This window comes from Streptomyces sp. NPDC046870 (genome assembly GCF_040704595.1).
GTDB lineage: Bacteria > Actinomycetota > Actinomycetes > Streptomycetales > Streptomycetaceae > Streptomyces > Streptomyces argyrophylli.
On the sequence record NZ_JBEYXM010000001.1, the window covers coordinates 931873 to 989543 of the forward strand.

40 protein-coding genes and 1 other RNA gene (1 of these 41 running past the window's edge) are annotated in these 57671 nt (G+C 72.7%); 20 read left to right on the top strand and 21 right to left on the bottom strand.

Annotated features, from left to right (window positions below; translation table 11 throughout):
* Window positions 1-77 precede the first annotated feature (77 nt).
* Entirely contained in the window at window positions 78-1403 is a 1326-nt protein-coding gene (locus AB0946_RS04205) for an MFS transporter (RefSeq protein WP_366759068.1), read from the top strand.
* Window positions 1404-1467: 64 nt separating this feature from the next.
* Here the strand turns inward: AB0946_RS04205 and ssrA are convergent.
* From ssrA to ftsE, 5 genes are all read right to left on the bottom strand, one after another.
* Window positions 1468-1837, bottom strand: a transfer-messenger RNA (tmRNA) gene (ssrA, locus tag AB0946_RS04210).
* A gap of 119 nt (window positions 1838-1956) precedes the next feature.
* Window positions 1957-2499 carry an SsrA-binding protein SmpB gene (gene smpB, locus AB0946_RS04215; RefSeq protein WP_366759142.1) on the bottom strand — a complete coding sequence of 181 codons (543 nt, stop codon included), beginning with the start codon at window positions 2497-2499 and terminating at the stop codon, window positions 1957-1959.
* A 68-nt stretch (window positions 2500-2567) separates the two neighbouring features.
* Window positions 2568-3755, bottom strand: coding sequence for a S41 family peptidase (locus AB0946_RS04220; protein ID WP_366759069.1), 1188 nt, complete (start codon window positions 3753-3755; stop codon window positions 2568-2570).
* 68 nt (window positions 3756-3823) lie between these two features.
* The gene (gene ftsX, locus AB0946_RS04225) at window positions 3824-4741 is read right to left on the bottom strand and encodes a permease-like cell division protein FtsX (RefSeq protein ID WP_171155745.1); all 918 of its coding nucleotides are present in this window, start codon (window positions 4739-4741) and stop codon (window positions 3824-3826) included.
* 42 nt (window positions 4742-4783) lie between these two features.
* Window positions 4784-5473, bottom strand: coding sequence for a cell division ATP-binding protein FtsE (ftsE, locus tag AB0946_RS04230; protein ID WP_030610589.1), 690 nt, complete (start codon window positions 5471-5473; stop codon window positions 4784-4786).
* A 262-nt stretch (window positions 5474-5735) separates the two neighbouring features.
* On the opposite strand from ftsE, the gene AB0946_RS04235 reads away from it, so the two are divergent.
* A complete protein-coding gene (locus AB0946_RS04235) occupies window positions 5736-5936 on the top strand; it encodes a hypothetical protein (protein ID WP_366754452.1) in 201 nt (66 codons plus the stop codon).
* A gap of 75 nt (window positions 5937-6011) precedes the next feature.
* Here the strand turns inward: AB0946_RS04235 and AB0946_RS04240 are convergent, their stop codons facing one another.
* The 4 genes from AB0946_RS04240 to AB0946_RS04255 all read right to left on the bottom strand — a co-directional run bounded on the left by AB0946_RS04240 (window position 6012) and on the right by AB0946_RS04255 (window position 11496).
* Entirely contained in the window at window positions 6012-6959 is a 948-nt protein-coding gene (locus AB0946_RS04240; protein ID WP_366759070.1) for a hypothetical protein, read from the bottom strand.
* A 296-nt stretch (window positions 6960-7255) separates the two neighbouring features.
* Window positions 7256-8362 carry a peptide chain release factor 2 gene (prfB, locus tag AB0946_RS04245; RefSeq protein ID WP_366759071.1) on the bottom strand — a complete coding sequence of 369 codons (1107 nt, stop codon included), beginning with the start codon at window positions 8360-8362 and terminating at the stop codon, window positions 7256-7258.
* Between the two features lie 83 nt (window positions 8363-8445).
* Window positions 8446-9672 carry a serine/threonine-protein kinase gene (locus AB0946_RS04250; protein WP_366759072.1) on the bottom strand — a complete coding sequence of 409 codons (1227 nt, stop codon included), beginning with the start codon at window positions 9670-9672 and terminating at the stop codon, window positions 8446-8448.
* A gap of 111 nt (window positions 9673-9783) precedes the next feature.
* Window positions 9784-11496 carry a serine/threonine-protein kinase gene (locus tag AB0946_RS04255; RefSeq protein ID WP_366759073.1) on the bottom strand — a complete coding sequence of 571 codons (1713 nt, stop codon included), beginning with the start codon at window positions 11494-11496 and terminating at the stop codon, window positions 9784-9786.
* Between the two features lie 396 nt (window positions 11497-11892).
* Between AB0946_RS04255 and AB0946_RS04260 the strand changes: the two genes are divergently transcribed.
* From AB0946_RS04260 to AB0946_RS04290, 7 genes are all read left to right on the top strand, one after another.
* Window positions 11893-15513 (top strand): FHA domain-containing protein, encoded by a 3621-nt coding sequence (locus AB0946_RS04260; RefSeq protein ID WP_366759074.1) that lies wholly within the window; start codon window positions 11893-11895, stop codon window positions 15511-15513.
* 228 nt (window positions 15514-15741) lie between these two features.
* The gene (locus tag AB0946_RS04265; protein WP_366759075.1) at window positions 15742-17121 is read left to right on the top strand and encodes an ABC transporter substrate-binding protein; all 1380 of its coding nucleotides are present in this window, start codon (window positions 15742-15744) and stop codon (window positions 17119-17121) included.
* Window positions 17122-17191: 70 nt separating this feature from the next.
* Window positions 17192-18472 carry a sugar ABC transporter permease gene (locus AB0946_RS04270; protein ID WP_366759143.1) on the top strand — a complete coding sequence of 427 codons (1281 nt, stop codon included), beginning with the start codon at window positions 17192-17194 and terminating at the stop codon, window positions 18470-18472.
* On the top strand, window positions 18469-19377 hold the full coding sequence (locus AB0946_RS04275) for a carbohydrate ABC transporter permease (protein ID WP_366759076.1): 909 nt from the start codon (window positions 18469-18471) through the stop codon (window positions 19375-19377). The genes AB0946_RS04270 and AB0946_RS04275 overlap by 4 nt, the downstream gene beginning before the upstream one ends.
* A gap of 152 nt (window positions 19378-19529) precedes the next feature.
* Window positions 19530-21737, top strand: a complete 2208-nt coding sequence (locus AB0946_RS04280) for a bifunctional glycosyltransferase family 2 protein/CDP-glycerol:glycerophosphate glycerophosphotransferase (RefSeq protein ID WP_366759077.1) — start codon at window positions 19530-19532, stop codon at window positions 21735-21737.
* Window positions 21738-21862: 125 nt separating this feature from the next.
* Window positions 21863-24064: a CDP-glycerol glycerophosphotransferase family protein gene (locus AB0946_RS04285; protein ID WP_366759078.1), complete on the top strand. Its 2202-nt coding sequence runs from the start codon at window positions 21863-21865 to the stop codon at window positions 24062-24064.
* 6 nt (window positions 24065-24070) lie between these two features.
* Window positions 24071-26272, top strand: a complete 2202-nt coding sequence (locus AB0946_RS04290; protein ID WP_366759079.1) for a CDP-glycerol glycerophosphotransferase family protein — start codon at window positions 24071-24073, stop codon at window positions 26270-26272.
* A 60-nt stretch (window positions 26273-26332) separates the two neighbouring features.
* Here AB0946_RS04290 and AB0946_RS04295 read toward each other — a convergent pair whose 3' ends face one another.
* Window positions 26333-26746 carry an organic hydroperoxide resistance protein gene (locus tag AB0946_RS04295; RefSeq protein WP_366759080.1) on the bottom strand — a complete coding sequence of 138 codons (414 nt, stop codon included), beginning with the start codon at window positions 26744-26746 and terminating at the stop codon, window positions 26333-26335.
* Between the two features lie 74 nt (window positions 26747-26820).
* Between AB0946_RS04295 and AB0946_RS04300 the strand changes: the two genes are divergently transcribed.
* On the top strand, window positions 26821-27312 hold the full coding sequence (locus AB0946_RS04300) for a MarR family transcriptional regulator (RefSeq protein WP_366759081.1): 492 nt from the start codon (window positions 26821-26823) through the stop codon (window positions 27310-27312).
* On the opposite strand, the gene AB0946_RS04305 is transcribed toward AB0946_RS04300, so the two are convergent.
* On the bottom strand, window positions 27260-28738 hold the full coding sequence (locus tag AB0946_RS04305) for a glycosyltransferase family 39 protein (RefSeq protein ID WP_366759082.1): 1479 nt from the start codon (window positions 28736-28738) through the stop codon (window positions 27260-27262). The genes AB0946_RS04300 and AB0946_RS04305 overlap by 53 nt on opposite strands.
* Window positions 28739-28969: 231 nt before the next feature.
* Between AB0946_RS04305 and AB0946_RS04310 the strand changes: the two genes are divergently transcribed.
* Both AB0946_RS04310 and AB0946_RS04315 read left to right on the top strand, forming a co-directional pair.
* A complete protein-coding gene (locus AB0946_RS04310; RefSeq protein WP_366759083.1) occupies window positions 28970-30241 on the top strand; it encodes a glycosyltransferase 87 family protein in 1272 nt (423 codons plus the stop codon).
* Between the two features lie 44 nt (window positions 30242-30285).
* On the top strand, window positions 30286-31902 hold the full coding sequence (locus AB0946_RS04315; RefSeq protein WP_366759084.1) for a glycosyltransferase family 2 protein: 1617 nt from the start codon (window positions 30286-30288) through the stop codon (window positions 31900-31902).
* Window positions 31903-32053: 151 nt separating this feature from the next.
* Here the strand turns inward: AB0946_RS04315 and AB0946_RS04320 are convergent, their stop codons facing one another.
* Window positions 32054-32692, bottom strand: a complete 639-nt coding sequence (locus AB0946_RS04320) for a TetR/AcrR family transcriptional regulator (protein WP_171155728.1) — start codon at window positions 32690-32692, stop codon at window positions 32054-32056.
* 203 nt (window positions 32693-32895) lie between these two features.
* On the opposite strand from AB0946_RS04320, the gene AB0946_RS04325 reads away from it, so the two are divergent.
* From AB0946_RS04325 to AB0946_RS04340, 4 genes are all read left to right on the top strand, one after another.
* Window positions 32896-33810 (top strand): ABC transporter permease, encoded by a 915-nt coding sequence (locus AB0946_RS04325; RefSeq protein ID WP_366759085.1) that lies wholly within the window; start codon window positions 32896-32898, stop codon window positions 33808-33810.
* A complete protein-coding gene (locus AB0946_RS04330) occupies window positions 33803-34702 on the top strand; it encodes an ABC transporter ATP-binding protein (RefSeq protein ID WP_366759086.1) in 900 nt (299 codons plus the stop codon). Before AB0946_RS04325 ends, AB0946_RS04330 begins: the two co-directional genes overlap by 8 nt.
* A 102-nt stretch (window positions 34703-34804) precedes the next feature.
* A complete protein-coding gene (locus AB0946_RS04335) occupies window positions 34805-37015 on the top strand; it encodes a CDP-glycerol glycerophosphotransferase family protein (protein ID WP_366759087.1) in 2211 nt (736 codons plus the stop codon).
* Complete coding sequence (locus tag AB0946_RS04340) at window positions 37012-38676, top strand: glycosyltransferase family 2 protein (RefSeq protein ID WP_366759088.1); 1665 nt, start codon at window positions 37012-37014, stop codon at window positions 38674-38676. Before AB0946_RS04335 ends, AB0946_RS04340 begins: the two co-directional genes overlap by 4 nt.
* Before the next feature lie 26 nt (window positions 38677-38702).
* Here AB0946_RS04340 and AB0946_RS04345 read toward each other — a convergent pair whose 3' ends face one another.
* On the bottom strand, window positions 38703-40097 hold the full coding sequence (locus tag AB0946_RS04345) for a hypothetical protein (RefSeq protein WP_366759144.1): 1395 nt from the start codon (window positions 40095-40097) through the stop codon (window positions 38703-38705).
* Between the two features lie 247 nt (window positions 40098-40344).
* Window positions 40345-45291: an NAD-glutamate dehydrogenase gene (locus AB0946_RS04350; RefSeq protein WP_366759089.1), complete on the bottom strand. Its 4947-nt coding sequence runs from the start codon at window positions 45289-45291 to the stop codon at window positions 40345-40347.
* Between the two features lie 599 nt (window positions 45292-45890).
* Here AB0946_RS04350 and AB0946_RS04355 point away from each other — a divergent pair.
* A complete protein-coding gene (locus tag AB0946_RS04355; RefSeq protein WP_171155722.1) occupies window positions 45891-46457 on the top strand; it encodes a DJ-1/PfpI family protein in 567 nt (188 codons plus the stop codon).
* A 130-nt stretch (window positions 46458-46587) separates the two neighbouring features.
* Here AB0946_RS04355 and AB0946_RS04360 read toward each other — a convergent pair whose 3' ends face one another.
* Window positions 46588-47256 (bottom strand): HAD family hydrolase, encoded by a 669-nt coding sequence (locus AB0946_RS04360; protein ID WP_366759090.1) that lies wholly within the window; start codon window positions 47254-47256, stop codon window positions 46588-46590.
* Between the two features lie 56 nt (window positions 47257-47312).
* Entirely contained in the window at window positions 47313-47828 is a 516-nt protein-coding gene (locus tag AB0946_RS04365; RefSeq protein WP_366759091.1) for a hypothetical protein, read from the bottom strand.
* A 336-nt stretch (window positions 47829-48164) separates the two neighbouring features.
* Here AB0946_RS04365 and AB0946_RS04370 point away from each other — a divergent pair, with 336 nt between their 5' ends.
* Window positions 48165-48650: an Rv3235 family protein gene (locus tag AB0946_RS04370; protein WP_366759092.1), complete on the top strand. Its 486-nt coding sequence runs from the start codon at window positions 48165-48167 to the stop codon at window positions 48648-48650.
* A 171-nt stretch (window positions 48651-48821) separates the two neighbouring features.
* Here the strand turns inward: AB0946_RS04370 and secA are convergent, their stop codons facing one another.
* Complete coding sequence (gene secA / locus AB0946_RS04375) at window positions 48822-51632, bottom strand: preprotein translocase subunit SecA (RefSeq protein ID WP_366759093.1); 2811 nt, start codon at window positions 51630-51632, stop codon at window positions 48822-48824.
* 253 nt (window positions 51633-51885) lie between these two features.
* Between secA and AB0946_RS04380 the strand changes: the two genes are divergently transcribed.
* The gene (locus AB0946_RS04380) at window positions 51886-52455 is read left to right on the top strand and encodes a GNAT family N-acetyltransferase (protein ID WP_366759094.1); all 570 of its coding nucleotides are present in this window, start codon (window positions 51886-51888) and stop codon (window positions 52453-52455) included.
* Window positions 52456-52526: 71 nt separating this feature from the next.
* Window positions 52527-53702, top strand: coding sequence for a crosslink repair DNA glycosylase YcaQ family protein (locus AB0946_RS04385; RefSeq protein ID WP_366759095.1), 1176 nt, complete (start codon window positions 52527-52529; stop codon window positions 53700-53702).
* A gap of 3 nt (window positions 53703-53705) precedes the next feature.
* On the opposite strand, the gene AB0946_RS04390 is transcribed toward AB0946_RS04385, so the two are convergent.
* The 4 genes from AB0946_RS04390 to AB0946_RS04405 form a co-directional block, all read right to left on the bottom strand.
* A complete protein-coding gene (locus AB0946_RS04390) occupies window positions 53706-54449 on the bottom strand; it encodes a response regulator transcription factor (RefSeq protein ID WP_171155711.1) in 744 nt (247 codons plus the stop codon).
* A 203-nt stretch (window positions 54450-54652) separates the two neighbouring features.
* Complete coding sequence (raiA, locus tag AB0946_RS04395; protein WP_366759096.1) at window positions 54653-55384, bottom strand: ribosome-associated translation inhibitor RaiA; 732 nt, start codon at window positions 55382-55384, stop codon at window positions 54653-54655.
* Between the two features lie 279 nt (window positions 55385-55663).
* A complete protein-coding gene (locus AB0946_RS04400; RefSeq protein ID WP_366759097.1) occupies window positions 55664-56590 on the bottom strand; it encodes a ComF family protein in 927 nt (308 codons plus the stop codon).
* A 146-nt stretch (window positions 56591-56736) separates the two neighbouring features.
* Window positions 56737-57671, bottom strand: partial view of an LpqB family beta-propeller domain-containing protein gene (locus AB0946_RS04405; protein WP_366759098.1) — the 3' portion only. It continues 898 nt past the right edge of the window; the window shows 935 of its 1833 coding nt (coding positions 899-1833); its start codon lies beyond the right edge, outside the window — the gene reads right to left on this strand; the stop codon is at window positions 56737-56739.

A 57671-nucleotide genomic window follows, 5' to 3' on the forward strand; every position in this document is an offset into this window, starting at 1 on the left:
AATTTACAACGCGGGCGCGTGGATCGGGGCGCGGAAGGTGTTGGACCCGGTGATCCGCCGCGGGTGACTGTTGAGCCATGTCCCAAGAGACCGCCCAAGACGTCCGAGAAAGCCGGACAGACGGCGGGAGCGGCCGAGTCGGTGGATATCGCCGCCTGTTCCGTCTCCCCGGCGCCCGTGCCTTCACCACCGGCAACCTCCTGGCCCGCCTGCCGATGGGCATGTTCAGCGTGAGCGCGGTGGTGATGATCGCCGGTTCCCGTGGTTCGTACGCCCTCGCCGGTGCCGTCACCGCCACGGGGCTCGCGGCGACCGCGCTGGCCGGGCCCTGGCTCGCCCGGCTGGTCGACCGGCACGGGCAGGCCCGGGTCGCGCTGCCGGCCACGGTGGTGTCCGTGCTGGGCAGCCTCGCGCTGCTGCTGTGCGTCCGCTGCGACGCCCCGGACTGGACCCTGTTCGCCGCCTACGCCGGCACGGCGGCCACCCCCAACATCGGCGGCCTGTCCCGCGCCCGCTGGGCCCGTCTGCTGCGGGACGAGCCCGGCGCGCTACACACGGCGAACGCGTTCGAGCAGGCGGCGGACGAGCTGTGCTTCATGCTCGGGCCGGTGCTCGCGTCCTTCCTGACCGGCACGTTCTTCCCGGAGGCGGGCACGCTCACCGGGGCGGTGCTGCTGCTCGCCGGCATGCTGCTGTTCCTCGCCCAGCGGGCGACCGAGCCGCCGCCGACGCCCCGCTCGCAGGGGCCCTCGCCGCTGCGCAGCCCGGGCATCCCGCCCCTGCTGGCGTGCTTCACGGCGACCGGCGCGGTGTTCGGTTCCATGGAGGTCGTCACGATCGCCTACGCCGACGCGCAGGGGCACCGCGCGGCGGCCGGTGCCGTGCTCGCGCTCCAGGCGGCGGGCTCGTGCGCGGCGGGGCTGGTGTACGGGGCGCGGAAACCGGCCCGGGCGCGCTTGTCCTGGTGTCTGGCGGCCATGGCCGGGCTCATGACCCTCCCCTGGCTCGCGGCCGCCACCCGGTCCCTGCCGGCGCTGGCGGGTGCGCTGCTGGTGGCGGGGATGGCGACGGCGCCGACGATGGTCACGGCGATGACGCTGGTGCAGCGGCGGACCCCGGCCGACCGGCTCAACGAGGGGATGAGCCTGATGGTGACGGGCCTGCTCACCGGCATCGCGTGCGGTTCGGCGACGGGCGGCTGGGCGGCGGAACACCTCTCCCCCACCGCCGCGTACGCCGCACCGGTGGCCGCCGCCGCCCTCGCCCTGGTCCTGGCCGCGCTCACTGGCGCCGGCCGGGCGCGCAAGAGCCCCGAAGGGGCGCGGGGAACCGCACGACCAGCCACGACGCACCCGCAGCCGCAGCCGGGAGCGGACCCGCACCACCAGGTCACCACCCCATGACAAAGGCCCCGCCGCTAGGAGCGACGGGGCCTGTGCCCACATGGGGTCGACCCCCGGAGGGGCCTCGTGGAGATGGCGGGAATCGAACCCGCGTCCAACGGTGCGGAATCAGGGCTTCTCCGTGTGCAGTCCGCTGCGATTTTCTCGGCCCCGGAGATCACGCGGACAAGTCTCCGACGGGCTCAGTCACTGTTTGGTTTCCCTCTACACCCCGTGACCGGGTCTAGAGGTTTAGTTCCCTAGCTGATGCCAGGATCCGGGTCGGGAACAGCCCCGGGCTGACACTTCGCGAGTCGCTACTTAGGCAGCGAGGGCGAAGGAATCGCGCTTGGTGTTGGCGATTATTTTTTGCGACATATGGTTTACGAGATCATTGCCGCTTCCTCGACACGCTTCCCCTGCTTCGACAGCCGCTGTCGAAACCGATCATCCCCATGTTGATTTTTCAAACCCCTCCGTCGGGAGGGTTCGCGCACCCTCTGTGGAGTGCGCTGCCATCGTACGTGACCAACGCCCGACGATGCCAGCCTATTCCCGTCGGCCCGTCGCCCGGCTAAGAGCCGCGCTGCCTGCGCTTCGCCGCCGCGATCGCCCGGTCCGCCTCCCGCCGGTCCTGCTGCTCCCGCAGCGTCTGCCGCTTGTCGTACTCCTTCTTGCCCCGTGCGAGGGCGATCTCGGCCTTCGCCCGGCCGTCCTTGAAGTAGATGGCGAGGGGCACGATCGTGTGTCCCGTCTCCTGGGCCTTCGACTCCAGCTTGGCGATCTCCTCGCGGTGCAGGAGCAGCTTGCGCTTGCGGCGCGCGGAGTGGTTGGTCCAGCTGCCCTGGTGGTACTCGGGGATGTGGGCGTTGTAGAGCCACGCCTCGCCCCGGTCGATCTGGACGAAGCCGTCGGTCAGCGAGGTCCGCCCCTCGCGCAGCGACTTGACCTCCGTGCCCATGAGCACGAGCCCGGCCTCGTAGGTGTCGATGATCGCGTAGTCGTGCCGGGCCTTCTTGTTCTGGGCGACGATCTTGCGCTTGCCGCCCTTCTCGCCGTCCCTGGCCTTCGCGGCCCCGCCGCCCTGCTTGGGCTGGGACTCCTTCGGTACGTACATTCCCTTGCTCATAGTGCCCACCATTTTCGCACCACACAGGGGGTGTGCGTACAGCCGATTACGCGTGGCTACGACGGGTCGCCCAGCCCGGTGAGGACCGTCTCGGCCCGTGGCAGCGCCTGCTCGGGCCCCGCCTCCAGGTCGGGGGTGATGCCCCTGCCGTCCACCGTGCGGCCGGAAGGGGTGCGGTAGTGGCCGACGGTCAGCTCGGCCACCGAGCCGTCGGGCAGCTCGGTCGGCATCTGGATCGAGCCCTTGCCGAAGGTGCGGGAGCCGATCACCACCGCGCGGCCCCGGTCCTGGAGGGCCCCGGTGAGCAGCTCGGCCGCGCTCATGGTGCCGCCGTCGACCAGGACGACCAGGGGGCGGGTGGTGTCACCGCCGGAGGCGGCGTGCAGGGAGCGCTGGGCGCCGTCGACGTCGTAGGTGGCGACCAGGCCGCCGTCCAGGAAGGCGGAGGCGGTGTCCACGGCCTCGGTGACCAGGCCGCCGGAGTTGCCCCGCAGGTCCAGAACGGTCCGGCCGTCGGCGGGGGCGGCGCGCAGCGCCTCGCGGACCGCGTCGGCGGAGCCCTTGGTGAACGCGGCGACCTTGAGCACGGTGACGCCGTCGGGCAGCCGGCGCGCGGTCACGGAGTCGGTGGACAGCCGGGCCCGGTGCAGGGTCTCGGTCCACGCGCGCGCGCCGCGCTCCAGGCCGATGGTGACCGTCGTACCGGCCGGGGCGTCATCGCCGTCCCCGCGCAGGGCGTCACCGCGGAGCAGGGCGACCACCTCGGTGACCGGGCGCCCGTCGACCTTCCGGCCGTCGATGCTGCGCAACCGGTCGCCCGTCCGGATCCCGGCGTCGGCGGCGGGCGAGCCGGACTGCACCCGGGTCACCTCGATCCCGCCGTCCGCCTCCTGCCGCGCCCACAGGCCGACACCGGTGTACCGGCCGTCGAGCGCGTCCTGGAACTGCTCGTACTCGCCCTCGGAGTAGACCGCGGCCCAGCGGTCCCCGCTGCGGCTGACGGCCCTTTCCGCCGCCTCCACCGGGGACTTGCCGTCGGCCATCGCCTCCGCGGCGGCCCTCTCGACGGCCTCGTGCCGGGCGGCCGGACCCGCCGGGCCGGCGGCGGACTTCCGCGCTGGAACGTCGGATTCCGGGAAGGAACCGGTGGCGGCGCCGGCGATCAGCACACCGGCGAAGACCAATGCCAGGGTGGCCCCACGGCGGACGCGGCGGGGCTGACAGAACGGGTCATGGCCTGACATGGCGGCGAGTCTAGGGCAACGCGAAGGGGCCGTACGGCCGGAAGACCGTACGACCCCGTTGGCATGCGTCACACCTTCAGATACTTGCGCAGCGCGAAGAACGCGGCGAGCGACGGCATCAGGACACTGGTGGCGAGGATCAGCGGCAGCTTGGTCAACACCGCGTCCCAGCCGACGAAGTTGATGAGCGTGAGCTTGTGGGACAGCTCCATGCCGTGGTCGATGGTGAAGTACCGGCCGACCACGAGCGCGATGCAGGCGAGGCCGCCGCCGATGAGTCCGGCGACCGCGGCCTCGGCGATGAACGGCGCCTGGATGTAGAAGCCCGAGGCACCGACCAGGCGCATGATCCCGGTCTCCCGCCGCCGGCTGAACGCCGAGACGCGCACGGTGTTGACGATCAGCAGGAGCGCGACGATCAGCATCATCGCCATCACGCCGAGCGCGCCCCGGTTCATCAGGTTCAGCAGCTGGAAGAGGTTGTCCAGGATGCCCTTCTGGTCCTGCACCGACTGCACGCCGTCCCGCCCGTTGAACGCGGACGCGATCACCTGGTACTTCTGCGGGTCCTTGAGCTTGATCCGGTACGACTCCTGCATCTGGTCCGGCGTCAGCGAGCCGGCCAGCGGGGAGTTGCCGAACTGCTCCTTGTAGTGCTTGTACGCCTCGTCCTGCGACTCGTAGGTCACCTTCTCGACGACCGGCATCTTGTCCAGGTCCGCGAGGATCTGCTTCTTCTGGTCCTCGGTGACCGCGCCCTTGGCGCAGTGGACGTCGTTCTCCGCGTCGTGCTTGTTGCACAGGAAGATCGAGACGTTGACCTTGTCGTACCAGTAGCCCTTCATGGTGCTCACCTGGTCGCTCATCAGCAGCGAGCCGCCGAACAGGGCCAGGGACAGGGCGACGGAGACGATGACGGCGAAGGTCATCGTCAGATTGCGGCGGAGACCGACACCGATCTCCGACAGGACGAACTGGGCGCGCATGGCGGGTTCTTCAGGCCTTTCCGGAACTGGGTGCTGGTGCGGTCAGTGCTGGTAGCCGTAGACGCCGCGGGCCTGGTCGCGGACGAGGCGGCCCTTCTCCAGCTCGATGACGCGCTTGCGCATCTGGTCCACGATGTTCTGGTCGTGCGTCGCCATGATGACGGTGGTGCCCGTCCGGTTGATGCGGTCGAGCAGCTTCATGATGCCGACGGAGGTCTGCGGGTCGAGGTTGCCGGTGGGCTCGTCGGCGATGAGCAGCTTCGGCCGGTTGACGAACGCGCGCGCGATGGCGACGCGCTGCTGCTCACCACCGGACAGCTCGCCGGGCCTGCGGTCCTCCTTGCCGCCGAGCCCGACGAGATCGAGCACCTGCGGCACGGACTTGCGGATCTCGCCGCGGGACTTGCCGATGACCTCCTGGGCGAAGGCCACGTTCTCCGCGACCGTCTTGTTCGGCAGCAGCCGGAAGTCCTGGAAGACCGTGCCCAGCTGGCGGCGCATCTGCGGCACCTTCCAGTTGGACAGCCGCGCGAGGTCCTTGCCCAGCACGTGCACCTGGCCGTGGCTGCACCGCTCCTCGCGGAGGATGAGCCGCAGGAAGGTGGACTTTCCGGAGCCGGAGGACCCCACGAGGAAGACGAACTCGCCCTTCTCCACCTCCAGGGAGACATCCCTGAGTGCGGGGCGGGTCTGCTTGGGGTAGACCTTGGAGACATTGTCGAATCGGATCACGGATGCACCACGGGTCGCCGGGGGTAGATGAGCGTGACCATACGCGAACCGGGCGTGCGAGCGCAGTCGCGGGTTGAGGTTGGGCAAGACTTGTACGTTTTTGTACCGGCCGCTTCCCGCGCCCCGTTCCCCAAGGCCCCGCGCACGCGCCGCGGGAACCTGGCACAGTGGAAGGGAAACGAAGGACGACGGGAACGCGGGGGAACGTTCTCGTCCCCGTGAGCGTTGTGCATGTGATGGCCGGTGCAAGGAGGGCGAGCGCATGACGTACGACCGGTTGGTGTGCGCGAACTGCGCGGCGCCCGTGAGCGAGGGCCGGTGCCCGGTGTGCCGTGCCAACCGCGAGCGACTGCAGCAGGAGGGCTTCTTCCAGGGCCTGGGCGGGTTGAACCCGATGGCGCTGATCGCACTGCTGGCGGTGCTGATCGCCGCGGTGGCGCTGCTGGCGCACCAGACGGCCTGACGGAAGCGTCACAAGGGCCCGGAGCCGAGGCTCCGGGCCCTTACGCGTGTGCCGTGCGTGACCTCGTGGATACGGTCAGGCGGCGGCGCCGCGGCCGCTCACCAGGCGCGGCAGGACGCGGAAGCCGATGCCGCCGGCGATCATCGTCGCGGCGCCGACGAGCAGGAACGCGGTCTGGCCGGCACCGGTCTCGGCGAGCTGCTTGTCGCCGCCCTGGGCCGAGGTGTCGGAGCCGGTGTCGGTGAGCGCCGAGGAGCCCTCGTCCTGCGGGACGTTGTTGTTGCCGCCGTCGGGGCCGGTGTGGTTGCCCCCGGTGGTGGAACCGCCGGTGCTGCCGGAACCGCCGTCGGTGGAGTCGCCGCCCGTGGAACCGCTGGTGCCGCTGTCACCGCCGGAGGTGCCGGTGCCACCGCTGGTGCCGGTGCCACCGCTGGTGCCGCTGTCACCGCCGGAGGTGCCGTTGCCGCCGGAGTTGCCGTTGCCACCCGAGTTGCCGTTGCCACCCGAGTTGCCGTTGCCACCCGAGTTGCCGTTGCCACCGGAGTTGCCGTTGTCGCCGCCGGTGGAGGCGTCACCGCCGCTGTTGTTGCCGCCGGAGGTGCTGTCGCCACCGCCGATGGAAGCGTCACCACCGATCGAAGCGTCACCACCGATCGAAGCGTCACCGCCGATGGAGGCGTCACCGCCGATCGAAGCGTCACCGCCGATCGAAGCGTCACCGCCGATGGAGGCGTCGCCGCCGCTGGCAGCCGAGCCGTCGGTACCTGCCGAGCCGGTGACCGATCCGCCGTCGGTCCCCAGGGTCGTGCCCTCGGTCACGCCGATGGTGGCGCCGCCGTCGGCGGTGCCACCGTCCGTGTTGCCGCCGTCGGCGCCGACACCGCTCACGCCGAGGCTGATCGGCCCGGCCTGGACGCCGAGGTCCAGGGCCGAAGCCGCGCCGGCGGCCGTCAGCGACGCACCGGCCGCGATCACGGCGCCGGCGGCTATCCGCGCGACCCGGATCCGCGTCTTCTTCGTCATATGGTTGCTACCCCCAGTAGCTGTTCGTCAATGAGGCGGCGCGTGGGGCGTGCCGTGATCGACGGAGGCAGCTGGTGACGAAGTGGCGTCAACTCGATCCCCCGGTTCACATGCGCCCCAAGAGTACGCATGCCGCGCTTCACCCTTCCGAGTTTTCACAGCAACGTCAAGGGCGTTGCGGGCGCGATGTCCGGTGGGGTGGCCTTTGCGGAGAGTTGAAGCCTGTGAGTGTGACGTAAAACCCAGGAAAATGAGCAACTGCCGCCTGCGGGGCGGCAGTTGTCATGTCGACAAAGTTACTTCTCCTGCTGCTTGCGCCAGCGAATCCCGGCCTCCAGGAACCCGTCGATCTCACCGTTGAACACGGCCTCCGGGTTGCCCACCTCGTGCTCCGTGCGCAGGTCCTTGACCATCTGGTACGGGTGCAGCACGTACGAACGCATCTGGTTGCCCCAGGAGTTGCCGCCGTCGCCCTTGAGGGCGTCCATCTTGGCCTGCTCCTCCTGCCGGCGCCGCTCCAGCAGCTTGGCCTGGAGGACGTTCATCGCGGTGGCCTTGTTCTGGATCTGCGACCGCTCGTTCTGGCAGGAGACCACGATGCCGGTGGGCAGGTGCGTGATGCGGACCGCGGAGTCGGTGGTGTTGACGCCCTGGCCGCCGGGGCCCGAGGACCGGTAGACGTCGATGCGCAGCTCGGACTCGTCGATCTCGACATGGTCGGACTGCTCGACCACGGGCAGCACCTCGACACCGGCGAAGGAGGTCTGCCGGCGCCCCTGGTTGTCGAAGGGCGAGATGCGCACCAGGCGGTGCGTGCCCTGCTCGACGGAGAGGGTGCCGTAGGCGTACGGCGAGTGCACGGCGAAGGTGGTCGACTTGATGCCGGCCTCTTCGGCGTACGACGTCTCGATCAGCTCCGTCTTGTAGCCGTGCTGCTCGGCCCAGCGCAGGTACATGCGCTGGAGCTTCTCGGCGAAGTCGGCGGCGTCGACGCCACCGGCCTCGGCGCGGATGTTGACGAGCGCCTCACGGGCGTCGTACTCGCCGGACAGGAGGGTGCGGACCTCCATCTCGTCCAGCGCCTTCTTCACCGAGGTCAGCTCGGACTCGGCCTCGGCGCGGGTGTCCGGGTCGTCCTCCTCCTCGGCCATCTCGAAGAGGACCGCGAGGTCGTCGATCCGGCCGCGCAGCGCCTCGGCCTTCCTGACCTCGGCCTGGAGGTGGGAGAGCTTGCTGGTGATCTTCTGCGCCTCGTCCGGGTTGTCCCACAGGGACGGGGCCGCCGCCTGCTCCTCAAGCACGGCGATATCTGCCCTCATCTTGTCGAGGTCCAGGACGGCCTCGATCGACTCCATGGTCGAGGAGAGGGACTTCAGCTCTTCGGATACATCGACGACTGCCACGCCTTCCAGCGTAACGGCTGTGGCAAGCGACCCCGCCCGCCTCCCGGCCGACCGGGCCGGGCGGGAGGCGGGCGGGGCCCGGGTCAGGGGGCCGACGTGCTGTGGGTGGCCGGGGCCGGCTGGTCGTCGTCCCCGCCGGAGGAGGCGAGCCAGGCGCCGACGGCCACGACGGCGGCCACCACCACCCCGGCCACGCCGAGAGTCACCCGGCGCCGGCGCACCGCGGCCCGGTGGCGGGCCGAGCCCGGCCGGGGCGCGCCGGTGGGCCGGGGCACCCGAGCGGTCCCGTGCGCGCCCCCCGCCAGCTCGTCCGGCCCCGGCACCCGCATCGAGGTGTGCGTGTCGCGGTTGGAGTCGGGCTTGGCCCCGGGGACCAGGGAGACCGCCCCCCGGCGCCGTACCGGCTCGCCCTGCGGGGCCGACGGCACGGACTCCTCCGCGGTGTCCTCGGAGAGGTCGGGCTCGTCCACGTCGAGCGGCGGCATCCCGGCCAGCATGGGCAGCTGCTCGCGCAGCCGCGCCGCGAGCTCGGAGGCGCGCAGCCGGGAGGCCGGGGCCTTGGCCAGGCACTGCACCAGCAGCTGCCACAGCTCCTCGGGGATGCCGGGCAGCGGTACGACGGTCTCGGTGACGTGCCGCCGCAGGACCGCGCCCGGGTGGCCGCCCCCGAAGGGCGTGAAGCCGGCCAGCAGCTCGTACAGGACCGTGGCGAGCGCGTAGATGTCCACGGCGGCCCGGGGCGGCAGGCCCTCGACGATCTCCGGTGCCAGGTAGTCCGGCGTGCCGATGATCTTGGTGGCGCGGGTCCGTTTCGGCGAGTCGATCAGCTTGGCGACGCCGAAGTCGGTGAGCAGGGCGGGGTGGGAGCCGCCCGGCCCGATGGGGCCCCGCATGTCGAGCAGGACGTTCTCGGGCTTGACGTCCCGGTGGACGACCCCGGCCGCGTGGGCCGCCGCCAGCGCGTCGGCGACGTCGGCGACGATCGCCACGGCCGCCTCGGGGGCGAGCCGCCGCTCCCGCTCCAGCCGGGTGCGCAGGTCGGTGCCGCGCACGAGGTCCATGACCAGGGCCAGGTCGTTGCCGTCGACCACCAGGTCGCGCACGGTGACGATGTGCGGGTGCTCCAGACCGAGCAGCGCGGTGCGCTCCTGCACGAAGCGCCCGACGAGCTCCTGGTCGGAGGCGAGGTCCTCGCGCAGCAGCTTGATGGCGACGGGGCCGTCCGGTCCCTCGCCCAGCCACACCGTGCCGGCGCTTCCCCGCCCCAGGATCTGGTTCGCGGTGTACCGGCTGCCGATCTTCCGTGCCAAGACTGCTCCTACAGACGCGTGTTGTCGCCAAAACTACGCGTCCGACGAGCCAACCTTCACCGCGGAGACGGAAATCACCCGGCAGATGTCGACAAATCTCCGAACCAGCGGTCAGTTTCCGCTGCCGGAGCCGCCCAGGTCCTTGATCCAGCCACCGGCCTTGCCGATCCAGTCGGACATCTGGTCCCAGTAGCCCTTGCCGGTGCCGATCCAGTCCTGCAGCGGGGTCAGCTCCCAGATCAGCCAGCTCGCCACGATCAGGATGACGATCGTGAACAGACAGCCCTTCAGGCAGCCCAGCCCGGGGATCTTCATCCGGTTGGCGCTGCGCTGCCGGGGTTCCCGGGGCTCCCGCGCGGGCCGCTGCGGCGCCGGCGGGGCGGGAGGCGCGTACCGCTGGGGCCGGCGGGGCTCCTGGGGCGGGGCGTACTGCTGGGGCTGCTGCTGCGGATAGCCGTACCCGGCGCCCTGCTGCCGGCCGCGCGGCTGCGGCTGCTGCGGACGGGCCTGCGGTGCCGGGCGCGGCTGCTGCTGGGGGCGGGCGACCTGCCGCTGGGGGCGGCGGCGCAGCGGGTCCTCGTCCGGGGCCAGGTACTGGATCTGGGTCTGCTCGTTGCGGTCGCGGGCGGCCCTCAGCTGGGTCTGCCAGGGATGCGGCTGCTCGCCCTGGCCCTGCTGGCCCTGCTGCCCCTGCTGGCCGTACTGCCCCTGCGGAACGGGCGGCAGGACCGCCGTCGGGTCCGCCGCGCCCGTGTTCGGGAGTACGGCGGTGGGGTCGGCGGCGCCGGCCGGGCCGCCGGTGTGCGGCAGCACGCTGGTGGCGGCGTTCGGGTCGTACGCGCCCTGCTGCGCGTTCGTCGGCAGGACCTGGGTGGGGTCGGCGGCACCGGGCACGCCCGGGACCGCGGCGGGCGCCGGGTCGGGGGCGAGCAGCGCGCCGACGCCCTCGGCGGCGGCGATCTGCGCGGCGTTCGCGTGCACCCCGACGCCCTCGGCGACGACCCGCAGCCCGCGCGCGAGGTTCTCCGCGCTCGGCCGCTCCTCCGGGTTCTTGCGCAGGCAGCGCTCTATGACCGTCCACAGCGGCTCGGGGACGGTGGAGGGGCGGCGCGGTTCGGCGCTCAGGTGCTGGTGCAGGACCTCGAGGGCGGAGCCGCCGGAGAACGGCGGACGGCCGGTGACCAGCTCGTACAGCAGGATGCCGGCGCCGTAGACGTCGACGGCGGAGGTCTGCGGGCGGCCTTCCGCGGACTCCGGCGCCACGTACGCGGGCGTGCCGACGAACTCGTGGGTGCGGGTCAGGCCCGGGGAGTCGGCGAGGCGGGCGATGCCGAAGTCGGTCAGCATCGGGTGCATCTGGCCGCCGTGCTGCATGAGCAGCACGTTGGCGGGCTTCAGGTCGCGGTGGACGACGCCGTCGGCGTGGCTCGCGGCGAGGGCGTCGGCGATCTGGGCGGTCAGCAGGGCCGCGGCGACCGGGGTGAAGGGACCGTTCTCGCGCAGGTAGCGGTGCAGGTCGGGGCCGTCGACGAGGTCCATGACCAGCGCCAGCAGATCGCCCTCGACGACCAGGTCGCGTACCCGGACGATGTTCGGGTGGGTGAGCCGGAGCAGTACGGAGCGCTCGCGCAGGAAGCGCATCACGATGTCCGGGTCGCTCGCCAGCTCCTCCTTGAGGACCTTGATCGCGACGGTCTCCCCGGGCTGTCCGGGCACGGCCGCCTCCGCGCCCGCGGTCTCACGCTGGCGGGCACGCCAGACGGTGCCTGTGGCGCCGCGTCCGAGCGGTTCCTCAAGCAGGTATTTGCTGCCGACTGGCCGCACGTCTCGCGCTCCCTGCTGGTCGCTGTTGCTTCGCTTGCCTGCGTTCCGGTGTTCCGACCCACTGTAGGCCGTGCTCCACGGCACCACGTACGCGTTCCCGAGCACGTTCGCGGGCTCGACGGGAAGACGCGCGGCCCGGTCCGCTGGTTGCCGGGGACGGACGTGACCGATCTCAACTGATCGCCGGTGACGTCTTGGTCAGGCATTTTTGGGGGCAGAGCCGACCAATCAAGATCACTTCTGCCCGGGTCACGGGCGCGTTGTCGGTGGCAGGTGCGAGGATGCGTGCAGCAGCTCCCTGGGATGCCTTCAGTGGCTGCTGGCCGACGTGCTCGTGCGGGGGTGGGGGGAAGTCCGCGCCCGCGCAGATCCGCGCAGAAGGGACCGCTGACGCCGATGCAGATCCGGCTGACCGTCGTAGACCCGCTCGGCCCGTCCCCGCAGCGGGGCCGCGCCGCGAGCCGCGACGTGCTGGTCACGGCTCCCGCGGGCACGGAACTGGCCGCGGTCGCGTCGGCGCTGGCGGGGGCCGTCACCGCGGAGGGCGGCACGGGGCGGGAGGCCGGCGGCGGTTCCGTGGTGCTGTACGCGGGCACCGAGCGGCTCGACCCGCGCCGCAGCACGCTCGGCGAGCCTCCGCTGGTCGACGGCGCCGTGCTGTCCCTGGGCGCCCCGGCGGCCCCCGAGCCGCATCCCGAACTGGACGACGCCCCGACCCGGCTGCACGTGGTCGCCGGCCCCGACGCGGGCGGGGTCCATCTGCTGCACGGCGGCCGGATCACGGTCGGCCGCTCCGCCGACGCCGACGTCCCGCTGGACGACCCCGACGTCTCCCGTCTGCACTGCGTGGTCACCGTCGGCGCGGACGGCCGGGTCTCGGTCGCCGACCTCGGCTCCACCAACGGCACGTCCCTCGACGGCGTACGGGTGACGGAGCGGCCGGTACGGGTGCCCGCCGGGGGCTTGCTGCGGATCGGAGAGTCCGCCCTGCGGGTGACTCCGTCCGGGGGACCCGGGATGCGGGTGCCGACGGTGGCCGACGGCGAGGGGTGCGTACGGGTCGCCGTGGGCGAGGAGCGGGGTCCGGCGGACGCGGCTCCGCCGGGGGCCGGTTCCGCCGTGCCGCCCGCGCGGACGCCCTCCTCCGGCGGGAGCGGTGCCGGTGAGGCCGACGGCGGGGCCGGAGGGTCCGCCGGTGGCGCGGGGCATCCGCACGGCGTGGCGCCTTCCGCCGGCGGGCGCCCCGGCGCGTGGGCCTCCTCCGGCGGTGCCCGGCACGCCTACGACCCCCACGGCTCCGGCTGGGACACCGGGGCCCGGGAGCACCGGCGCGGACAGTCGCCCGTCGTGCCGGGGCAGGCGGGCGCGCCGCGCGTGGAGAGTCCCGGCGGCGGCTCGGCCGGTGCGTTCCGCCCGGCGTCCGGTGCGGACACGCACGCGGGCAGGTCCGGGATCGCCGGTACCGGCGACGAGGACGCGCGGGCGCGCGGGCGCGAGGGGACCCCGCCCGGGGGCACCGACCTCCCGCAGGGTGTCCGGCGGCGCGGGCTCGGCGCCTGGGCGCGTCGGCTGGCCGGCGGGCGCGGGGAGCAGCCGCCCGGCCCGCAGGCGTACGGCGGTACGACCGCCCCCGCCGACGGCGTCCCGCCGGACGACGCCCCTCGGCAGCCGGAGACCTGGCCGGACCCGGCCGCGCTGCTGCTGACCGCGCTCGGCCCCGGGCCCCGCCTGTGGGAGCGCGGGCCGGGACACCCCGAGGCGCTGACCGTACGGCTCGGCACGGCCGACCGGAGCACGCCGGACGGCTCGGTCCTGCTGCCGGCGGTGCCGGTGACGGCCGCGCTGCGGGAGGCGGGCGCGCTGGGCCTGGCCGGTCCGCGCCCGAGGCTGTCCGGGCTGGCCCGCGCGGTGCTGGCCCAGCTCGCCGCGCTGCACTCCCCGGACCTGCTGGAGATCGTGCTGATCAGCGCGGACCACGCACGGCCGGTGGCGGACCGTACGGCCGAGTGGGCGTGGCTGGGCTGGCTCCCGCACGTCCGTCCGGGCCACGGCCAGGACTGCCGGCTGCTGCTGGCCTACGACCGTGAACAGGCGGCGGCCCGCACACAGGAACTGCTGCGCCGGGTGGAGGACCACGCGGCGACGGGCCGCACGACGGCCCGCCCCGCGCGCGACGCGGCCGTCCCGGCGGGGGCGCCGGGCCCCCACGCGCCGGCGCCCGCCGCGTCCCCCGGCGCCCCGGGCCCCGTCGGCGACGACACCGACACCCACCATGGACCGGGCCCCTCCCACGGGAGCTACGACGGACCCCAGGGGACCTATGGGGCTTACGGGACCTACGGTGGCCCGGGACACGCGGTGCGCGCCGCCGGCCCCGGCACCCCGGCCGTTTTCCCCGCCGACACCGAGCTGCCCGCCCGCCGCCCCTCCTGGGCCCGGGAAGCCCCCGGTGCCGGCGGCGGCTTCGGCGGACCGTTCACCGTGGTCGTCGTGGACGGGGACCCCGGCGGGGCCGCGCTGCGGGACGCGCTCGCGCGGCTGGCCGTGGCCGGCCCCCGCGCCGGGATCCACGTGCTGTGTCTCGCCGAGACCCCGACCGCGTCGCCCGCCTCCCCGGTGGCGGAGACGTACGAGGCCGCCTGCGCGGTGACGCCGACGTTCCGGCACTGCGGTGCCGTGGCGCTGCTCGGCGGGGACGTCGCCGCCACGCTGCGGCTGACGCGGGTCGCGCCGGGCGGTCCGGTCGGCCCCGGTTCGCCCGCCACCGTCGACGCCGTCTCCGCCGCCTGGGCCGAGCGGTTCGCGCGGGCACTCGCACCGCTGCGCCCGGACGGCCCCGCCGGCGAGCACCACGCGCGCGTGGCCACGCCGCTGCCCCAGTCGGCCCGGCTGCTGGACGAGCTGGGGCTGGCCCGGGCCACCCCGGCGTCGCTGATGGCCCGCTGGGCCGACGCGGCCGACGACACCCGGTCGCTGGGCGGGCGGGCCCGCGCGGTGCTGGGTGCCGGTCCGCGCGGACCGGTCACCGTCGACCTGGTGGCCGACGGACCGCATCTGCTGATCGAGGGGCCGGCCGGCAGCGGCCGTACCGAACTGCTGCGGGCCGTGGTCGCCTCGCTGGCCTCGGCCGAGCGGCCGGACCGGCTGGCCATGGTCCTGCTCGACGGCCGGGACGGGGTCGGCACGGGCGCCGGCCGCGGTGAGGGCCTGCGCGTGTGCACCGACATACCGCATGTGACCACGCACCTCATCGCCAACGACCCGGTCCGCATGCGGGAGTTCGCGCAGTCGCTGGCCGCCGAGCTGAAGCGCCGGGCGGAGCTGCTGGGCCGGACCGACTTCGCCCAGTGGCACGCCGGGCAGGAGGTCTCCGGCCGGCTGGTCGCCCAGCGCACGCCCCACCCCGGTGCCGCGCACTCCTCCGGTGACATCGAGACGCCCCCCAGCTCCACGCTGCGGCTGCGGCCGGGTGCCGCCGCCCGGCAGCGGGCCGCGGCCGTGGCGCCGCTGCCCCGGCTGGTGGTGGTCGTCGACGACCTGGACGCACTGGTCTCCCCGGCGCTCGGCTCGCCGGGGCGGCCCGCCGCCGGATCGGTGATACGGGCGCTGGAGGCGGTGGCCCGGGAGGGCGAGCGGCTCGGCGTCCAGCTGGTGGCGGCGGCCGGGACCGGCGGCCGTACGGCGGAGTCCGAGCCGGCGCGCCGGGCCGCGCTGCGCGTCACGCTGGACGCGCCGCAGCCGGGGCCGGACCAGCCGGCGCCGGGCCGGGGCACGCTGGTGTACGCGGACGGGCGGGCCACCGGTTTCCAGGGCGGCCGGGTGACGGGCCGTATCCCGCGGACCGCGACGCAGCGGCCCACGGTCGTCCCGCTGGACTGGGAGCGCATGGGCGACCCGCCGGCCCGCCGGCCCGTGCGGGAGCTGGGCAACGGCCCGACCGACCTGGCGCTGCTGGCCAGCGCGGTGGAGCGGGCGGCCCGTGAGGTCGCGGCGGCGGAGGTGCCCTCCCTGCTCTGACGGAACCCGTCACCCTCCAGGTGGAACCGGCCCCTCCCCGGCCGGCCCGCCCGGCTCCGTCGCCGGAGATCCGCGGGCATACGCCCGTGGTCACGAGCCGGTCACGATGAGCCGGTGGACACCGCAGGCGCTCTTGCCCACCCGTCGCGGCCCGGCGTACACCGGACCGCACGGGACAGAGTTCTGACGTTCAACAACGTTCAACGGAGAACGACGAACGGGGAAGTGATGCGCAGCAAGAGCAGCACGTTCCGGTCACACAGGGCCGTCACCACAGTCGCCGCACTGCTGACGGGAGCGCTGGCGCTCTCCGCCTGCTCCGGCAGTGACGACGACAAGAAGGACAACGGGGACAAGAGCAGCGGGGCCGCCGGCTCCACCGTCACACTGCCGAAGCTGAACGGCGCCCACCTGGAGGTGGCCGCCGTCTGGACCGGCGGGGAGCAGGCCAACTTCAAGAAGGTCCTCGCCGAGTTCGAGAAGCGGACCGGCGCCAAGGTCACCTTCGTGCCCGCGCAGGACCCGATCATCAACTTCCTCGGCTCGAAGATCGCGGGCGGCCAGCCGCCGGACGTGGCGCTGCTGCCGCAGCCCGGCGCGATCAGGCAGGCCGTCGAGAAGGGCTGGGCCAAGCCGCTCGGGGCCGAGGCCCAGCGGGAACTGGCGAAGAACTACTCGCAGGGCTGGCAGGACATCGGCACGGTCGGCGGCAAGCAGTACGGCGTCTACTACAAGGCCGCCAACAAGTCGCTGATCTGGTACAACGCCAAGGTCTTCGAGAACGCGGGCGCCCAGGAGCCGAAGACCTGGAAGGACCTGCTGACCGCCTCGCAGGCGGTGTACGACTCGGGTGTCACCCCGTTCTCGGTGGCCGGCGCGGACGGCTGGCCGCTGACCGACTGGTTCGAGAACGTGTACCTGTCGCAGGCGGGGCCGCAGAAGTACGACCAGCTCGCCCAGCACAAGATCAAGTGGACCGATCCGTCGGTGAAGCAGGCGCTGACCACCCTCGCCCAGATCTGGGGCAGGAAGGACTACCTGGCCGGTGGCCAGACCGGCGCGCTGCAGACGGAGTTCCCGCAGTCGGTCACCCAGACCTTCACCGGCGGCGACCAGCCGAAGTCCGCGATGGTCTACGAGGGCGACTTCGTGCAGGTGAACATCGGTGAGACCAAGGCGAAGGTGGGCACGGACGCGAAGGTGTTCCCGTTCCCCGCGGTCGGCGCGGGCGCGCCGGTGGTCTCCGGCGGTGACGCGGCGGTGATCCTGAAGGACTCCAAGGCGGCGCAGGCCCTCGCCACCTTCCTCGCCTCCCCGGACGCGGCCACGATCCAGGCCAGGCTGGGCGGCTACCTCTCGCCGAACAAGAACGTGCCGATCTCGGCGTACCCGAACGCCGTGCAGCAGAAGATCGCCAAGGCGCTGATCGCGTCCGGTGACGACTTCCGCTTCGACATGTCCGACCAGGCCCCGCAGGCCTTCGGCGGGACGCCCGGCAAGGGCGAGTGGAAGGACCTCCAGGACTTCCTGAAGAACCCGAAGGACGTGGCCGGCGCCCAGGCCAAGCTGGAGAAGGACGCGGCGGCGGCGTACGGGAACGGGGGCTGATCCGGTCATGGCGTCGGCAGCGGCGGCCGGGGCCCCACCGGGCCCCGCCGCGCCCCGCAGTCGCAAGAGCGTGACCGGCACCCGCAGGGCCGTGGCGGTGCTGTTCCTGCTGCCCGCGCTGGTGCTGCTGGGCGCGCTCGTGGTCTACCCGATCGGGTACTCGCTCGTCCGCAGTTTCTACAACGCCTCCGGCGACGGCTTCGCCGGCTTCGACAACTACAAGACCCTCTTCACCGACGACGGCATCCGTACCGCGCTGAAGAACAACGTCCTGTGGGTGGTGTTCGCGCCCACGGTCTCCACCGCGCTCGGCCTGGTCTTCGCGGTGCTGACCGAACGGGTGCGCTGGGGAACGGCGTTCAAGCTGGTCGTCTTCATGCCGATGGCGATCTCGATGCTGGCCGCCGGGATCATCTTCCGGCTGGTGTACGACCAGGACCCGGACAAGGGCGTCGCGAACGCGGTGTGGGTCGGCGTGCACGACACGTTCGCGCAGTCGTCGGCGTTCCCGAAGGCGCACCCCGGCCGCGAGTCGCCGCTCGTGGCCCAGGGCGGGGGCTTCGTCACCAAGGCCGCCGTGCACACCGGGCAGCCGGTCGTCCTGCCGCTCGTCGGCGTCGCCCCGGACCAGTTGCCCGACGGCGCGAAGAAGGCCGCGGCCGCGCGGCCCGAGCCGGGGAAGGTCACCGGCACCACCTGGCAGGACTTCACCCGCGGCAAGGGCGTCGGGAAGCTCGGCGCGCCCGATCCGTCCGAGGTGGGCTACGCCGGGATGCGGATCGAGGCGGTGAAGGACGGCCGGGTGGTCGCCTCGACGAAGGCGTCCGGCGACGGCACCTTCTCCCTGCCCGCGGCGGCCGACGGGGCCCGGCTCCGGCTGCCCGCGAGCAACTTCAAGGAGCCGTACAACGGGGTCGAATGGCTCGGCCCGGCGCTGGTCACCCCGGCGATCATCGGGTCGTACGTGTGGATGTGGGCGGGGTTCGCGATGGTGCTGATCGCGGCCGGGCTCGCGGGCGTGCCCCGGGAACTGCTGGAGGCGGCACGGGTGGACGGCGCCACCGAGTGGCAGGTGTTCCGCAAGGTCACCGTGCCGTTGCTGGCACCGGTGCTGGCGGTCGTCGTCGTCACACTGATGATCAACGTGCTGAAGGTGTTCGACCTGGTGTTCATCATCGCGCCGGGCTCCTCCCAGGACGACGCGAACGTGCTGGCGCTGGAGCTGTACCGCAAGGGCTTCGCGGAGGGCCAGCCGGGCGTCGCGAGCGCGATCTCGGTGTTCCTGCTGCTGCTGGTGATCCCGGTGATGCTGTTCAACGTTCGTCGGCTCAGGCGGGAGGTGCGGCGATGACGGCGACCGCCGGAAGCATCGGGAAGGCCGATCCGGTCAGGACGGCCAAGGCCAGGCAGTCGGTCGCCTCCCGGATCACGGAGCGGCTGGGCGGCGGAGCGGTCCGCGTGGTCCTCGTCCTCGTGGGCCTGTTCTGGCTGGTGCCGACCATCGGCCTGCTCGTCTCCTCGCTGCGCACCCCGCAGGACATGAGCGCCGGCGGCTGGTGGACGGTGTTCACCGAGCCGTCCCAGCTCACCGTGGACAGCTACCAGAAACTGCTGGAGAACTCCGACATCACCAACTCCCTGGTGAACACGGTGCTGATCACGGTTCCGGCGACCGTCCTGGTCGTGGTGATCGGGGCGCTGGCCGGGTACGCGTTCGCGTGGATGGAGTTCCCGGGCCGGGACTGGTGGTTCCTGGGCGTGGTGAGCCTGCTGGTGGTGCCCGTGCAGGTGGCGCTCATCCCGATCGCCGAACTGTTCGGCAAGATCGGCCTGTTCGGGACGATCCTCGGGGTGATCATGTTCCACACCGGCTTCGGCCTGCCGTTCGCGGTGTTCCTGCTGCGGAACTTCTTCGCGGAGATCCCGCGCGAGCTGCTGGAGGCGGCCCGGCTGGACGGCGCCGGTGAACTCCGGCTGTTCGCGCGGGTGGTGATGCCGCTCGGCGGGCCGGCCATCGCGAGCCTCGGCATCTTCCAGTTCCTGTGGGTGTGGAACGACATGCTGGTGGCGCTGGTGTTCACCAAGTCGGGCACCCAGCCGATCACGGTGGCGTTGCAGACACAGGTACGGCAGTTCGGCAACAACATCGACGTGCTGGCGCCCGGCGCCTTCATCTCGATGGTGATCCCGCTGGCCGTGTTCTTCGCGTTCCAGCGGCAGTTCGTGTCCGGGGTGATGGCGGGCGCGGTCAAGTAGCCGGGGAGGGACATCGCGCGGGGCGGGCCGACGGCGGCCCGCCCCTTCGCGTTCCCCCGTGGTAGCCCGAATGCCGCAAGGGGCCGTAACCAAGTCACTCCATCGGCCGTTCCCGGGCAGAACGCCCGCGCCGACCGACCCATGGATGTCCAGTGCCCAGGTTCAGTGTCATCGTCCCCGCGTACAAGGTCCAGGCGTACCTCCCCGAGTGCCTGGACTCGGTGCTCTCGCAGTCGTTCCCCGATCTGGAACTGATCGCCGTGGACGACCGCTCACCGGACGCCTGCGGCGCGATCATCGACGAGTACGCGGCCCGGGACGCGCGCGTGAAGCCCGTCCACCTGGCCGTCAACCAGGGGCTGGGCCGGGCCCGGAACGCGGGGCTCGCCGAGGCCACCGGCGACTACCTGGTCTTCCTGGACGGCGACGACACGCTCACCCCGGACGCGCTGCGGGCGGTGGCCGACCGGCTGAAGGAGACCGGCGACCCGGACGTCCTGGTCTTCGACTACGCGCGCACCTACTGGGACGGCACCCGGGTGCGCAACCAGCTCGCCGCCGAGCTCACCGAGCAGGGCCCGGCGCCGTTCCGGCTGGAGGACCGGCCGGGGCTGCTGCGGGTGCTGATGGTGGCCTGGAACAAGGCGTACCGGCGGGAGTTCGTCGCCCGGCACGGCTTCACGTTCCCGCCGGGCTACTACGAGGACACCCCCTGGACCTTCCCGGTGCTGCTGACGGCCGAGTCGCTCGCCACCCTGGACCGGGTGTGCGTGCACTACCGGCAGCGCCGGCGGGGCAGCATCCTCCGCACCACCAGCCGCAGTCACTTCGACCTGTTCGAGCAGTACGACCGGGTGTTCGCGTACGTCGCGGAGCGGCCCGAACTGGCACGCTGGCGACCGGAGTTGTTCCGCCGGATGGTCGACCACCTCACCGTGGTGTTCACCAGGCGGGACCGGTTGCCGCGCGGCAGCCACGGCGAGTTCCTGCGCCGGGCCCGCGCCCACTGCCGCCGCCACCGCGTGCCGGGAACGCGCCTGCGGCTGCGGCACGGCCTGGTCCGCTTCGGGCTGCACCGCACGTTCCGGGCGCTGCGGCTGGCCGCCGCCGTCCACCGGCGCGTGCTGCGGGTGGCGCTCAAGCTCGCCCGCGCCCTGCGCACCGGCGCGCTGCGGCTGCACTACGGCGTCCAGCTGCGGCTGCCGCTGCGGTCCGACCGCGCGGTGTTCGCCGCCCGGGAGGGATACGGCGACCCGGCCGCGCTGGAGGAGGCGTTCCGGGCGCACGCCCCCCGGCTGCGCACGGCGTGGGTCGCCACGCCCGGGCGCGCGGTGCCGCCGGGCCCGCGCCGGCTGACGCCCGGCACCGCCGCCTACTGGACGGCGCTGGCCCGCTCCCGCTACCTGGTCAGCGACGCCCGCTTCGAGCGGCGGCTGCGCAAGCGGCCCGGGCAGGTCGTCGTGCGGGCCCTGGAGGGCACCCCGCTCGGACACGCGGGCCTGGACCTGCTGGAGCGCCCGGCGGCGGCCCGCGGCCTGGACTTCGCGGAGCTGCTGCGGGACGTCGACCAGTGGGACTACGTCCTGTCCGGCAACCGGCACGCCACCCTGACCTGGGAGCGGGTCCTGCCGGGCGGCTACACCACGCTGGAGTACGGGCTGCCCCGCAACGACGTCCTGCAGCGGGCGACCGCGGCGGACGTGGCCCGGCTGCGGGCGTCGCTGGGCGTCCCGGAGGGCGCGGTCGCCGTCCTGTACGCGCCCGCGCACCGCGACCACCGGCGCACCCAGCAGCCCCTGCTCGACCTGGAGCGGATCGTGCGCCGCCTCGGCCCGCGCTTCGTGGTCCTGGCCCGCACCCACGCCCCCGCCGGGGGCACCCGGGTCATCGACGTCTCGGGCCACCCGGACCTGGCGGAGCTGTGCCTCGCCTCGGACGCGCTGCTCACCGACTACGCGCCGGTCCTGTTCGACTACGCGGGCCTGGACCGGCCGATCGTGGTGCACGCCGAGGACTGGGCGGCGTACGAGGCGTGCCGTGGCGCCTACTTCGACCTGCGCCGGTTCCCGCCGGGCGCGGTGGCGCGCAGCGAGGACGAGCTGATCGACATCTTCGCCTCCGGGCACTGGCGCGGCTCGCGCTCGGCTCAGCTCCGGGCGGCGTTCCGGGAGCGGTTCTGCCCGTGGGACGACGGGCACGCCGCCGAGCGGGTGGCGCGGCGGGTGGTCCTGGGCGAGACGGAGCAGCCGCCCGTGGTGCCCCTGGCGGACCGCACCCCGGCCCCGTCGTCCTGCGCGCGCTCCCCGCTGGCCACCGTGCCGCAACCTTCCGAGCCCGTCCCCGTCACCGAGAGCCGCTGAACGGCGTTGGTCATACCGGGAGTTCCCATGCCCCTCGGCTCGACGCGGCCCACCCCGAGCCGGCCGTCCACGTGGCGTCCGGCGGGACGGCCCGGCCGCGTCCGCACGACGACAGAAAGAACAGAATGCCCCGCTTCAGCATCATCGTCCCGTCCCACGGGGTCACCGGCCGGCTGTCCCAGGCGCTGGACTCGGTCCTGTGCCAGTCCTTCGGCGACCTGCAACTGATCCCGGTCTGCGACGCCCCCGACGCCCCGGCCGCCGAGGTCGCCGCCGGGTACGCCGAGCGGGACTCCCGGGTGACCCCCGTCCACTCGCCGCCGTCCGAAGGGCTGAGCGGGGCGCGCAACGCCGGCATCCGGGCGGCGACCGGCACGTACCTGCTGTTCCTCGACGGCGACGACCTGCTGCTGCCGGGCGCGCTGGCGGCGCTGGACGCCCGGCTGTCCGAGACGGCCGGCGTGGACGTGCTGTACGCCGAGCACGAGCGTGTCCCCTGGTGGGAGGGCGAGCCGACGAACCCGGCCGCGCCGCTGCTCGCCGGGGCCCCGAAGGGTGCGTTCGCCCCCGCCGACCGGCCCGCGCTGACCGGCGTCCAGCTCCCCGCCTGGAGCGCCGTCTACCGCCGCGCCTTCCTCACCGAGCGGGAACTCGCCTTCCCCGAGGGCCACTTCACCGACCTCGGCTGGGGCGGGCTGGTGACCGTCGCCGCCGAGCGGATCGCGGTGCTGCGCCGGACCGTCGTACGGCACCGGGTGCGCCGCCAGGGCAGCCGGCTCAATCTGCCCGGGCCGCACCAGCACACCCTGCTGGACCAGGTGGAGCGGGTGCTGACACGGGCGGCCGAGCGCGCGCTGCCGGCCGAGCGGACGGGGCCGCTGTTCGACCAGTTGTTCGCCGTGGTGCTGAAGACGGCGTCCCGGCCGGAGCGGCTGCTGTCCGGGCGCCGGGCGTTCTTCCGCCGGGCGGCCCGCCTGTACCGGCGGCACCGGCCGGCCGGCCACCCGGTGCCGGGGGGCAGCCTGGGCGTGCAGCACCGGTTGCTGGCGGCGGGCGCGTACACGGCGTTCCGGGCCCTGCGCGGCGCCAACCGGGCGGCCGGCGCCGCCGCCGGGCGGCTGCCCCGCCCGCACATGCTGCGCACCCGGCTGCGCTACGCCCGCGACCTGCGCCGCCCGCTCGACCCGAACCTCGCGGTGTACTGCGCCTACTGGGGCCGCGGCTACGCCTGCAACCCGGCGGCGATCCACGCGAAGGCCCGGGAACTCGCCCCGCACATCCGCTCGGTGTTCCTGGTCGAGGCCGGCCAGGAACACGCCGTGCCGGGGGACGTCGAGTACGCGGTGATCGGCTCCCGCCGCTACTGGGAGGTGCTGGCCCGCGCCACGTACCTGATCAACAACGCCAACTTCGCCGAGGGCGTCGTCAAGCGGCCGGGCAGCGTGCACGTGCAGACCCAGCACGGCACCCCGCTGAAGACGATGGGTGTGGACCAGTCGACGTACCCGGTGGTCGCCGCGCAGTCCGGCAGCTTCACCAAGCTGCTCGGCCGGGTCGACCGCTGGGACTTCAACCTGTCGTCCAACCGCCACTCCACCCAGATGTGGGAGCGCGCCTTCCCCGGCTCCTACGAGCACCTGGAGTACGGCTATCCGCGCAACGACGTCTACTACACGGCGACCGCGCGGGACGTGGCCCGGATCCGGCGGGAGCTGGGCGTCCCGGAGGGCAGGACGGCCGTGCTGTACGCGCCGACCCACCGCGACCACCACAGCGGCTTCGAGTCCGGCCTGGACCTGGAGGCGTTCTGCGCGGCGGCCGGCGAGGACGTCGTCGTGCTGCTGCGCGCCCACTACTTCTACGACCGGGGTGGCGTCCGCGGCTCCGGCCGGATCATCGACGTCACCGCCCACCGCTCCGCCGAGGACGTGTGCCTGGCCGCGGACGCGCTGGTCACCGACTACTCGTCCATCATGTTCGACTACGCCAACCTGGACCGGCCGATCGTCGTGTACGCCGACGACTGGGACGTCTACCGGGAGACCCGGGGCGTCTACTTCGACCTGATGGCCGAGCCGCCGGGGCTGGTCGCCCGGACCCCCGGGGAGCTGGCCGCCGTCTTCCGCGACGGCTCCTACGCGGGCCCGGAGGCCCGGGCGCTGCGGGCCGCGTTCAGGGAGCGGTTCTGCCAGTTCGACGACGGGCGGGCCGCCGAGCGGGTCGTGCGGCGGGTGCTGCTCGGCGAGCCGCCGGAGGCGGTTCCGGCCGTGATCCCGCTCGCGGAGCGCATCCCCGCACCCGCCGCCGCGACCCTCGTGAGGAGCTGACCCGCCGTGCCCCGCTTCAGTGTGATCGTGCCCTGTTTCAAGGTGCAGGGATTCCTGCGCGAGTGCCTGGACTCCGTGCTCGGACAGTCCTTCGGCGACTTCGAACTGATCGCCGTGGACGACTGCTCCCCCGACGGCTGCGGCGCGATCCTGGACGAGTACGCCGACCGCGACCCGCGCGTGAGGGTGCTGCACCTGCCGGAGAACGTGGGCCTCGGCCGGGCCCGCAACGCGGGCATGCCGCACGCCACCGGCGACTACCTCCTCTTCCTGGACAGCGACGACACCCTCACCCCGGGCGCGCTGCGGGCCGTCGCCGACCGGCTCACCGAGGCCGGGGACCCGGACGTGCTCGTCTTCGACTACGCGCGCACCTACTGGTGGGGCGGCACCCGGCGCAACGTCCTCGCGCACGTCCTGGCACAGGCGCCCGACACGTTCGCCGTCTCCGAGTACCCACAGGTCCTCGACCTGCTGATGGTGGTCTGGAACAAGGTGTACCGGCGCGAGTTCGTCACGGAGCACGGCTTCGCGTTCCCGCCGGGCTACTACGAGGACACCCCCTGGACGTTCCCGGTCATGCTCAGCGCCCGCCGGATCACCGCCCTGGACCGGATCTGCCTGAACTACCGGCAGCGCCGGCAGGGCAACATCCTGTCCACCACCAGCCGCAAGCACTTCGACATCCACGACCAGTACGAGCGGGTCTTCGCCTTCGTGGCCGAGCGGCCGGAGCTGGCGGCCTGGCGGCCGTACCTGCACCGCAAGATGGGCGAGCACTGCCTGGACATCCTGGCCAAGCCGGACCGGCTGCCGCCCGCCGACAAGGCCGAGTTCTTCCGGCGTACGGCGGAGATGTTCCGCCGGCACCGGCCGGAGGGCGCCCCGGTGGACGGGGAGGTCGCCGTGCTGACCGGCTCCTGGGCCGGGTACCGGGTCAGGCGGCAGGCGGCGCGGGCCGGGCGGGAGGCTGTCCGGCGGGCGGACCGGGCGCGCCGGGCAGCCGCCGCGCGGGCCCGCACCGGCTGGACGGCCCTGCACACCCTCCGGCCGCTCGACGACGACCTCGTGGTCTACTCGGCGTCCTCGCACCGGGGTGTGCTCGGCGACCCGGCGGCCGTCCACGCCGCCGCCCGGGAGATCGCCCCCCGGCTGCGCGGCGTGTGGGTGGTGCGGGACGCGGAGACGGCCGCGCGGCTGCCGGCCGGCGTCGAGCACGTGATCGTCGGTTCCCGGCGCTACCTGGAGGTGACCGCGCGCGCGAAGTTCTTCGTCAACGACGTCAACTGGCCCGGCGGCCTCTCCAAGCGCCCCGGCAGCGTGCACATCCACACCCATCAGGGCACCCCGCTGAAGTACGCGGGCGCCGACCTGCTGGACAAGCCGGGCGCCCGGCTCGGCTTCGACGTGCCGCAGATGCTGCGCCGGGCCGACCGCTGGGACTACAGCCTGGTCGCCAACCGCCACTCCGAGCTGGTCTGGGAGCGGGCCTACCCCTGCCACTTCACCTCGGTGCGCACCGGCAGCCCGCGCAACGACGTGCTGGTGAACGGCGGTCACAGCGATTTCCGGGAGCGGCACGGCATCCCGGCGGACCACACGGTCGTGCTGTACGCGCCGACCCGCCGGGACTACCGCCGCGGCGGGTACGTGGAGCGGTTCGACCCGGCCCGGTTCGCGGCCGACCTCGGCGAGGGGCACACCCTCGTGGTCCGGCTGCACCCGTCGCTGGCGAACGGTCACGCGCGCGGCATGGGCCTCACGGAGCTGGCCAGGCGCGGGGTCCTGGTGGACGCGACCGACGAACCACGGCTGTCCGACGTGCTGCTGGCGGCGGACGCGCTGGTCACCGACTACTCGTCCGTCATGTTCGACTACGCCAACCTGGACCGGCCGATCGTGGTGCACGCCGACGACTGGGCCGCGTTCACGGCGAGCCGGGGCACCTACCTCGACATCACCGCCGAGCCGCCCGGCCATGTCGCGCACTCCTACCGGGAGCTGGCCTGGCTGTTCGCCTCGGGCGGGTGGCGGGACGAGGAGTCGGCGCGGCTGCGCGCGGACTTCCGGGCCCGGTTCTGCGCGTACGAGGACGGGCGGGCCGCCGAACGGGTCGTACGGACCCTGCTGCTGGGCGAGCCGATGCCCGCCCCGGTGCCCCGGATCCCGGGCCAGGCGGCTTCCCCGGACACGCTGACGTCGGCCTAGCGGGGGACATTCGAGGGGGCCGGCCCCGGCCGGGCCGGCCCCCTCGGGTGTGCGCGGTGCCTACTCGACGACCAGGTCGACGTCGATGTTGCCGCGGGTGGCGTTGGAGTACGGGCAGACCTGGTGGGCGGTCTCGACGAGCTTGCGGCCGGTCTCCTGGTCCAGGGTGTCGGGCAGCTCCACGCGCAGGGTCACCTTCAGCCCGAAGCCCTCGCCCTGCTTGCCGATGCCGACCTCGGCGGTGACGGCCGCGTCGCTGACGTCGACCTTCGCCTGGCGCCCGACGAGTCCGAGGGCGCTGCCGAAGCAGGCGGCGTACCCGGCGGCGAAGAGCTGCTCGGGGTTGGTGCCCTCGCCGTTGCCGCCCAGCTCCACCGGCGGCGCCAGCTTGAGGTCGATCTTGCCGTCGGAGGAGACGGCGCGGCCCTCGCGGCCGTGGGTGGCGGTGGCGACAGCGGTGTAGAGCGCGTCCATGAAGACCATCCCTCTCGGGTGTTCGGTTCGTTGTGAGCACAAGTAGAGCACACAACTGAGTTGTGCACAACTAAATGGACCGCAAGAGCTATCCTGGACCCATGACCGACACGGAGTGGCTGCGACTGGACCGCCAGATCTGCTTCTCGCTGCACGCGGCGTCCCGCGCCTTCAACAGCGTCTACCGCCTGATCCTCAAGGACCTGGGGCTCACCTACCCCCAGTACCTGGTGATGCTGGTCCTGTGGGAACACGGCGACCTGCCCGTCAAGAAGCTCGGCGAACAGCTGCGGCTCGACTCCGGCACGCTCTCCCCCCTCCTCAAGCGGCTGGAGGGGGCCGGTCTGGTGCGGCGCGAGCGCAGCGCGCGGGACGAGCGCTCGGTCCGGGTCCACCTCACCGAGGAGGGCACGGCCCTGCGCGAGCGGGCCCTGGAGGTGCCGCCCCGGATCATGTCGGCGACCGGCCTCGACCTGGCGGAGGTCGTCGACCTGCACGCCCGCCTGCAGCGGCTCACGACGGCCCTGGACGCGGCGGCGGAGGCTGAGGCGCGAGCAGCGGGCTGACCGGGCGGACGTACAGCCGTACGGTCATCCCGCCCCGCACGGTCTCGTCCTGCCCGAGGAACTCCCGCCCCAGCACGTCGGTCTTCGCCTGATCGACGGGACTGCCCGGTGCCTCGCGGCCGGTGAGCAGCTTGCGGTCCGCCACGACCCACACCCGGTCCACCCGCGCGAGCCTGCGCCGCACCTGAGCCGCAGCGGCCTCGCGCCCGTACAGCGTCCCGGACCCGGCGGCCCCCGCCACGAGCGCCACGTCCCGGGTCCCCCGGAACGCCCCCGGGTAGGCGAGCGCCACGTTCCGCGCCGACGCCGGCACGAACAGCACGGGATCGCCCGGCTCCACCCTGCGCGCGACGGCGCGGGAGACGGCACCGAGATCATCCGGCCGGCCGCCCGGGTCGCGGTCCTCCCGCAGGAGCGGGAACTGGTGGAGGAGGCAGAGGGCGACGGCGAGGACGCCGGTGAAGGGGACCGCGCCGGACCACGGGAGCGGCCGCAGCCTCACCGCCCCCGCCACCCGCTCGGCCCCGGACGCCACCAGCAGCGGCGCCCCCGACAGCGCGTAGAGCACGTACCGGTCGACGTACAGCGGCGAGAACTGGGACGCCAGCATCAGCACCGCCGGCGGCACCACGACCAGCGGCAACGCCACCCCGGCACACGTCGGTTCCCCCCGCCTGCCCACCAGGCCGACCAGCCCCACCAGGGCCAGCGCGAGACACACCCAGAACACTTCGTCCGACGGCCCCAGGAACCTCCTCAGCAACCTCTCCGCCGTATCCGCCGTAGGCGTGCGCAACCAGGCCACCTGCGCCGACTGACACCGCGAGACCAGCACCAGCGGCACCAGCGCGACCGCGACCGCCGCCGCCGCGCTCCCCCACCCCCGCCACACCCGCGCCCCGGCCCGCGCCAGCGCCAGCGACACCGCGTGGGCGGGGAGCAGCAGCACCGCGAACTCGTGCAGCCAGCAGGTGAGTCCGAGGACCGCGGCGTACGGCCACCACGACCCGCACCGCACGGCCCGGACGAACAACAGGGTCGCCGCGGTGGCGCCGGCCGCGACCAAGGCGTAGGAGCGGCCCTCCTGCGCGTAGTGGCCGGCCATCGGCGAGACGGCGTAGAGCAGCCCGGCCCACAGGCCGACCCGCGGCCGGGCCAGCCGGGCACCGAGGGCGGCCACCAGACCCGCCGTGAGGGCCGCCGCGCACACCGACGGCAGCCGCAGGGCGACCTCACCGGGGTGGACGGCGAGGACCGGCCGCAGCAGCAGGTAGTACAGGCCGTGCACCGCGTCCACGTCGTGCAGCAGGAGCCAGATCCGCGGCGCCGTGCGACGCCCGACCTGGAAGCTGACCGCCTCGTCGCGCCACATGCCGCCCCGGTCCAGGCCCCAGAGCCCGAGCGCGAGCATCACCAGCGCGGGCACGCCCACGACGGCGGCCCGGTGGAGGCGGGTGGGCCCGAGTGTCCCGTGCGGGGGGTGGCTCGTTGCACCTGTCGGTACGTCCGTGGTCGTTCCAGCCGCCCGACGCGACTGCGGTTTCGCAGGAAGCCCGACGTTCACCTCGGCCCGATCTCTTGCGATTAGCCAATATTTGCGGCTCTTGACGGCGTATCAGCATGATTACACCATCCGTACCGCTTAGGCTCCCATGTGATGAACCGTCTCCGTGTCACCCCCGGCCCGGTCCTCACCCTCGCCGCCCTGTGGCTCGCCACCCGCGCCCTGATGCTGTGGCTGCTCGTCCACGGCGGCGCCCCGCTGCTGGGCGGCGGTTCGGTGACCCGTGAGGTGTGGCGGCTGTACTTCCACTGGTACGGCGTCCTCGCGCACGGTTCCTTCCCGGTGCACGACACGCTGTGGCAGTACCCGCCGGGCGCGGGCGCGGTGCTGCTGGCGCCGGGCCTGCTGCCGGGCCTGACGTACTTCGAGGCGTTCGTGGCGCTCACCCTGGGCGTGGACGCGCTGACCACGGCGGCGCTGCTCCGCACGGGCACCCGGCCCGGGCGGAGCCTGCTCGGCGCGGCGCTGTGGACGGGCGGTCTGCCGCTGCTGCTGCACATGCCGCTCGCCCGGTACGACGTCCAGGTCACCGCCCTGGCCGTGCTGTCCCTGCTGGCCTCGGCGCGTTCCCCGCGCGCGGGCGGTGTGCTCGGGGCGCTGGGCGCGCTGGTGAAGGTGTGGCCGGCGCTGGTGCTGCTGGGCACGCCCCGGGGCCGGCCGACGCGCACGGCGTGGGCGTGGGGGGCGTGGGCCGGGGGCGCGTGCCTGGCCGTGCTCGCGGCCCTCTTCACGCATCCGCTGTCCTTCCTGCGGGAGCAGGGCGGCCGGGGCGTGCAGATCGAGTCGCTCGGCGGTACGGCGCTCAATCTGGCCCGGCACTTCGGCTGGCCGGGCCGGGCCCGCTACCAGTACGGCGCGATCGAGATGACCGGCCCCCATGTGCACGCCGTCGCCACCGCCTCGCTGACGCTGACGGCGGTCTCCTTCGGGCTGCTGGTGCTGTGGCGGGTGCGGGCGCGCCGCTGGAACGAGGCGACGCCGTACGACGCGGCGCTGAGCGCGGTGCTGCTGTTCACGGTCACCAGCCGGGTCATCAGCCCCCAGTACATGATCTGGCTGATCGGGCTGGCCGCCGTGTGCCTGACCTCGCGGCACACCGGCCAGCGGCCGGTGGCGGTGCTGATCCTGCTGGCGTCCGCGCTGAGCACGGTGGCGTTCCCGATGTACTACCGCGAGGTGATCGACGGCAGCTGGGCCGGGTGCCTGCTGATGCTGTCCCGCAACGGGCTGCTGACGGCCGCCGCCGTGCTGTCCTTCGTACGGCTGTGGCGGTCCACGCGGCCGCCGGCCGGACGGCCGGTGCCGAGGACGCAACCCCGGCCCGGTTCCGACCGTCTTCGGGAGCGAGTACTGAGCGCCTCCTGACGGCGCATCACCGAGTCTTCCCACGCTCCCGGCCCGGGGACCCCATGCATCCAGCACCGCGCAAGACGCACCCGGCCCCGACGGCTCAGGTCGCCGTGGTCGTCATCGGCTACAACGACCGCGCCCATGTGGGCGAGGCCGTGCGCTCGGCGCTGGCGCAGGGGTCCGCGGTCGCCGAGGTGATCGCCGTGGACGACTGCTCCACGGACGGCAGCGACGCCCTGCTCGCCGGGCTGGCCGCCGGTGAGCCGCGGCTGCGGGTGGTGCGCCGGAGCGTGAACAGCGGCGGCTGCGGCAGTCCGCGCAACACCGGGATCGACGCGGCGACCGCGCCGTACGTGATGTTCCTGGACAGCGACGACGTGCTGCCGCCCGGCGCGGTGGACGCGCTGCTGACGGCGGCCACGCAGGCGCGCGCCCAGGTCGCGAGCGGTCTGTGCGTGCGCCGGGAGCTGCCCTCGGGGCGCGAACAGCCCTGGCAGGCGGCCCTCTACACGGCGCACACCGTCCTCGCGCGCCCCTCGCAGCACCCCGGGCTGGTCCAGGACACGCTGTGCGTCAACAAGCTGTACCGCACCGACTTCCTGCGCGACCACGGCATCCGCTTCCCCGAGGGCCGCTTCCTCTACGAGGACTTCGTCTTCACCGCGCGCTTGCTGGCCGCGTCCCCGCGCGTCGCGCTGGTCCCGGACCGGGTCTACGTCTGGCAGGTACGCCGGTCGGCCGGGCGGCTGTCGCTCTCGCTGGACCGGGGCGGGATCGGGAACTGGACGGCGCGTGTCGAGGCGTGCGCGCTGGCGTACGACATCCTGCTGGACGCCGGGCAGAAGGAACTGGCCCGGGCGGCACGCGCCAAGTTCCTCGACCACGACCTGCGCATGTACGCGCGCGAGCTGGGGTTGCGCGACGCGCGGTACCGGCGTGCCTGGTGGGCGCACACCCGCGCGTACCTCGCCCGCTACGACGCGGCCGGCCGGGAGCCGGACCCCGCCACCCCCGGGGGCCTGCTGGCACGGGTCGTCCTGGCCTCCCCCGAGCCGCGCGACCTGCCCCGCCTGCGCGAACTCGCCGCCCGCCCGGCCCGTCTGCTCCCGCCGTACGCCCGCACCCCCGAGGGCGGCCCGGTCTGGTCCGCCGACCTCCCCGAGGTCTCCCTGACTCCCCTGCTGACCGGGCCCGTCGCCGCGCTCCCGCTCGCGGTCGACGCGGAACTGCGCCCCCGCGCGGGGACCTCACTGCTGCGCCTGCGGCTGCACGAGCTGTACGGGAGGGTGGCCGAGGCGGGGCCGCCCGAGGTGGACGTGGAGTGGCACGCGCGCGACGACGACCGCGGGCGCGGGCGCACGGCGGTGGCGCTCTCGCCCTCCGGCCCGGACGGCTGGTCCGCCGAGGTGCCCGTCGACCTGGCACGGCTCGGCGCGGGCACCTGGGACCTGCGTCTGACCCTCCGCTTCCCGGACGGCACCCGGCGCGAGACGACGGCACACGCCCTCACGGGCGCGGGCCGGCTGCGCCGGCGCGCCGTGCCGAGCGCCGTGCACGGCGTACTCCTGGCACAGCCGTACGCCACGCACTCCGGTGCGCTGGCCCTGCGGGTGGCCACCGGCCTCCGGGGCGTGCTGACCGTGGCCCGCGGCCGGCTCCGCCGCCTGCTCCACTGACGCACGGCGGACATCCGGCGGGTACGACAGGTGCGGCTGAGCCTCCGGAGTCGGCACGGTCGCGGGGTCCCGCCGCCGGGGTCCGGGCCGTGCGCCGGCGCCGGGCCCGCCGTGGCTGTTCGCGCGGTCCGCCGCGCTCCTTGCGGGCGTCTCAGAGCGCCTTCAGCGCACCCGCCGTCGCCCGCGCCAGTCTCTCCAGGTACCCCTTGGGCAGCTTCGGGGAGCGGATGACCACCGAGCGCCAGTACAGCGGCCCGGAGATCAGGTCCAGGGCCAGGTCGGGATCGACGCCCGCGCGGACCTCGCCCCGCCCCTCGGCCGCCGCCATGATTCCGCTGGCCACCCCTTGCTGCCCGTCCCGCAGCGCCTTCTGGAAGGCGTCCGCGATCTCGGGGTTGCGGGCCGCCTCGGCCTGGAGGTCGGGGATGATCTGGGACGCGACCGGGTGGCGCAGGGCGCGGGACGTGACCTCGTACAGGAGCCGCAGGTCACCCTCCAGGGAGCCGGTGTCGGGCACCGGGAACCCGGTCACCGCCATCGCCGAGACGACGTCCAGGACCAGGTGGAGCTTCGAACGCCACCGCCGGTACACCGCCGTCTTGCCGACCCCGGCCCGCCGGGCGATCCCCTCGATGGACATGCGCGCGTACCCGACGGCCGCCAGTTCCTCGAAGACGGCCGCGCGGATCGCCTCGGTCACGTCCTCGCGGAGCACGGCCGCCCCGGCGGGCGCCCGGCGGCGCGGACGCGCCGGCGGCTCGTCGGCTGACTCGGCGGCGTTCGTCGTCATACCGACAGCATAGGGCGTTACGACGAAACGGTTGCGTCCCGACGTCTGTTGGACTTACGCTCGCGTTGCGACGATACGGTCCCGTCCCGACGTAAGAGAACGTGAAGAGAAGCGTAAGTAAACGCCGGACGACGGGCCCGGACGCGGCGAACCCGGCGAAAGCCGGGCGCAGCACCCCCTCCCCCCGAGCGAAAGCAGCGGATGTGAGCCAGGTCCTCCACACACCGCCCCCCACCCGGGCCCCGGCAGACGACGATCTCGCGGCGCTGGCCGCCCGGCACGGCCTGTCGGTCAGCGGCGCCCGCCCCACCCTGCCGGAGTACGTCCGCCAGCTGTGGGCCCGCCGCCACTTCATCGGCGCCTTCGCCACCGCCAAGCTCACCGCGCAGTACAGCCAGGCGAAGCTCGGCCAGGTCTGGCAGGTCATGACCCCGCTGCTGAACGCGGCGGTCTACTACTTCATCTTCGGCGTGCTGCTCGGCACCAAGCACAACGTGCCCGACTACGTGCCGTTCCTGGTCACCGGCGTGTTCATCTGGACCTTCACGCAGAGCTCGATCATGGCGGGCACCCGGGCCATCTCCGGCAACCTCGGCCTGGTCCGCGCCCTGCACTTCCCACGCGCCGCCCTGCCGATCTCCTTCGCGCTCCAGCAGCTCCAGCAACTGCTGTTCTCGATGGCCGCGCTGGTCGTCATCCTGCTCTGCTTCGGCGTGCCGGTCTCCGTCTCCTGGGTGCTGGCCCTGCCGGCGCTGGCACTCCAGTTCACGTTCAACGCCGGTGTGTCGATGGTCATGGCGCGGATGGGCGCGAAGACCCCGGACATCGCCCAGCTGATGCCGTTCGTGCTGCGCACCTGGATGTACGTGTCCGGCGTGATGTGGAGCATCGACAAGCTGGCCGACAAGGACGACCTGCCGCACGTCGTCACCGTCCTGCTGGAGATCAACCCGGCCGCCGTCTACATCGACCTGATGCGGTTCGCGCTGATCGACAGCTTCCACGCGAGCCAGCTGCCCCCGCACGTGTGGGCGGCGGCGATCGGCTGGGCCCTGGCCGCGGGCATCGGCGGCTTCATCTACTTCTGGAAGGCTGAGGAGACGTACGGCCGTGGCTGAGCGCAGCGAAGAGAAGGTCCCCACCGTCGTCGCCGACCGCGTCGACATCGTCTACCGGGTGAACGGCACCGGCGCCGGCCGGGGCTCCGCCACCGCCGCCCTCAACCGCATCCTGCGCCGCAAGCAGGCCGAGAAGGCGGCCGGCGTGCGCAAGGTGCACGCGGTCAAGAAAGTGTCCTTCGTCGCCCACAAGGGTGAGGCGATCGGGCTCATCGGGACGAACGGCTCCGGGAAGTCCACCCTGCTGAAGGCGGTCGCGGGCCTGCTCCCGGTGGAGAACGGGCGCATCTACACCGACGGCCAGCCCTCCCTGCTGGGCGTCAACGCCGCCCTGATGAACGACCTCACGGGCGAGCGGAACGTGTTCCTCGGCGGGCTCGCCATGGGCATGTCCCGGGAGCAGATCAAGGAGCGCTACCAGGACATCGTCGACTTCTCGGGGATCAACGAGAAGGGCGACTTCATCACCCTGCCGATGCGCACGTACTCCTCCGGCATGGCCGCCCGGCTCCGTTTCTCCATCGCCGCCGCCAAGGACCACGACGTCCTGCTCATCGACGAGGCGCTGGCCACGGGCGACCGCTCCTTCCAGAAGCGGTCGGAGGCGCGGATCCGCGAGCTGCGGCAGCACGCGGGCACGGTCTTCCTGGTCAGCCACAACAACAAGTCGATCCGTGACACCTGCGAGCGGGTCCTGTGGCTGGAACGCGGCGAGCTGCGCATGGACGGGCCGACCGAGGACGTCATGAAGGAGTACGAGGCGTTCACCGGTGACAAGAAACCGGCCCCGAAGAAGCCCGCGCCTAAGGCGGATGCCACAAAAGCGAAGCCGGATGCCACAAAAGCGGGCGCACCGCAACCGGACGCCGTGAAAGCCGGTCTTCCTTCCTGAGCGCAGCTCTTACGCCAACCGTAGTTATCCCTTTCATACGCTTAATGACAGTATGTTATGAAGGGTGCGGCGGGAGACGACGAGCCGAAGGAGTCCATCGCGATGCCCCAGTTGAGCGTGATCGTCCACGGGCCGAACGCACAGGGGCATCTGACCGATCTGCTGGACTCCCTGGAGGCCCATCCCCTCACCGGCTGCGAGGTGATCGTCGCCGCCGTCGGCGACTGGGCCCAGGAGACGGCCGAGCACCACGCGCCCGAGACGATCGTCGTCCCGCTGCCGGACGGCACCGGTGACCCGCAGGCGCGGGCGGTCGGCGCCGCCCGCGCGTCCGGCCGCTGGCTGCACTTCGTCCACGCCAAGGACGGCCTGCCGGCCGGCGCCCCCCGCCTGATCGCCGAGCGGACCGCCGAACTGGACGCCACCGCCTCCGCCGACCCCGTCGACGTCCTCCTCTTCGACCACGTCACCACCACCTGGCAGACCGCCGCCAAGCCCTCCCGCGACGGCCGCCACCTCGCCGCCGTCGGCCGGGCGGGCCGGTCCCTGGACGAGACCGCCGACCTGCTCCGGCTCACCCCGCTGCTCGGCAACCGCGCCCTGCGCGCCGCGTTCTGGCGGGCCCACGAGGAGCGGCTGAACACCGACGACGAGCAGCGCGCCGCCCAGGCGGCCCTGCTGTACGCCGGCCGGATCGCCTGCCTCAACCAGACGGCGTACGAGCACCGCGTGCTGCGCCCCGAGAGCCTGCCGCCGCGCGCCCCCGAGGACCGGCTCGGGCTCATCGACCGCTACGAGTCCCTGCTCGCGCTCGCCAGGGACCGCCGCGCCCCCCGCACGGTGCTGTACGACCTGATGGTGCGCGACCTCATCCGCACCTTCGCCCGCGAGGAGCTGCCCGACCCGGTGGCCCGCGAGTTCTTCCGCCGCGCCTCCGTGGCCGCGGTCCGCTGGCGCCCCGAGGGCCACCGGCGCCCGGCGGGCCCGGAAGGCGTGCGGCACGCGCTGCTGGAGGAGGGCGCGTACACCAAGTACCGCGCGTTCCAGGCCGCCAACCGCACCCGCCGCGCCGCCCGCAAGGCCGTACGCACCCGCAAGCGGCAGCTGAGCACCAGGATCCGCGACCACCAGTACCAGCGCGCCCTGAGCCGCCCGGTGGACCCGCACCTCGCCGTGTTCGCGGCCTACTGGGAGCGCGGGGTGGCCTGCAACCCGGCCGCCATCGCCGCCAAGCTCGCCGAACTCGCCCCGCACATCCGCCCGGTGTGGGTGGTGAACAAGCAGAACGAGGCCCTGCTGCCGCCCGGCACCGACCACGTCGTCCCCGGCACCCGCCGCTACTGGGAGACCCTCGCCACCGCCAAGTACCTGACCAACAACGTCAACTTCCCGAACGCCGTGGTCAAACGCCCGGACGCGGTCCACCTCCAGACCCACCACGGCACCCCGCTCAAGCGCATGGGCCTGGACCAGATGGACCACCCGGCCGCCGCCAAGGGCCTGGACTTCGCCGCCCTGCTGACCCGGGTCGACAAGTGGGACTACAGCGTCAGCGCCAACAGCCACTCCACCCGCATGTGGCAGCGTGCCTACCCGTCCCGCTACACGTCCCTCGACTACGGCTATCCGCGCAACGACGTCTTCTACACGGCCACCACGGCCGACGTCCGCGCGGCCCGTGAGCGCCTCGGCATCGCCCCGGGCAGGACCGCCGTCCTCTACGCCCCCACCCACCGCGACTACGAGGCCGGCTACACCCCCCGCCTCGACCTCGCCGCCCTCGCCGACCGCCTCGGCGACGACACCGTCCTGCTCGTCCGCGCCCACTACTTCTACGGCGGCGCCGCCTCCCCGCTGACCGGCCTGCGCCGCTCCGGCCGGATCATCGACGTCTCCGCCTACGACCCCGTCGAGGAGCTGTGCCTGGCCGCCGACGCGCTGGTCACGGACTACTCGTCGATCATGTTCGACTACGCCAACCTGAACCGCCCGATCGTGATCTACGCCGACGACTGGGAGACGTACCGGACCACCCGCGGCGTCTACTTCGACCTGATGGCCGAACACCCCGGCCAGGTCGCCCGCACCCAGGAGGAGCTGGCCGAGATCTTCCTCTCCGGTGCCTGGCGCGACGAGAGCGCGGCCAAGGCGCGGGCCGCGTTCCGGCGCCGGTTCTGCGAGTACGACGACGGGCGCGCCGCCGAACGGGTCGTGCGCCGGGTGTTCCTGGACGAACCGGAGGACGCGCTGCCGCCGGTGCTCCCCATCGAGGACCGCACCCCCGCCCCCACGCCCGAGGAGGCCACGGCATGACCCGCCCCGACGTCACGGTCACGGTCATCGTCTACAACGACGCGGCCCGCCTGCCCCGCGCGGTGGCCTCGCTGCGCGCGCAGACCCACGCGAACATCGAGATCGTCATCAGCGACGACCACTCCACGGACGGGACGCCCGCGGTGGCCCGGGAGCTGGCGGCCCAGGACCACCGCATCCGCTACATCCGGCTGCCGGAGAACAGCGGCGGATGCAGCGCCCCGCGCAACCGGGCCATCGAGATCGCCCGGGCGCCCTACCTGATGTTCCTCGACAGCGACGACGAACTCCCGCCGCGCGCCGTCGAGTCGCTGCTCGCCGCGCACCGCGAGCGCGACGTCGACTTCACCATGGGCGCGGTCCGCCGGGTCCGGGTGGACAACGGCCGCCGCTCGACCTGGATGCCGCACCTGGTCGCCGAGCGCCGCACCCTGGAGGGCATCGAGGCGGACCCCCGTCTCCTCTTCGAGCACCTGTCGACGAGCAAGATGTACGCGCGCGCCTTCCTCGACCGCCACCAGCTCCGCTTCCCCGAGGGCATCCACTACGAGGACCAGCTGTTCTCGGCGCAGGCGTACTGCCTGGCGCGGGCGTTCACGATCATCCCGGACCCGGTGTACGTCTGGTACATCGAGCCGTTCGCGGACGCCTCCTCCGCCTCCATCTCCAACCAGCGGCACAAGATCTCCAACGTCGGCGACCGGGTGCACGTCCAGCGGCTGATCGACGAGTTCCTGGTGAGCAGCGGGCACGCGGGGCTGCGGGAGGACAAGGACTACAAGTTCCTCAAGCACGACTTCCGGATGTACGCCGGTGACCTGCCGTACCGGGACGAGGAGTGGCTGACGTCCTTCGCGGAGATCATGAACCCCTACCTCGACACCCTCTCCCCCGAGGCGTACGGCCGGCTGCCGCGTGCCGAGCGGGTGGTGCTGGAGCTGCTGCGGGACGGCCGCACGGACGAGGCCCGGCTGGCGGCGCGCGGACTGGGGCACGCGGTGGCACCGCGGCGGGTGACGGCCGACGGTACGGGGGTCCCGTACTGGGGTGACACCGTGCCCGCGACGGACCGCGCCCGCCGCGAACTGGACGTGTCCGAGCTGGAGCTGGACACCCGGCCGTTCCCGACCGCCCTGTTCCGGCACGAGATCACGGGGCTGACGGCCGGTGCGGGGGCGACCCTGACCCTGGCGATCCGCACCTACGACCCCGGTCTGCGCCTGCCCGTGGGGCCTCAGCGCGCGTCCCTGCTCCTGACCCCCGGCCGGCGCCGCATGACGACCCCCTTCCGTCTGGACCCGGTCCGCCCCGGCGTCTTCGAGGGCACGGTCCGCCTCGACCTCGCGTCCGCGCCGGTCCCGCTCCACGGCTTCCAGGGCGTACGGCACCCCCTGGTCCGGCTGGAGCAGCAGGGCCTGTCCCACTCCGGTCTGCTCCTGGCGCCGTTGGACTTCCCGGCCCGTACGGCCCGCATCGACTACCACCGCGGTGCGGCCCCCCACGAGCTGACCGTCGAACCGGAGGGCCGCAACCCGGGCCGGCTCCAGTTCCGCTGGCGCCCGGTCGGGGTGACGGCCCGGATCACCCGGCCGGCCGTCCGCCGCCTGGCGCGACCGCGCGTACGGAACGCCGCGCGGCTGGTGGCGAGTGCGCTGAAGTAACCGCGGGGAACTGTCGTGCCGTCGGCTCAGGGCACCACTCGGTACAGGACCTGTCCACCCGGGCCCACGGCCGTCCTGCGGAGCCACGGCGCTTCGGCACCGCCCACGACCCACTTCACCCCGTACTCGCGCAGGACCGCCCGCCGTTCCCCCGCACCCGTCGCCGGCGAGAAGTACCGGTCCACCGCCGCCTGTCTCCGTCCGGCGTCCGGGAGGAAGAAATCCGGGTAGCCGGGGGCCACGGTGTACGGGCCGTACGCGGGGATCTGCCGAGCCGGGAACTTGCGCGCCATCACCACGTCCCCGTACCGCACCCCCGCCCGCATGATCCACTGGTAACCCGTCCACGGCGTGCGGTACTTCGCCGCGACCGCCCCGGGCAGCGCGTCCCGCGGCACCGCGTACCCGAGCGTCCCGGCCTGCGTCCAGGCCCCCACCGCCAGCGCGGCGAGCAGCACGCACGCCCACCCGCGCCGCGCCGCGGCGCGCCCCGCCGACACCGTCTCCAGCGCCGCCGCGAGCTGGGCGGGGATCAGCGCGGCGGGCAGGGCGCGGCCCCAGGAGTAGTGGCCGGTCAGACCTCCCGCCGCGAACACCAGCGCGCCGAACAGGAAGAAGAGGGCCAGGGGGTCGCGGTGGTCCCTGCGCAGGCGGGGGCCCAGTGCCACCACCCCGAGCAGCACCAGCCCGAACCGCCCGGCCAGGTGCTGGTACAGCGGCCGGTGGACGGCCTCCAGGTCCGCGCCGGCGGAGAACAGCGCGAAGAAGTCGTAGTACGGCCAGAGCCACAGCACCAGCAGACCCAGCAGCAGTCCGGTGCCCAGCCGGAGCAGCGCCCCGCGCGCCGGCCGCGCCGCGAGCACCGTGGCCAGCCCGCCCAACGAGGCCACCACACCGGTGAACTGATGGCACAGCAGGATCACCGCCCACAGCGCACCCAGCCCCAGGCACGCCCCCCAGGTCGCCTCCCCGCGCACCGCCCGCGTCAGCCAGGCCCAGAAGTGGAAGGCGAGCCCGAGCGCGAACACACTGGGGTACGACACCGTCAGCGCGAGGGAGTTCAGCCCGACGAAGCCGCTCCAGTCGAACAGCAGCGGCCCCCAGAGGAAGACCAGGCTCAGGAAGGCCAGCGCGGGGGCGGCGCGGTGGCCGCTCAGCGTACGGACGTAGCACCGGACGCCCGTCACCAGCAGACCCAGGCCGGTGAGCGCGGCCAGGCGCAGGACCACGAAGACGGACAGGCCCGTCAGCTTGGCGACGGTGCCGAGCAGCAGCATCCAGGGTGAGTGGTACGGGCTCGGCGTGCCGGCGTCGACCAGCGGGTTGCCGGGGTGCAGCAGGCTGTGCCGGAAGCGCTGGATCGTGGCCGCGTGCATGCCGAGGTCGCCCGCCCACGGCAGGCGGACGACGACCCAGAACATCAGCACCACGACGAGCGCGGCGGCGACCTGCGGCAGCTCACGGCCCACGCGCGACGCGGAGCCGCCCGGTGGTGCCGTACGGTCCACCTGTTCGGTGTCAGACGGCGCGGTGTGCACACGCCGACCCTATCCGACCCGCCGCGAAGAGCAGGAAAAGGTAAGTTCTCCGCACGTTTCGTACGAGAAGCGGGCAAGAAGAAGGGCGCCCCGGGGAGACGGTCCCCGCGGCGCCCTTCCCGCCGTACGGCTACGAGTGCGTCCGCAGCAGCGTCCGCATCGTGCGCATCGCCACCGACAGGTTGGCGAGGTCGAACGAGTCCGAGCTGCGGATCTCGTCCAGCGTGGTGCGGGCCCGGCCCAGGAGCGCGCTGTTCTTCTGCTCCCACGCCTCGAACCGCTGCTCCGGCGTCGAGGTGCCGTTGCCCGCCGCGAGGACGTCCGCGGTGAGGGCCGCGTGCGCCGCGTACAGGTCCTCACGGATGGAGGCGCGGGCCATGGACTGCCAGCGGTCGGCGCGCGGCAGCTCGATGATGCGGTCCATGAGCTGGGTGATGTTCAGCCGGTCGGCGAGGTCGTAGTAGACCTCGGCGACGTCCAGCGGCTCCTTGCCCATGCGGTCGGCCACCGACACGATGTCGAGCGTCGGGAAGGCGGAGGAGAAGCCGGCCACGCGGGTGGCGAGTTCGTCCGGGACGCCGGCCGCGGACAGCTCGTCGTACACGTGCTGGTACCACGCCGCGTCCGCGCCGCGCAGCAGCTTCGGCAGCTCCTGCCAGACCCGCTCGACCCGCTCGGCGAAGAACTCCACCGTCTCGGCGAGCTGGAGCGGCTGCGGCCGGTTGTTGAGCAGCCAGCGGGTGCCGCGCTCGACCAGACGGCGCGAGTGCAGGCGGATGCGGGTCTGGACGACCGCGTCGACCCGGTTGTCCAGGGCCTCGACGGCGTCCCACACGGGCGCGGAGCAGAAGATCGCGCGGGCCGCGGTCTGGGCGCGGACGATCTCCTCCAGGGAGGCCCCGGTCTCCTCGCGCAGCCGGTGCAGATACGTCGTACCGCCCGTGTTGACCGTGTCGTTGACCAGCACGGTCGTGGTGATCTCACGGCGCAGCGGGTGGTTGTCGATCGCCTCGGCGAACCGCTCGCGCAGGGCCGTCGGGAAGTAGGCGTGCAGTAGTCCGCGCAGGTACGGGTCGTCCGGCAGCGAGGTCCGCAGCAGCTCCTCGGCGACCGTGATCTTCGTGTACGCGAGCACGACGGCGGTCTCCGGGCTGGTGAGGCCCTGGCCCTGGGCGAGGCGCTCGCGGATCTGCCGGTCGGTGGGCAGGAACTCCAGCGCCCGGTCCAGGTGGCCCTCGCGCACCAGGTGGCGGATGAACCGCTGCTGGGCGTGGAGCATGTCCTTCGCCTGGAACAGGGCGTTGGCCAGGGCGGTGTTCTGCGCGTAGTTGTTGCGCAGGACCAGCGCGCCGACCTCGTCCGTCATCTCGGCGAGCAGCTTGTTGCGCTGCTTGACGGTCATGTCGCCGTCCGCGACCAGGCCGTTCAGCAGGATCTTGATGTTCACCTCGTGGTCGGAGGTGTCCACACCGGCGCTGTTGTCGATCGCGTCGGTGTTGATCTTGCCACCGTGCAGGGCGAACTCGATCCGGCCGAGCTGGGTCAGGCCCAGGTTGCCGCCCTCGCCGACGACCTTGACCCGCAGGTCCTGGCCGTCGACGCGGATGGCGTCGTTGGCCTTGTCGCCGACGTCCCCGTTCGACTCCGTCGACGCCTTCACGTACGTGCCGATGCCGCCGTTCCACAGCAGGTCCACCGGGGCCGTGAGGATCGTCTTCATCAGGTCGGCCGGGGTCATCTTGGCGACCTTGCCCTCGATGCCCAGCGCCGCGCGGATGTGGCTGTTGAGCGGGATCGACTTGGCCGTGCGCGGGAAGATCCCGCCGCCCGCCGACAGCAGCTCGGTGTTGTAGTCGGCCCAGCTGGAGCGGGGCAGCTCGAACAGGCGGCGGCGCTCGGCGTAGGAGACGGCCGCGTCCGGGTCGGGGTCGATGAAGATGTGCCGGTGGTCGAAGGCGGCGACCAGGCGGATGTGCTCGGACAGCAGCATGCCGTTGCCGAACACGTCACCGGACATGTCACCGATGCCGACGACCGTGAAGTCCTCGCTCTGCGTGTCCACGCCCAGCTCGCGGAAGTGCCGCTTCACGGACTCCCAGGCGCCGCGGGCGGTGATGCCCATGCCCTTGTGGTCGTAGCCGGCGGAACCACCGGAGGCGAAGGCGTCGCCGAGCCAGAAGTTGTAGGTGTTCGCGACGTCGTTGGCGATGTCCGAGAAGGTCGCGGTGCCCTTGTCCGCGGCGACCACCAGGTAGGTGTCGTCGCCGTCGTGCCGGACCACGTCCCGCGGCGGCACGACCTCGCCCGCGACCATGTTGTCGGTGATGTCGAGCAGCGCCGAGATGAACGTCTTGTAGCTGGCGATGCCCTCGGCGAGCCAGGCGTCGCGGTCCACGCTCGGGTCGGGCAGCTGCTTGGCGACGAAGCCGCCCTTGGCGCCGACCGGCACGATGACGGTGTTCTTCACCATCTGCGCCTTGACCAGGCCGAGGATCTCGGTACGGAAGTCCTCGCGCCGGTCGGACCAGCGCAGGCCACCTCGGGCGACCTTGCCGAAACGCAGGTGCACGCCCTCCACGCGCGGCGAGTACACCCAGATCTCGTACGCCGGGCGCGGCGCGGGCAGGTCCGGGATGGCCTGCGGGTCGAACTTCATGGAGACGTAGTCGTGCGGCCGGCCGCCGGACGCGTCCTGGAAGAAGTTCGTGCGCAGGGTCGCCTTGATGACGGTCAGGAAGGACCGCAGGATGCGGTCCTCGTCCAGGCTGGCCACCTGCTCCAGCGCCGCGTCCAGCTCCTCCAGCAGCGCGTCGGTGATCTCCACACCGGCCTGCTGCCGCTCCGGGGACATCCGCGCCTCGAACAGGGAGACGAGGAGCCGGGTGGTGTGGACGTTGTTGCGGAGGGTGTCCTCCATGTAGTCCTGGGAGAAGGTCGAGCCGGCCTGCCGCAGGTACTTGGCGTAGGCGCGCAGCACCATGGCCTGCCGCCAGGTCAGCCCGGCGCTCAGCACGAGCGCGTTGAAGCCGTCGTTCTCGGCCTGACCGGTCCAGGTCGCGGCGAAGGCCTCCTGGAAGCGCTCGCGGGCGTCGTCGCCCAGGTACTCACCGCCGCCCGCCGCCTTCGGCATGCGCAGACCGAAGTCGTAGATCCAGGCGGTGATGCGGTCCGCGCAGCGCAGCTCGTAGGGCCGCTCGTCGGTGACCTCGACACCGAGCCGGCTCAGCACCGGCAGCACCTTCGAGAGGGAGACCGAGCCGCCCTTCTGGTAGATCTTGAAGCGGCGCTCCTCGGGCGCGGCGCCCACCGGCTCGTACAGGCTCAGCGAGAAGGTCTTGTCCTCGCCGAGCTGCTCCAGGTGGACCAGGTCCGCGACCGCCGCACGCGGGCTGTGGTCGGCCTTGTAGCCCTCGGGGAAGGCGTTGCCGTAGCGGCGCAGCACCTCGGCCGCGCGCTCCTCGCCGCACTCGGCGGTCAGCGCCTCGGCGAACGCGTCGGCCCAGGAGCGGGCTGCCTCGACCAGGCGGGCCTCGATGCGCTCCTTGTCGGCGTCCGACAGCTCGGACAGCTCGGTGCCCGGCGGCACCCGGACGACGAAGTGCAGCCGGGACAGGATCGACTCGGTGTTCCAGGCGGTGAAGTCGACGCTGACGCCGCCCAGCTCCTCCTTCAGGATGTCGATGATCCGAAGGCGCACGCCGGTGGTGTAGCGGTCGCGCGGGAGGTAGACGAGGGCCGAGTAGTAGCGGCCGTACTCGTCCTGGCGCAGGTACAGCCGCAGCCGGCGGCGCTCCTGGAGGTAGAGCACGCTCGTGGCGATGGACTGCAGTTCCGCGGCGGGCGTCTGGAACAGCTCGTCACGCGGGTAGGTCTCCAGGATCTGGAGCAGGTCGCGGCCGTCATGGCTGTTGGGCGAGAACCCGGCGCGCTCCAGCACCTCGTCCACCTTGCGGCGGATGACCGGGACGCGGCGCACGGACTCGGTGTACGCGGCGGAGGAGAACAGACCCAGGAAGCGCCGCTCGCCGACGACGTTGCCGTCCGCGTCGAACTTCTTGACGCCGATGTAGTCCAGGTACGACGGCCGGTGCACGGTGGCCCGGCTGTTGGCCTTGGTCAGCACGAGCAGCTTGTGCTCGCGCGCCTTGGCCCGGGCGTCGGCCGGGAGACGCTCGAAGGAGGGGCTGACCGGGTGCTGGTCGTCCTCGGCGTGGTGCGGGTCCGCACGCAGTATGCCGAGACCGGTGCCGGGCACGGCGGCGAGCGTGTCGTCGTCGCGCAGCTGGTACTCGCGGTAGCCGAGGAAGGTGAAGTGGTCGTCGGCCAGCCAGTGCAGCAGCTCGCGGGCCTCCTCGACCTCCGGCCCGGGCAGGTCGCCGGGGACGGGCTCGCCCTCCAGGTCGTCGGCGATCCGGACCGCCGCGTCCCGCATCTTCTCCCAGTCCTCGACGGCCTCGCGGACGTCGGACAGCACGCGCAGCAGGTCGGCGGTGATCTGCTTCAGGTCCGCGCGGTCGGTCTCGCGGTCGATCTCGACGTGGATCCAGGACTCGACGTGCGTGTCGTGCGGGAGGTCGCCGGTGAGCCCGGCGGGCCGGTCCGGCAGTACCTCGATCAGCTTGCCGGTCAGGTCCCGCCGCACGACGAACTGCGGGTGGATCACGACGTGGATGCCGCGCCCCTGCCGGGTCAGCTCGTTGGTGACCGAGTCCACGAGGAAGGGCATGTCGTCGGTGACGACCTCCACGACGGTGTGGCTGCAGGTCCACCCGTTCTCCTCCACCGTCGGGGTGTGCACCCGGACGTTCGCGGTGCCCTGGGGGCGGGTCTCGGCGAGACGGTAGTGCGAGACCGCTGCGCCGAAGACGTCGACCGGGTCGCGGTCGGCGAGGTCTTCCGGGGCGGTGTGCAGGTAGTAGCGCTGGAGGAACGCGAGCACGGACTCGCTGTCCGGGGTGCCGGGGGTGCCCTCGCTCGTCGTCCCGGTCGGTAGGTGGCCCCCGACCGGGCTGTTCTCAGCTACCCGGGCGGCCCGTTCGAGCAGCTCGGCCTTGGCTTCGTCCAGCTTGGTCTGCATTGTCCTCTGGCTCCTGTCGCGCGCCGTTGCGTGACGTAGAAGGAAGTACGGTCTCTTTCCCTCCGGCTCGACGCCACGGCCCGGGGTGTCCGGTCCGGTCCGACGCTATGCCGCGAGGTGAGATGAGCGGGGGGAATTCGGCCATTCTCGGCACGTCCGTGGAGTGTGACGCTGCTCTCGGCACCGCCGCGTCCCGGGCCGTCCTCGGCGTCCTGGAGGCGTCCGCGCCCCCGTCCCGCCCGCGAAGACCGGCGACCGCGGCCCGGTCACGGAGGTGTTCCGTGCAACCCGGGCGCAGGGCAGGAGCAGGATCGCCCCCGCGAGATATCGCGCTGATCACGCCACAAGGCTATCGCCACTTACCCCGGGCCCGTCATGAGCCGTATGTGTACAAAACCGAGGGGCGAAGTTTGACGTTCTGCACAGCGGCGGGGCGGGTGGGGGTGGCGTATCCGACGGCTGGTCCACGTCCGGGACACCCGGTCGCGCCCCCGCGTCCGCGGTCGCACCCTGAAAAGCGCCGGGCCCTCTTGGCAAGGGGTGCCCGGCGGAGGCACGGTGCCCAGGACACTGTGCGGAGTCTCCCCGGAGGAGCCGACATGCCCACCAAGATCCTCATCGTCACCGGCGACGCGGCGGAGTCACTGGAGGTGCTCTACCCCTACCAGCGGCTGCGCGAAGAAGGTTACGAGGTCCACATCGCCGCCCCCACCCGCAAGACCCTCCGGTTCGTCGTGCACGACTTCGAACCCGGTTTCGACACCTACACCGAGAAGCCCGGCTACACCTGGCCCGCCGACCTGGCCTTCTCCGAGGTCGACCCGGGCGACTACGCGGCCCTCGTCATCCCCGGCGGCCGGGCCCCGGAGTACCTGCGCAACGACCCCGAACTGCGCAAGATCCTCAAGGCCTTCTTCGACGCCGACAAGCCGGTCGCCCAGATCTGCCACGGCCCGCTGCTCACCGCCGCGATCGACTCCCTGCGGGGCCGCCGGGTCACGGCCTACCCGGCGCTGGAACCGGACATGCAGGCGGCCGGCGCGGGCTTCCAGGACAGCGAGGCGGTCGTCGACGGCACCCTGGTCTCCTCCCGCGCCTGGCCGGACCACCCGGCGTGGATGCGGGAGTTCCTGACGGTGCTGCGCTCCAAGGCACCGGTGAGCTGAGCACCGTCCGCGCGGGGCGCCGTCGGGCTCGCGGTACGCCGGCGGCCTTCCGCCGTGGCCGGCCGCGTGCTTCCCCGCGCCCTGCGGGCTGGAGGAGCTGGGGGAGGGTGGCCGCCGGTCCGCGGCCCGGCTACGCCGCCATCCTCCGCGCCTCGGCGACCGCCTCGGCCAGCGTGTCCACCACCGGCACCCCCGCCCCCTCCAGACTCACCCGGCTGTGCGACCCCCCGCTGTACAGCACGGCCCGCGCTCCCACGTGCCGCGCGGCGACCGCGTCGTCCGCCGCGTCCCCGATCACCACGGTCCGCTCGGGCGCCACCACCCCCGTCAGCGCCTCCAGATGCCGCACCATGTGCTCGGCCTTGCTGCCACCGGACGGTCCCGTACGCCCGTCGACCCGTATGAAGTGCGCCTCGATCCCGAAGCCCCGCACCAGCGGCACCAGGTCCTCGTGCCCGTACATGCTCAGCAGCGACTGGCTGTGCCCCGCCGACCGCCACCCCGCGAGCAGCTCCTCCGCCCCCTCGGTCAGCCGGCACCGCACCCGGTGCTCGGCGTAGTAGCGGTGGAAGACCCCGTCCATCAGCTCCCACTCGGCGTCGGACGGCAGCCGGCCGAGCAGCCGCTCGTAGAACTTCGGCACCGGCACGCAGTACAGCGTCCGGTACTGCTCGAGCGTGATCGGCGCCAGGCCCAGCTCCGCGAAGGCCGCGTTCGTCGCCCCGATGATCGCGTCATTGTCGTGGAACAGCGTCCCGTTCCAGTCCCAGACGATGTGCGCGCTTCCCTGCGTCCCCATGTCCAAGACCGTACCCGCCCCCGCTGACAATCAGGGCCCGGCCGTGGTGGGTGGGCTCAGCCCAGCGCGACCAGGCTGGGGATCTCCTGCGTGGCGTACCACAGCAGCTCGTGGTCGTCCGCGCCGTCCACGACGAACTGCGCGTCGTCGTCCCCGCCGTCCGCCGCCTCCAGGGCGTCCGCCGCGGCGGACACGTCCGGCTCCGCGTCCTCGGCGTCGACGTGCACGGCGGCCGCCGCCTTGGCGAGCGGCACCCCGGCCTTCACGGTGACCTCCCCGAGCGCGGCGGGTTCGAGCGCGCGGTCCGGGTCGGTGCTCGCGGCACCGTCGGGCACGTCCACGGCGACCACGACCCGGCGCCGCGGCGCGTCCGGGTCCGCCGCGAGCAGCCGCAGCGAGGCCAGCGCGGCCCGGCCGAGCGCGGCGTACTCCAGCTCCTCGATGTCCTCGGAGAGGTACCACTCGCGCAGCCCGGGCGTGACGGCGTACGCGACGAAGGGGCCGGTCCCCAGCTCACCCGTCTTATACGCCTCGGCGAGAGCGGGGAGGGTCAGGGGGACGTAGACGCGCATGCTGGCCGCTCTTTCCTGTTCCTGGTCGAAGGCTCCGCTGGGCCCCGGGGAAGGCGGCTGGCGCGTCTCCCGGAGGGCCTTCAGGATACGTGCGGCCGTCCCCTTTCGGGCCCCTGCCCGCACTCGTGGAGGCGTCCACTCCACGCCCTCGATTCACCCCCGCCGGCCGCCTGACCGCGGGGTGCGGGACTCCCCGGGTCCCTCGGATAGGTGAACCGTCCGTTCCCTTCCCCGCGCACCGCCGCTTCCTTGCGGCCCCCTCCGGCGCCCCGTACAAGATCCCCACCATCCAGTTACCGCCCGGTATCCCCCGGGCCCGCCGAACGGGGACGCCCCATGAACAAGGTCATGAGCCGTACCGCCCAGCCCCGCCCGCGGCACCGCCCGCCGACCCGCCGCGACTCCCGCCGCCCCGGCGGTGCCCCGCCCCGCACGCCCAGCCGCCTCACGGCCGCACGGCCGGAAGAGGCCCGTACGCGGCCCGGAGCCGCCGTAGGGCAGCCCCGGCCCACTGACCTCTTCGCCGAGCGCCTGCTGGCCGTCCTGAGCGGTCAGCGGCCCGTCCACTGGATGCTGCGGCACACCGCGGGCCGCGCCTACGACGACCTGGCCCGCCTGGCCGAGCACAGCCCCCTGCGCACCCTCGGCCCCCGCCCGGTCGTCCACGACATCGGCTACTACGTCCCCAGCCAGGGCGCCCTGGAGGTCTTCGCCCGCGTCGCCGCCGGTGGCCGGCTACGCGCCATGGCCTTCCGGCTGGAGCTCGGCAAGGACCTCCGCTGGCGCTGCACGGCGGTGGAAACGGGCCCGCCGCAGGGGTGAGGGGCACACTCCGCGGGGCTGGGGGCAGGCCGTAGGGCCGGGGCACGGGAACCACCGTGGCCGTGCCCGCGCGGCCCGGGGCACCGCGCCCAGCGGGCAACGCGACGGGGCCGGGCCCCCGGAGAAAGGGAACCCGGCCCCGCTCGACCGCTGAAGCGCCGCGGGCGACCGCTACTTCTTGCGGCGCCGCCCGCCCTTGGCCTGCCGGCGTCGCTCGGCCCGCGTGAGCCCGTCCGACTCGGAGCGCACCGGCTCGTCCTCCTCCAGGTCACGCTCGACGATGCCGCCCTCACCGTCCACCGTCGGCGCGGAGAAGTGCAGGTCCCGCCGCTGCGGAACATCCAGCCCCTTCGCACGGATCTCGGGACGCGCGCCCGCCTGCGCCGGCACCGTGTCCTGGACGCCCTCGCCCACCGGCTGGGCCTCCTCGACCGGGACCTCCTCGACCTGCTGCTCGACCTGGACCTCCAGGTTGAACAGGTAGCCGACGGACTCCTCCTTGATGCCGTCCATCATCGCGGTGAACATGTCGAAGCCCTCGCGCTGGTACTCGACCAGCGGGTCCTTCTGCGCCATCGCGCGCAGGCCGATGCCCTCCTGGAGGTAGTCCATCTCGTAGAGGTGCTCGCGCCACTTGCGGTCCAGGACCGACAGCACGACCCGGCGCTCCAGCTCACGCATGATCTCGGAGCCGAGCTGCGCCTCGCGGGCCTCGTACTGCTGGTAGATGTCCTCCTTGATGGACTCCTCGATGAACTCGGCGGTGAGACCGGCCCGGTCGCCGGCCGCCTCCTCCAGCTCCTCGATGGTGACCTTCACCGGGTACAGCTGCCGGAACGCGCCCCACAGCCGGTCCAGGTCCCAGTCCTCGGGGAAGCCCTCGGAGGTCTCGGCGCGGACGTACGCCTCGATGGTGTCGTCCATGAAGTGCCGGATCTGCTCCTGCAGGTCCTCGCCCTCCAGGACACGCCGGCGCTCGCCGTAGATGACCTCGCGCTGCCGGTTGAGGACCTCGTCGTACTTCAGGACGTTCTTACGGGTCTCGAAGTTCTGCGTCTCGACCTGGCCCTGCGCGGACGCGATGGCACGCGTGACCATCTTGTTCTCGATCGGCACGTCGTCCGGCACGTTGGCCATCGACATCACGCGCTCGACCATCTGGGCCTTGAACAGGCGCATCAGGTCGTCGCCCAGCGACAGGTAGAAGCGGGACTCGCCCGGGTCGCCCTGACGGCCGGAACGGCCGCGCAGCTGGTTGTCGATGCGCCGCGACTCGTGCCGCTCGGTGCCGAGGACGTAGAGGCCGCCCAGCTCCTCGACCTCCTCCTTCTCCGCCTTGACGGCCTGCTCGGCCTTCTCCAGGGCGGCGGGCAGGGCGGCGGCCCACTCCTCGATGTGCTCCTCGGGGTCGAGGCCGCGCTGGCGCAGCTCCGCCTCGGCGAGGTCCTCGGGGTTGCCGCCGAGCTTGATGTCCGTACCACGGCCGGCCATGTTGGTGGCCACCGTCACGGCGCCCTTGCGGCCGGCCTGGGCGACGATCTGCGCCTCGCGCTCGTGGTGCTTGGCGTTCAGCACCTCGTGCTGGATGCCGCGCTTGCTGAGCTGCTGCGAGAGGTACTCCGACTTCTCGACGGAGGTGGTGCCGACGAGGATCGGCTGGCCCTTCTCGTGCTTCTCGGCGATGTCGTCGACGACCGCCTCGAACTTGGCCACCTCGGTGCGGTAGATCAGGTCCGACTGGTCCTTGCGGATCATCGGCTTGTTGGTCGGGATCGGGACCACGCCGAGCTTGTAGATCTGGTGGAACTCGGCGGCCTCGGTCATCGCCGTACCGGTCATGCCGGAGAGCTTCTTGTAGAGGCGGAAGAAGTTCTGCAGGGTGATCGTGGCGAGCGTCTGGTTCTCGTCCTTGATGTCCACCCCTTCCTTCGCCTCGATCGCCTGGTGCATGCCCTCGTTGTAGCGGCGGCCGGCGAGGATACGGCCGGTGTGCTCGTCGACGATCATGACTTCGCCGTCGATGACGACGTAGTCCTTGTCCTTCTTGAAGAGTTCCTTGGCCTTGATCGCGTTGTTCAGGTAGCCCACGAGCGGGGTGTTCACCGACTCGTACAGGTTGTCGATGCCCAGCCAGTCCTCGACCTTGCTGACACCCGACTCGTGGATGGCGACCGTGCGCTTCTTCTCGTCGACGTCGTAGTCGCCGGTCTCCTCGACGCCCTTGAGGGGGTTGCCGGCCTCGCCGCGCTTGAGGCGCGTGACCAGCTTCGCGAAGTCGCCGTACCACTTGGTGGCCTGGTCGGCCGGACCGGAGATGATCAGCGGCGTACGGGCCTCGTCGATGAGGATGGAGTCGACCTCGTCGACGATGGCGAAGTTGTGGCCGCGCTGCACCAGCTCGTCCTTCGACCACGCCATGTTGTCGCGCAGGTAGTCGAAGCCGAACTCGTTGTTCGTGCCGTAGGTGATGTCGCACGCGTACTGCTCGCGGCGCTGCGCCGGCGTCATGTTGGCGAGGATGCAGCCGACGCTCAGGCCCAGGAACTTGTGGACGCGGCCCATCATCTCGGAGTCGCGCTCGGCCAGGTAGTCGTTGACCGTGATGAGGTGGACGCCGTCCCCGGACAGGGCGTTCAGATACGCGGGCAGCGTGCCGACGAGGGTCTTGCCCTCACCGGTCTTCATCTCGGCCACATAGCCGAGGTGGAGCGCGGCACCGCCCATCAGCTGCACGTCGTAGTGGCGCTGGCCGAGGACACGCTTGGCCGCCTCGCGCACCGTGGCGAACGCCTCGGGGAGCAGGTCGTCCAGGCTCTCGCCGTCGGCGTAGCGCTGCTGGTACTCCGCGGTGAGGGCCCGCAGCTCGGCGTCGGAGAGGTCGACGAAGTCCTCTTCGATGGAGTTGACCTGGTCCGCGATGCGGTGCAGCCTGCGCAGGATCTTGCCTTCGCCTGCACGCATGATCTTCGAGAGGACGGACACGGGGGCTGGTCTCCTTGCCGGTCGGGCCTGGGACGGTCGGTTTTCCTTCTGACGTACTGAGCAACGGCCATCGTATGCGAGGACCCGGCCGCGCCGGGAGGCCTGGCGGCCCGACGGCTGCTTCACCCGGGACAACGGACGGGACGACGGGATAGTGCCGCATCGGCGCGAGGAATTACGCGAAACGTGACCGTCCGCTCACGGATCGCGAAAATCCATGGCCGGAACCCGGCGTCTTGAGCAGAATCGGGTGATGGAACCCGTCACGCTCACCACGGACCGTCTGCTGCTGCGCCCGGTCGGCCCCGCCGACACCGACGCCGTGTACGCGGCGGCGCAGGACCCCGACATCCAGCGCTGGACACTGGTCCCCTCGCCGTACCTCCCGGAGCACGCGATCGGCTTCACCGAGCAGACCGTCCCGGACGGCTGGTCGCAGGGCTCCACGTTCACCTTCGGCGTCTTCCTCGCGGGCGGGGAGCTGGCCGCCATGCTCGCCCTGATGATGCGCTCACCGGGCACCGCCGAGGTCGGCTTCTGGGCGGCGAAGGAGCACCGCGGCAACGGCTACGTCGTGGAGGCCACGCTCACCGCCTGCCGGTGGATCTTCACCGAGGTCGGCGTCGACCGTGTCGAATGGCGGGCCGAGGTCGGCAACCACGCCTCCCGCGCGGTCGCCGAACGCGCGGGCTTCACCCTGGAGGGCACCCTGCGCTCCGGGCTCAACAACAAGGGCGTGCGCCGCGACTGCTGGGTCGGCTCGCTGCTCCCCTCCGACCTGGGCCTGCCCTCCACCGCCCCGTACCTGCCCGCGCGTTCCTGAGCCCGCCGGCCGTTCCCGGGAAACGGCCGGCCCGTCGCGTGCTGTCAGTGGCACCCTCTATCGTCCGACGCATGACGACCCTTCCGCGCCCGACCACCACTCTCACCGCGGACGACGCCCGCCGGATCGCCCTGCGGGCCCAGGGCCTGCTCGGCGCGCCCGACCGGCGCGCGGGCGTCCGCGGGGTGCTGCGCCACCTCGGCGCGGTCCAGCTCGACACCATCTCGGTGCTCGCCCGCTCCCATGAACTCGTGCCCTACGCCCGGCTGGGCGCGGTCGGCCGCAAGGCCGTGGAGGCCGCGTACTGGACGGACGCCCACGCCTTCGAGTACTGGTCGCACGCGGCCTGCATCCTCCCCATCGAGGAGTGGCCGCACTTCGCCTTCCGCCGCCGCGCCTACCGCAACCGGCCGCACTGGCACCACGAACTCCCCGAGGGCGCCTACGACCAGGTCGTCAAGCAGCTCCGCGCGGAGGGCCCGCTGACCGCCACCGAACTGGGCGGCGCGAAGAAGACGAACGACTGGTGGGACTGGTCGGGCACCAAGGTCGCCGTGGAGCGCGCGCTGATGTACGGCGAGGTGGTGTGCGTGGAACGGCGCGGCTGGAAGCGGGTGTACGACCTCGCCGAGCGCGCGGTCCCCGCCGAGCTGCTCCACGACGAGCTGGACGACTCCGAGTGCCTGCGCCGGCTGGTCCGGCTGGCCGGCGAGTCGCTCGGGGTCGGCACGCGCGCGGACATCGCCGACTACCACCGTCTCAAGGGCGAGCAGGTCGACGCGGTCATCGCGGACTCCGGCCTGGTGCCGGTCGAGGTCGAGGGCTGGGGCAAGCCGGCCTGGGCGGACCCGGCGGCCCTGGCGACGCCGCCGCGCGGCCGGCACCGCACCACACTGCTGTCGCCGTTCGACTCGCTGATCTGGGAGCGGGCGCGCACGGAGCGGATCTTCGGCTTCACCCACCGGCTGGAGGCGTACGTCCCCAGGCCCAAGCGGATCCACGGCTACTTCGCCATGCCGGTGCTCGCGGGTGGCCGGCTGGTCGGGCGTGTCGACCCGGCGCGGGAGGGCCGCACCCTGGTGGCCAAGCAGGTCACCCTGGACGGTCCAAAGGCGGTCCCTGCGGTCGCCCAGGCCCTCTTCGAGGCGGCGGCGTGGGTGAACTGCACCGACGTCCGCGTGGAGCGCGTGGACGCACCCGAGCTGCGCGAGCCCCTGGGCAGGGAACTCGCCGGGCTGCTCGGATAGGAGCTAGCGGATCTCCAGGATCTTCTCCCGCATCGCGTAGACCACGGCCTCCATCCTGGAGTGCAGTTGCAGCTTCTCCAGGATGTTGCGGACGTGGTTCTTCACGGTGTTCTCGGAGATGAACAGCTCCTTGGCGATGTCCCGGTTGTTCATGCCCGTGGCGACGAGTTTGAGGACCTCCAGCTCACGGTCGGTCAGCCGGGGCGCGGGCACCAGCCGGCGCTCGTCGGTGCGCTGGATCATCGACTTGAACTCGGTGAGCAGTTTCGACGCCATCGAAGGGCTGATCTGCGACTGTCCGTCGGCCACCGCGCGAATGGCGGTGGCCACCTCGTCGGTCGAGATCTCCTTGAGGAGGTATCCGGTCGCGCCCGCCTTGATCGCGTCGTAGAGATCGGCCTCCTCGTCGCTGATCGTCAGCATGATGATCTTCGCGCTGGGGGCGACCTCCTTGATGGAGGTGCAGGCCTCGATCCCGCCGCGCTTGGGCATGCGGACGTCCATCAGCACGATGTCGGGCAGCAGGTCGGCGGCCTTGTCGACGGCCTCGGCCCCGTCGCCTGCCTCGCCGACGACCTGGATGTCCTCCTCGGCCGCGAGCACGATCTCCAGGCCGCGCCGGAAGAGGGCGTGGTCGTCCACGACCAGGACTCTGATCGGCTCGCGCGAGGAGCCCGCGTCCTGGTTGCCGCCGATGACATCGTCGTCGGCGTCCCCGTCCCGCATCGGTCCGAAGGTGTCCGCCATCGTTCCTCCCCCTGAAGGCTGTGGCCTGTGGTCCTGTGCCATCGCCAACCCAAGGCAGCGGCCCACCGGTTGGGCCGGTGCGGCCATGATTTCATGCCCGGGCGGCACCGAGGTGACGTGCGGGGCGCGAAGTGGTCGCACACCGGTGCCCCTGGGGGCGCACACGCGCTCCAGGGGCACCCGCACAGCTTCAGCCGGGTGGATCAGCCGCCCAGCGTGCCACCCGCCGCGGGGGGCTGCGTCTGCGCCTCGGCGACCATCGGGTCGGTGCTGAGGTGGATCACGCCGTAGTCGTAGGCGTGTCGCCGGTAGACGACGCTGGGTTCCTTCGTCTCGGAGTCGACGAACAAGTAGAAGTCGTGGCCGACCAGTTCCATCTCGTAGAGGGCCTGGTCGAGCGTCATGGGGGAGGCGACGTGGGTCTTCTCGCGGACGACGAGGGGGCCTTCACCCTTGACCTCCAGCGAGCCGATCTTCTTGGTCGGCACTCCGTCCGTCTCCTCCTCATGGACGGGCTGGCCGCTGCCGTTCAGTGTCGCCGCGCCGGGGACGTGGTCGGGGACCTCTGCCGCCGAGATCCGGCGTGCGCCACGGCGCGAGAACCGCTTGTCGTGCTGCTTGCGCAACCGCGCATCCAGCTTCTCCGCCGCCAGGTCCAGCGCCGCGTACGGATCGCTGGCCGCCGCCTCCGCCCGGATCACCGGACCGCGGGAGCGGAGCGTGATCTCCACTCGGTCGCAGCGGTCGGCCTGTCGGGGGTTCGGCTCCTTGGACACCTCGACGTCGAGGCTGATCACCTTGGCATCGAGCCTCTGGATCTTCTCCAGCTTCAGCTTCTCGGCCACGTGCTTGCGGAACCGCTCGGGCACCTCGGTCTTGCGGCCCTTGACGACGATGTCCACGCAGAACTCCGTTCCCGGAACGCCCCGCTGCATCGGCGGAGCATCTCCCTTTCGCACCAGATCCGGTGATCACCGGACCTCGGACTCGGTGACTTCCACCTCCTCCTCCCCCATGGGCGAGATCTCCACCCCACCGGTGCGGGTGATTCCGTAAAACCCGCAGCACGGCATTCGGATATGAGAGGTGTGGCCTGCGCCTTTCCTCACACCCGAACATATCTCGCCCGGACGGATGTCGTCACCCTCTACTGCGACGTACCTCCATTCCGGTGAATTACCCCTGTCACTAGCTGGAACGATGCACGTTGACGATCAGTTCCTGTTCATTTCGAAAGAATCGCGGGGAGCTGCGATCACGGCGGCATGGAGGACCCGCCACGAGGCGTTCGGCATCGCATTTTCCGGTGCACTGTGCACCGACTCCCTTCTCCCCGGCGGGGCGCCGATCCATCGTTCCTCCCTACCTTCCCGAGTTGCGGCCGCGTACACGGCCGTCCTGCCCGAACGAGGGGAAACGGCCGCCTCCCGCAGGGCCCGCGCCGCCTCCGCGAGACTGGCGCCCGTCGTCATCAGGTCGTCGACGAGCACGACGCGGCCCGCGCCGAGCAGCCGGCCGCCTCCCGGACTCACCTCCAGCGCCCCGGCGAGGTTCTCCAGACGCCGCCGCGCGTCAAGCCCCGCCTGGTCGGCCACGGGCCGCCGCTGGCGCAGCACGGCCGCCACCCGGGCCGGCGTCCCGGTGCGCCGCAGTTCCCCGGCCGCCGCGAGTGCCATCCGCCGCACCGGATCGTGCCCCCGCGCCCGCACGGCCCACCGGGCCGAGGGCACGGGAACCAGCAGCACGGGCCCGGACCGGCGCCACCCGGCCGACCCCGCGCCGACGCGGGCACCGCGGTCCATGCCGGTGTGAGCACCACCGCCCGCACCGGCACCCGCTCCGTCCTCCGCGCCCAGGCCCGCCCGCACGGCCCCCGCCAGCGCCGCGCCCAGCGCTCCCGTGAGCGTCAGCGCACCCCGTTCCTTGTGCGCGAGCAACAGCTCGCGCACCTGCGCCGCGTAGGGAGCCACCGCGTGCACCACCGGCAGCCCGGCCGGCTCCGGCACCGGCCGCACCCGCCGCGCCGGGCTCCCCTGCAGCGTGGCCCGGCACCGCGGGCAGAGCGCCGTACGAGGTGCGCCGCACCCCGCGCAGTCGGCCGGCAGCACCAGGTCGGTGAGGTCCCGCCACCACCCCCGCATGACCACCACTGTGCCAACGCGGCCACGGACCGGCCACCCCTGTGGACAACGCCCTGTGGACAACTCGTCCCGTGGCCACGGGAAGCGGGCCCTGCTCTCAGCCGTCCTGCGCTCAGCCCGGCCAGACCGTCCCGGCCGTCGCGCGCTCAGCCCGGATAGACCGGCGCCGACCCGTCCTTGTCGACCTTCTGCCACTGCGCCCCGGACGGCAGCCGTACGATCCCGTCCTCCGAGTAGGCCACCAGCGGCACCCGCTCGTCCTCGGACGCGGCGATCGCCTTCACGCTGGTGAGCGCGCCCGGCGCCGGGCCGTCGAGCGTGGAGCCGTCGACCTGGACGTACCGCATCTGCTGCACGCCCCCCTGCTCCTGCCCGACGACCAGCAGCCTGCTGTCCCCTGCCCACGAGATGGCACTGACCTGCTCCAGGTCCGGTGCGGCCGACCGCAGCCCGTCCACCGAGATGCCCTGTCCGGTCCCGTCGTCGCGCTGGATCCGCCCGATGAAGAGGGACTGCTTGCCGTCCTTCTCCACGACGAGCGCGATCCGCGCCCCGTCGGCGGCCACCCGCACGTCCTCGATCCGGCCGGACAGGTCCGGTACGGCGACCGGCTCCGGTTTCTCGGCGCCCAGTTCCAGGACGAACAGCCGCGGCCGGTGCGGGTCGCGGTCGGCCACCCACAGGTCACCGCGTGCGTCCCAGCTCGGCGTGGCGAGCCGGTGGTCGGGGGTCGGACCCGCGCTGGTCACCAGCGGAGCGCCGAGCGATCCGTCCGACGCCAGCGACGCCACGTACAGCGTCCTGCCCTCGTCGGCGATCCCGGCCGCGGTCTGCTCGTCCCGCGACACCGCCACGGACCGCAGTCCCCTGCCGGCCTCGCCCAGCGGACCCGGCACCGGCGCGGACGCCGTCCCGGTGCTGCCGGTCTGCATCCGTACCATCCGGTGCTTGCCGTCGAGGAAGTAGAGGTAGTCGGGGCTCTTGGACGACCCGTGCCAGGCGACGGTGTCGGCGCGCTCCCCGGTCAGTTCGCACAGCCGGTCGCCACCGGTCCCCCGCAGCTCGACGGACTCCAGCGTCG

What these genes read in the sequence shown, in the direction of transcription:
- AB0946_RS04205 (WP_366759068.1), top strand. Translation starts at nt 78, where the DNA reads ATGTCCCAAGAGACCGCCCAAGACGTCCGAGAAAGCCGGACAGACGGC.
- smpB (WP_366759142.1), bottom strand. Translation starts at nt 2,499, where the DNA reads ATGTACGTACCGAAGGAGTCCCAGCCCAAGCAGGGCGGCGGGGCCGCG.
- AB0946_RS04220 (WP_366759069.1), bottom strand. Translation starts at nt 3,755, where the DNA reads ATGTCAGGCCATGACCCGTTCTGTCAGCCCCGCCGCGTCCGCCGTGGG.
- ftsX (WP_171155745.1), bottom strand. Translation starts at nt 4,741, where the DNA reads ATGCGCGCCCAGTTCGTCCTGTCGGAGATCGGTGTCGGTCTCCGCCGC.
- AB0946_RS04235 (WP_366754452.1), top strand. Translation starts at nt 5,736, where the DNA reads ATGACGTACGACCGGTTGGTGTGCGCGAACTGCGCGGCGCCCGTGAGC.
- AB0946_RS04240 (WP_366759070.1), bottom strand. Translation starts at nt 6,959, where the DNA reads ATGACGAAGAAGACGCGGATCCGGGTCGCGCGGATAGCCGCCGGCGCC.
- AB0946_RS04260 (WP_366759074.1), top strand. Translation starts at nt 11,893, where the DNA reads ATGCAGATCCGGCTGACCGTCGTAGACCCGCTCGGCCCGTCCCCGCAG.
- AB0946_RS04265 (WP_366759075.1), top strand. Translation starts at nt 15,742, where the DNA reads ATGCGCAGCAAGAGCAGCACGTTCCGGTCACACAGGGCCGTCACCACA.
- AB0946_RS04275 (WP_366759076.1), top strand. Translation starts at nt 18,469, where the DNA reads ATGACGGCGACCGCCGGAAGCATCGGGAAGGCCGATCCGGTCAGGACG.
- AB0946_RS04285 (WP_366759078.1), top strand. Translation starts at nt 21,863, where the DNA reads ATGCCCCGCTTCAGCATCATCGTCCCGTCCCACGGGGTCACCGGCCGG.
- AB0946_RS04295 (WP_366759080.1), bottom strand. Translation starts at nt 26,746, where the DNA reads ATGGACGCGCTCTACACCGCTGTCGCCACCGCCACCCACGGCCGCGAG.
- AB0946_RS04300 (WP_366759081.1), top strand. Translation starts at nt 26,821, where the DNA reads ATGGACCGCAAGAGCTATCCTGGACCCATGACCGACACGGAGTGGCTG.
- AB0946_RS04310 (WP_366759083.1), top strand. Translation starts at nt 28,970, where the DNA reads ATGAACCGTCTCCGTGTCACCCCCGGCCCGGTCCTCACCCTCGCCGCC.
- AB0946_RS04315 (WP_366759084.1), top strand. Translation starts at nt 30,286, where the DNA reads ATGCATCCAGCACCGCGCAAGACGCACCCGGCCCCGACGGCTCAGGTC.
- AB0946_RS04320 (WP_171155728.1), bottom strand. Translation starts at nt 32,692, where the DNA reads ATGACGACGAACGCCGCCGAGTCAGCCGACGAGCCGCCGGCGCGTCCG.
- AB0946_RS04335 (WP_366759087.1), top strand. Translation starts at nt 34,805, where the DNA reads ATGCCCCAGTTGAGCGTGATCGTCCACGGGCCGAACGCACAGGGGCAT.
- AB0946_RS04340 (WP_366759088.1), top strand. Translation starts at nt 37,012, where the DNA reads ATGACCCGCCCCGACGTCACGGTCACGGTCATCGTCTACAACGACGCG.
- AB0946_RS04345 (WP_366759144.1), bottom strand. Translation starts at nt 40,097, where the DNA reads ATGTTCTGGGTCGTCGTCCGCCTGCCGTGGGCGGGCGACCTCGGCATG.
- AB0946_RS04350 (WP_366759089.1), bottom strand. Translation starts at nt 45,291, where the DNA reads ATGCAGACCAAGCTGGACGAAGCCAAGGCCGAGCTGCTCGAACGGGCC.
- AB0946_RS04355 (WP_171155722.1), top strand. Translation starts at nt 45,891, where the DNA reads ATGCCCACCAAGATCCTCATCGTCACCGGCGACGCGGCGGAGTCACTG.
- AB0946_RS04360 (WP_366759090.1), bottom strand. Translation starts at nt 47,256, where the DNA reads ATGGGGACGCAGGGAAGCGCGCACATCGTCTGGGACTGGAACGGGACG.
- AB0946_RS04365 (WP_366759091.1), bottom strand. Translation starts at nt 47,828, where the DNA reads ATGCGCGTCTACGTCCCCCTGACCCTCCCCGCTCTCGCCGAGGCGTAT.
- AB0946_RS04370 (WP_366759092.1), top strand. Translation starts at nt 48,165, where the DNA reads ATGAACAAGGTCATGAGCCGTACCGCCCAGCCCCGCCCGCGGCACCGC.
- AB0946_RS04380 (WP_366759094.1), top strand. Translation starts at nt 51,886, where the DNA reads ATGGAACCCGTCACGCTCACCACGGACCGTCTGCTGCTGCGCCCGGTC.
- AB0946_RS04385 (WP_366759095.1), top strand. Translation starts at nt 52,527, where the DNA reads ATGACGACCCTTCCGCGCCCGACCACCACTCTCACCGCGGACGACGCC.
- AB0946_RS04390 (WP_171155711.1), bottom strand. Translation starts at nt 54,449, where the DNA reads ATGGCGGACACCTTCGGACCGATGCGGGACGGGGACGCCGACGACGAT.
- raiA (WP_366759096.1), bottom strand. Translation starts at nt 55,384, where the DNA reads ATGCAGCGGGGCGTTCCGGGAACGGAGTTCTGCGTGGACATCGTCGTC.
- AB0946_RS04400 (WP_366759097.1), bottom strand. Translation starts at nt 56,590, where the DNA reads ATGCGGGGGTGGTGGCGGGACCTCACCGACCTGGTGCTGCCGGCCGAC.